Source organism: Lolliginicoccus suaedae, assembly GCF_008312885.1.
GTDB classification, from domain to species: Bacteria; Actinomycetota; Actinomycetes; order Mycobacteriales; family Mycobacteriaceae; genus Lolliginicoccus; species Lolliginicoccus suaedae.
In genome coordinates, this window is record NZ_VSSO01000002.1 from 292,345 (window position 1) to 348,305 (window position 55,961).

Genomic DNA, 55,961 nt, shown 5'->3' on the forward strand with positions numbered 1-55,961 from the left:
GACGCGAATTCGTCGATGGTCACCACCTGGTCGGTGGAGCCGAGCGGCACGGCCAGCGTCGTCACCACGAGCACGGAATGGAATGGCGCCAGCGGCGTCGGCGGCTTCTTCGAGCGCACGTTCGCGCCCCTGGGCCTGCGCAAGATCCAGGCAGCGATGCTGTCGAACCTGCAAGCCCACCTCGCGGGGTAGCGTCCACGAATTCCTGTCCCGGAGCGTCCCGCGCCAGCACGTGCGCGGGCGACTACCCTGGGGCAAGTCCGGCGCGGCGGCGTCCCGTCGCGCAATTGATCGAAAGGGAGACCCATGCAGCCTGGCGGCCAGCCTGACATGCAATCAATCATCCAGCAGGCGCAGCAGATGCAGCAGCAGCTGATGGAGGCGCAGGAGAAGATCGCTGCCGCAGTGGTCGAGGGGCAAGCCGGGGGCGGTCTCGTCACCGCCAAGCTCACCGGCACCGGCGAGCTTGTCGACCTCACGATCGATCCTAAGGTCGTGGATCCGGACGATGTCGAGACCCTGCAGGACCTCGTGATGGGCGCCATCAAGGATGCCAACACGCAGTCGCAGAACCTCGCCGCCGAGACGCTCGGACCGTTCGCGCAGGGCATGGGGGGCGGCTCCGGCATTCCGGGCCTGCCCTTCTGACGCCGGGACGAGGAGCACGTGTACGAGGGGCCGATCCAGGACCTGATCGATGAGCTGGGCAAGCTTCCCGGAGTTGGCCCCAAGGGTGCCCAGCGCATCGCGTTCCATCTGCTCACCGTTGACCGGGAGGAGATCGGCAGGCTGCAAGGCGCGCTGCAGCGTATCCGCGACGGCGTGCAGTTCTGCGCTGTCTGCGGAACTGTCGCCGAGCAGCAGCTCTGCCGCATCTGCGCGGACCCGCGCCGTGATCGCGCGCTCGTCTGCGTGGTCGAGGAGCCCAAGGACGTGCAGGCCATCGAGCGGACCCGCGAGTTCAAGGGCGTCTACCACGTCCTCGGTGGCTCGCTGAACCCGCTGGGCGGGGTGGGGCCCGACCAGTTGCGCATCCGGGAACTGCTTGCCCGCATCGGTGGGCAGCAGGCTCTCCCGGAGGGCGTGAACCATGAGCCCGCCGAGATCACCGAGGTCATCATCGCCACCGATCCCAACACCGAGGGCGAAGCAACCGCCACCTACCTGTTCCGCATGCTCAACGGTTTCCCTGGCCTCTCGGTCACCCGGCTAGCCACCGGCCTGTCCATGGGCGGCGATCTCGAGTTCGCCGACGAGGTCACCCTGGGCCGCGCCCTCACGGGCCGTCGCTCCCTCTAGCCGGAGCCAGCTATCAGCGACAAGGAAGACCCCCTGCCCCCAGGCTCGGCTGGCGCGCGGCGGTACCCCATCACGGGCCAGGTTGATCCCGACCACGCCTGCTCGCGGGCGGCCATCACCGAGCTCGCGCAGCTCGCGCTCCATCGCCCGCCACGGCTCGGGCCAGTTCGTATCATCGCCATCGACGGTCCCTCCGGAGCGGGCAAGACCCAGTTCGCTAGCGGGATGAAGCATCACTTGGAGGAGCATCGGGGCACCCGCGCGGCCATCGTTCCCTGCGATGCCTTCGCCACCTGGGACAATCCCGTCGCCTGGTGGCCGATCCTCGAAGCCACGGTGCTCGCACCCCTCGCCCACGGCAGGCCGGGCAGGTACCAGGCCATTGAATGGATCAGTGGCACGCCCACTCCGGGGTCGTGGCATGACGTGGCCGTGCCGGAGATCCTCATCATCGAAGGCGTCTCCAGCGCGCGGCGCAGCATCAATGACCGGCTCACCGCCAGCGCCTGGATCGGATGGGGCGATGATCATGCCCGCCTCGAGGCCGCGGTGCGCCGCGACGGCGAGGAATCCCGGGCGCACCTGCGGCGATGGCAGCGCTTCGAGCATGGCTGGTTTCCCATCGACGGTGCCCGGCAGCGGGTCGATATCGAAGTGGCCAGCTAGCCCGCGGTTTGGGCCGTGGGGCTTGCCAACGCTGCGCGCTGCCACGGCGGTCTCGCTGCACGGCCTGGCGCGGTTACCACGGCGGCGAGTGTGCGACAAACGACAGGCTTACGCGTCAGAACTGTCGTTTATCGCACACTCGCGCGAGACGGCGCGAGACGGCGCGAGACGGCGCGAGACGGGCCGCGCCGAGACCTAGCCCGCGGCCTGCAGCGCCGGAAGCCCGGCGAGGAAGGCCTCGATGCGCGGGTTGACCACCTCGGGATGGGTGAGGTTCACCGCGTGCGCGGCACCGGGCACCTCCACGACCTCCCGAAGGCCGGGCAGGTTGTCGATGAGGGAGCGGGCGCGCTCGATCGGGATCGCCACATCCTCGAGGCCGCGGATGAGGATCGCTGGTGCGGTGATCGTGGAGACCTGGTCGGTGATGTCATCCCGGTAGAGCAGGCAGTTGCCGGCGGTGGCGATGGGGATGCCCTTGCGATCCCGCCACTTGGCGATCCATGTGGGCTCGAGCTGCGGATCCCCGAGGATCTGCCCGGCCAGCGCGGTGGTGAGCTCATCGATCGGGCCGATGGTGTCCCACACGAGGAATGTCTCCCCGTAGATCTTCTGCTCCTCGTCGGGGCAGGGGCCTGCCTCGGTGCTGATGAGGATCAGGCCCATTACCCGCTCGGGAGCCATGAGTGCCGCGCGCAGCATGGTGAACCCGCCCTGTGACATCCCGCCGAGCACCGCGCGCTGCACCCCGAGCTCATCGAGGACGGCGAACACATCGTCGGCGGCGTCCCAGTACGTGAAGGGCGTGTCGTCCGACATGGTGGCACCGTGTCCTCGGGCGTCGATGCATACCACCCGGTAGCGGTCCGACAGCGCTTCGACCTGCGGGGCGAACATGGATGCGTCCATGAAGAACCCGTGCGCGAGGACGATCACGGGCAGGTCCGCGCCACCGCTATCGGTGAAGTGGATGCGGGCCCCGGTCTGCTCGATATAGGGCACGGCTCATCGCCTCCCCGCAGCGAGGCGCTCCCGCCGCAGCAGCTCGACATCGGGCAGGTCAAGCGGTTCGAGGACCTCTATGTCGAGGGCGCGGCGGATCATCAGGTCCGCGAGCTCCGGGTTGCGGGCCAGCGCGGGCCCATGCATATAGGTGCCGATGACCGATCCCTGCACGGCCCCCTCCAGCGAATCACCCACCCCATTGCCGATGCCGGCGGTGACCCGGCCGAGCGGCTGGGCGTCCGGGCCGAGAGTGGTTCCGCCGCGATGATTCTCGAAGCCCGTGAGCGGCCCGGCCAGCCCCTCGATGAGCGGGGAAGTGATGACCTCGCCGATGGCGCGCTTGTGCTGCGGCGTGGTCGTGGCGTCAAGCATGCTGATGCCATCGACGCGCTCGCCCGCCGAGGTCTCGTACCAGTGGCCGAGCACCTGGATAGCCGCGCAGATCGCGAGCACGGGCGCGCCCCGCTCGGCGGCGCGCTGCAGGCCCGGATGCTGGGTGAGGTGGCGGGTGGCGAGGCGCTGCGCATAGTCCTCCGCCCCGCCGAGGGTGTACATGTCGAGGGAGTCGGGCACCGCATCGTTGAGGGTGATCTCGACGATCTCGGCCTCGTGCCCGCGCATGCGCAGGCGTTGCCGCAGGATCAGCGCGTTGCCGCCATCGCCGTAGGTGCCCATCACATCAGGCAGCACCAGGCCGATGCGCACGGTGGAGTCAGCCACGGGAGACCTCTCTCTCGATGGCCCGGTTCAGGCCGAGGAACGCGGTGTAGTTCGCGAGGACTTCGACCTGCCCCGGCGGGCAGGACTTGATCGCCTCCAGCGGATCCTTCACCAGGGTGTGCTTGACGTCGGCATAGGTGAGGCGCACCCCGAGATCGGTGCCCCGCTCGCCCGCGGCGACGACCTGCACGCCCTCGAAGCTCTCGAACCGCACATCCCACAGCCAGGAGAGATCCTCGCCGTCGGGCACTTGGCCGTTGACGGCGATGACGAGGCCATCGGCATCGCTATCGACCATCGATAGTGCTTCCTGCCAGCCTGCGGGATTCTTCGCGAGCAGCATGCGCACATTGTGCGCGCCGACCTGTACGGTGCTGTAGCGCCCGGCGACCTCGCGGACCGAGGAGACGGCCTTGACGGCATCGCTGGGGTCCACGCCCATTGATACTGACGCGGCGACGGCTTGCGCGGCGTTGCCCCGGTTCGCCCGTCCCGGCAGCGCTAGCTCCATGGGGAGCGCCAGTCCATCGGGGCCATGGAGGTGGGTGTCGTCGACCCACCAGTGCGGCTCCGGGCGCTTGAAGTCCCCGCCGGTGCTGTACCAGTGGGCGCCGTCCCGCGCGATGGGCTCGCCCGTGCGGGGGCAGCTCACCGAGTCGCCTAGCCAGGCGTTGCCCGCTGCGACCCAGATGACGTTCTTGCAGTCATAGGCAACGGAGGTGATGAGCACATCGTCGCAGTTGGCGATGATGGTCGCCTCGGGGTGCCGCTCGAGGCCCGCGCGCAGGCGCCGCTCGATCATGTTGATCTCGCCGACGCGGTCTAGCTGGTCGCGCGTGAGGTTGAGCATGATGATGGCTCTGGGGTCCACGAAGTCAGCGACGTGGGGGAGGTGCAGCTCGTCGACCTCGATGGCGGCTCGGGATGCGTCGAGGTTCTGGTTGTAGGCCGCGACGATCCCGGCATCCATGTTGGCGCCATCGGGGTTGGTGGCTACCTCGCCGAGGGTGGCGAGCGCGGCAGCGGTCATGCGGGTGGTGGTGGACTTGCCGTTCGTCCCGGTCACGAGCACGGTGTCGCGATAGGAAGCGAGCTGCGCCAGGATCGTCTTGTCGATCTTCAGGGCGATCAGGCCGCCGATCATGTTGCCCGCGCCGCGCCCGGTCTTGCGCGAGGCCCACGATGCGGAGCGGGCGGCCCGCAGCGCGAGCTTCCCGCGCGCGCTGATCGGTTGCCGCGCGACCGCACCGCCCTCGCTGCTTGCTGAGTTCCCCTTGGCCATGGCTATGAGGCTAGTACGTCGGGGTGCTCGCGGGTGCGGCAGGCGCGGAAAACCCAGGAGCCGAATCGGTCTGGGCCCGGGAGGCTCCTACTCCCGCTCCTGGTACACATCCGGAATGCCGTCGCGGTCGGCGTCGCGCGTCTCGAGCTCGTGGATCCTGCGGTAGGCGCGATTGCGGGCCCGCAGGACGATCGAGGCGATGACCGCTGCGAGCACGGAACCAGTGAGCACGCCAACCTTCACATGCTCGTCGCGCAAGGATTCCGGGCCGTAGGCGAGCTCGCCGATCAGCAGCGACACCGTGAAGCCGATTCCGGCGAGCAGGGCTACCCCGAGCACGTCGAACCAGCTGAGATCACTGTCGAGCTTGGCGTGGGTGAACTTCGACATCAGGTATGTGGTACCGAGGATGCCGATGGCCTTGCCGAGGACGAGGCCGGCCACGATGCCCACCACGATGGGGTCCTGCAGCGAGTCGACGTACCCGGTGAGGCCGCCCACGTTGACGCCCGCGGCGAAGAACGCGAACACCGGGACCGCGAAGCCCGCGGAGACGGGGCGGACCATGTGCTCGAAGATCTCGGCCATGCCGGGACCAGCGCTCTCGCCGCCGTTCTTCATGCTGCGCACCACCGGGACGGTGAAGCCGAGCAGCACGCCGGCGATGGTTGCGTGGATACCCGACTCGTGGACGAGGACCCAGGCGACAACACCGATCGGGATGAGCAGGAACAGGTTGTGCACGCGGCGCTGCACCAGGATGGCGTAGATCGCGATCGGGATGAGCGCGAGCAGAAGTGGCAGGATCTTGAGGTCAGAGGTGTAGAACACGGCGATGACGATGATGGCCAGCAGGTCATCGACTACGGCGAGGGTGAGCAGGAAGATCCTCAGGGCCGAGGGCAGGTGGGTGCTGATGACCGCGAGCACCGCCACGGCGAAGGCGATGTCGGTCGCGGTGGGGATCGCCCAGCCGCGCAGCGCCTCCTCGCCGGTGTTGAGGTTGAACACCACGAAGATCAGGGCGGGAACGACCATGCCGCCGATCGCCGCGACGATGGGGATCGCCGCGCGGGAGGGATCACGCAGATCGCCTTGCACGAATTCACGCTTGAGCTCGAGGCCCACCATGAAGAAGAAGATGGCGAGCAGGCCGTCCGCGGCCCAGGTGGCCAGCGAGAGGTTCAGGTGCAGGGACTCCGGGCCGATCTTGAAGTCGCGCAGCGCGTCATAGGACTCTGCCCACGGGGAGTTGGCCCACACCAGCGCGGCGGTAGCGGCGATGAGCAGCAGCGCGCCACCGACGGTTTCCTTCCGCAGGATCCCCGTGACACGCGAGGCTTCCGCCCAGGAACCTCGGACGAACAGACGACGGGGAGTGGACATGGAGCTCCTCTTCGCTGGCAAGTGGCATCCGGCCGCCGCGATGACCGGTGCACGTTCGGGATTCGGATCAAGTCTACCGGTGCGCGGTGGCCATGCTGCACGCGCGTGCTCCGGATCGCTCGCGGGGTTTACGTGTGTGCGCCGCTACGCCTGGTCGTGGGGGAACCATGCTCGTGATGAGCGGAGCGCTGATTCGCGGCTATCGCCGAGTCCGATGACGAGGTTGAGCATCATGGGGCGCAGCACGTTGCGGATACCGGCGTCTGGCGGGGTGTAGTAGCCAGCGACCTCGAGCACCACGTAGCCGTGCAGCGCGGTCCAGATCTGGGCGGCGATCGCTACCGGGGCGAGCTCGTCGAGGCGCCCGGCTTCCACGGCGCGGCGTGCTGCCTCGACGATGTAGTCATAGGCGTAGCGGCCGGTGCGCATCAGGTCGTCGGGCGTACTGCGGTAGCCGCCGAGGGATGCCGAGCCGAACATCACGACGTAGAGGTCCGGGCTGGCGCGGGCGTGCGAGATGTACGCGGCGAAGATGCCGCCGAGATCGGCCACGGGATCGTCGGTCCGGGGGGCGCGCTCGAACTCGTCCGCGAGCCGGGCATAGCCCTCGTCGACGACTGCCTTGATCAGCTCTGGCATGGATCCGAAGTGCGAGTAGAGAGTCATCGTCGAGGTTCCCGCGGCGGCGGCGACCTTGCGGGTCGATAGGCCGCTGGGGCCCTCGAGGGCAAGGAGATGGGCCGCGCTCTCCATGAGGCGCGCGTGCATCGGCGAATCGGTTCGGCGGCTGGCCATCGCAGTATTTTCTACCACGAACCCTGGATAACGCTGATATATCAGTGTAATAATGCTCCTATTGCTCATCGCTCGAGGGAGTCCCGCTAGTGCCTGAAACCGTGGATGTCGTCATTGTTGGCGCGCGCTGCGCCGGAACCGCCATGGCCGTGCCACTCGCCAGGGCGGGCAAGAAAGTCGTCGTGCTCGACAAGGCCGCCTTCCCTGCCGACACCCTGTCCACGCACGTGCTCTTCCCCATGGGGGTCACCGAGGTGGCGCGCATGGGCGCGCTCGAGCGCATCCTCGCCCTCGACCCGTCCCGCATGACGCACCTGCGGCTCGATCTCGCCGGCGCCAGCCGCACCGAGCGCTTCCAGGAGATCGACGGCATCGACTACGGCATCAGTGTTCCCCGGATCGACCAGGACGCCGCGCTCATCGATGCGGCGCGGGAGGCAGGCGCCGAGGTCCGCGAGCAGAGCACCGTCACCACGATCGTCCGCGACGGTGCTGGCCGCGCGGTAGCGGCCGAGTACCTCGATCAGAGCGGCGCGCCGCGCGAGATCCGCGCCAGCCTGATCGTCGGAGCGGACGGCCGCGACTCGCTCGTCGCGAGCCAAGTGGGCGAATGGGAGCCCTATCGGCGCTCCCGCAACGGCCGCGGCATGGTCTTTCGCTACATGGACGACCCCGCGGCCGGAACGGAATGGGCAACGACGCTGTGGGAGGGCCGCACGAGCGACACCATCGCCTTTGCCTTCCCCGGCACCCCACGAGGACGGCTGCTCATCCTGTTCATGGGCCCCCGCGCCGAGGTTGCCGAGGCCCGCGCCGATGGCGAGGCGTACTGGGCGCGCAAGATGTCAGAGTTCCCAGTACTCGCCGAGCGGGCGGCGGGCGCGGGCAACCCCTCCCGCATCCGGGCTACCTCGCGCACCCACGCCTACTTCCGTCGCTCCTCGGGGCCAGGCTGGGCACTGATCGGCGACGCCGGACACTTCAAGGACCCCGTCCTGGGCCAGGGAATGCGTGATGCGATGTGGATGGGCCGCCGCCTCGCCGAGCATGTCAGCGACGTGGTTGATGATCCGAGGAAGCTCGACCGGGCCACCCGCGCCTGGGAGCGCGCCCGCGACCAGGAATGCCTGCCCACCTACCACTTCGGCAATCTCGAGACCCGCATCCCCGCCGTGCCTCCGGAAGTCCTCGCGGCCGTGGTGCGGGGCGTGGAAGGCGCGGAGCTTTCGGATATCCACCAGAGGCTCATCAAGCCGCAGGGCGTCTACACCTTCCCGCGCATCATTCGTGCCGCCGCCTCGGCGGTCCGCGAGACCGGCCCGCGCCCCCGGCTGCTCCGCCAGCTCGGCGGGCTCGCGGCGATGGAGGCGGTGATCCGTGCCGAGCTGCTGGCCGCGGGATCGCTCCCGGTGCGCATGCCGGGGCTGGGAATGGCAGTGGGCGAGAATCCCGATGATGGCCCGTGGGGCCGGCCGCCCCGGGCAGCGAAGCGGTCCGCTGCCGCGACCCAGCGCGCCATGATCTCCCGCGCCAGCACCATCACCCCCGCGGTGAGGATGATCGAGCTCGAGCGCTCCGACGGCGGGCAATGGCCCGAGTGGGCGCCCGGCGCGCACATCGATGTTCGCCTGCCATCGGGCAAGCTCCGGCAATACTCGCTGTGCGGGGATCGGGAGAACCGGCGCTCCCTGTCCATCGCCGTGCTCCGCGAGCAGCAGGGCAAGGGTGGATCGATCGAGCTCCACGAGCTCGCCGAGGGCGCGAGCATCACCGTTGGTGGCCCGCGCAATAACTTCGCGCTCGCGGACGCGCCGGAGTACCTGTTCATCGCGGGCGGGATCGGGATCACCCCCATGCTGCCGATGATCGCGGCCGCAGAAGCAGCGGCGAAGCCCTGGCGCTTGCTCTACCGTGCCCGCAGCAGCGAACGGATGCCCTATGCCGCCGAGCTGTCCCAGCAGTACGGCAGCAAGGTCGTGCTCAGCGACGCGGCGCGGGCCGACCGCCCCGATATCGCCTCCCGCCTCGCCGCGCTGCCCCCTGGCGCCGCCGTCTATTGCTGCGGCCCGAGCACCCTCATGGACGCAGTGGTCGCCCACGCCGCCTCCCGCGAGGACATCACCGCGCACATCGAGCGCTTCGTGCCCACCGCGAGGAGCTCCGGGGAGGACCACCCCTTCGAGGTCGTGATGGAAGCCTCCCGCGCCACCGTGCAGGTGCCGGTGGGAACCACGATGCTCGACGCCATGCGATCCATCACGCCCGACCTTCCGGCGTCCTGCGAGAACGGTCTCTGCGGCAGCTGCGAGGTCGCCGTCCTTCGTGGTCGGCCCGAGCATCGTGATGACATCATCCAGCCAGGCGAACGATCCCGCACCGACATCATGTACCCGTGCGTCTCGCGATCGCACGACGCCTGCCTCGCCATCGACGCATAAGGAGCTCCACGTGTCGCGCACCATCACCGTCGCCGCGGTCCAGCCCGCTCTGAAGCTCGCCGACGTCGACAACAACCTCGCCCGGCTCGAAGGTCTCATCCGGGATGCCCATAGCACCCACCAGCCGGATGTGATCATCGTGCCAGAGGCCGCCTCGGCGCCGAACGTGCATCATCCGGCGATGCGTACCGTCCCGCGCCCCGAGCGTGGCGAGCCCTTCCAGCTGCTCACCGGGCTCGCCCGCGAGCTTGGCGTCGTGGTCGGCGGAGGCTACCTCGCCGAGCGCGACGGTGACGCCTACGGGCACTACGTCCTCGCCGAGGCCGACGGGACGGTCACCGAGCATGACAAGGACATCCCCACGATGTGGGAGCAGAACTACTACGTGGGCGGCCACGACGACGGCATCGTCGACAGTGCCACGCTCGGCCGGGTCGGCCTGGTGTGCGGGTGGGAATGGGCGAGGTGCTCCACCGCCGCCCGGCTGCGCGGAAACGTCCGGGCCGTGCTCGGCGGCATGTGCTGGCCGACCACCCCGCACAACTGGATCGGACCCGCCGGATGGTGGGGGAGGCGCGAGCACCAGCTCCAGATCGGCCTCGCCCGCAAGCTGCCCGGCCAGTTCGCCCGGCTCGTCGGTGCGCCGGTGGTCCACGCCAGCCACGTCGGCCCGATCACCATGCGCATGCCGGGCCTGCCCGGCGTCCCGTACCGGACGAGCATGCTAGGCGAGACCCAGATCGTCGAGCGCGACGGCACCATCCTGGCGAGACTTTCCGAGCGCGACGGGGAGGGCCACATCGCCGCTGCGATCGAGCTCGCCGACCCGCGCCCGATCGATGACCTCGACGATGCCTTCTGGATCCCCGACATGACCGCCACCGTGCGTGCCACCTGGGATCTCGCCAACTTCCACGGCAAGACCAGCTACCGGTTGCGCAGGGCCGCCGGAATCCACATCGCGCACGAGGAGTGACCATGTTCGACCTGCAAGCATGCGACGAGACGATCTTCGAGACGGCGCCGATCGTCCATTCCGTCACCCTGGACCTGCCCGTTCCCGCGGCACGAGTGTGGGAAGGGCTCGCGGGCGAGAGGCCGCTGGAATGGTGCCGCCTGCTCCGCAATGGCCGCTACACCTCACCGCGCCCCCTCGGCATCGGCACGACCCGCGAGATCACCGTCGGCGTCGGCATGCACCTGCGCGAGGAGTTCTTCCGCTGGGAGGAGGGCCGACGGCACTCGTTCTTCGTCACCCAAGCCAGCGTTCCGCTGTTCCGGCGCTTCGCGGAGGACTACATCCTCGAGCCTCTCGGTGACGACCAGTGCCGCTTGACCTGGACGATCGCCTTCGAGCCGAGCAAACTGATCGCGCGGCCAGCAAGCGTGGCGGCCGGGGGGAACAAGCTGATCCTCGCGTGGCTCGAGCGCGATACCCGCCGCCACTTCGGCGGCTAGGAGCGGAGGGGCCGGGCCGCTCTGTCGGCAAAAGCACGAGAAACCGACAAACGCGATAGAAGGCACGCCGGTTCATCGGCGGCTTCTATCGCGTTTGCGGCGAGCGCAGAGGATTGCGGTGAGCGCTGGCGCCCGCGACCCCGGCTACTTCTCGGCGTGCAGGAAGGCCCGGTTCACGGCCGACACGACAGCGCGCAGCGAAGCGGTCGTTATCGACGTGGCGATGCCGACGCCCCACACCTGGGTGTCACCGACGAGGCATTCGACGTACGCCGCGGCCTGGGCGTCATCCCCGGCCGACATGGCATGCTCGCTGTAGTCGAGCACGCGCACGTCGATATCGAGGGTGCACAGCGCACTGACGAACGCGGCGAGCGGGCCGTTCCCCTTGCCGGAGATCTCCTGCTCCTCGCCGTTGTAGATGACCGTCGCGCTGATCGAGTCGGTGCCACCATCGATCTCGGCCTGGTCGAACAGCTGGCGGATGCGCTCGAGCGGCTGCACGGGCTCGAGGTACTCGCGGGAGAACGCCGCCCACATGGCCTCCGGGCTGATCTCGCCGCCCGCGGTGTCGGTGTGGTCCTGGATGGTGCGGGAGAACTCGATCTGCAGGCGCCGGGGGAGCTGCAGCCCGTGGTCGGCCTTCATGATGTAGGCCACGCCGCCCTTGCCGGATTGCGAGTTGACTCGGATCACGGCCTCATAGGTGCGGCCCACGTCCTTGGGGTCGATCGGCAGGTACGGCACCTGCCACACCATCGTGTCGAGGTCCTTGCCGTAGTGCTCGGCGTCCGCGCGCATCGCGTCGAAGCCCTTGTTGATCGCGTCCTGGTGGCTGCCGGAGAACGCGGTGTAGACGAGGTCGCCGCCGTAGGGGTGGCGCTCGGGAACAGCGAGCTGGTTGCAGTACTCGACGGTGCGGCGGATCTCGTCGATGTCGGAGAAGTCGATCTGCGGGTCCACGCCGCGGCTGAACAGGTTCATGCCCAGGGTCACGAGGCATACGTTGCCGGTGCGCTCGCCGTTGCCGAACAGGCAGCCCTCGATGCGGTCCGCGCCGGCCTGGTAGCCGAGCTCGGCGGCAGCGATGGCGGTGCCCCGGTCATTGTGGGGGTGCAGCGACAGGATGATCGAGTCGCGCCGCGCCAGGTTGCGGTGCATCCATTCGATGGAGTCCGCGTAGACGTTGGGGGTGGCCATCTCCACGGTCGCGGGGAGGTTGATGATCACCGGCTTCTCGGGCGTGGGCTGGAAGATCTCGGTGACCGCGTCGCACACGTCGCGGGCGAAGCTCAGCTCGGTGCCGGTGTAGGACTCGGGGGAGTACTGCCACATCCAGTTGGTGTCGGGGTACTTCGCGGCTTCCTCGAGGCAGATCAGGGCGCCGTCGACGGCGATCTTCTTGATGACGTCCTTGTCGGCGCGGAACACCACGCGCCGCTGCAGGATCGAGGTGGAGTTGTAGATGTGCACGATGGCGTTCTTCGCGCCCGCGCAGGCCTCGAACGTGCGCTTGATCAGTTCCTCGCGGCATTGGGTGAGGACCTGGATGTAGACATCGTCGGGGATCGCGTTCTCTTCGATGATCTCGCGGACGAAGTCGAAATCGGTCTGGCTGGCCGAGGGGAAGCCGACCTCGATGTGCTTGTAGCCCATCGCGACGAGCAGGTCGAACATGCGGCGCTTGCGGGCCGGGCTCATCGGGTCGATCAGGGCCTGGTTGCCGTCGCGCAGGTCCACCGCGCACCACACCGGGGCGCGGGAGGTGATCTTGTCGGGCCAGGTGCGGTCCGGCAGCGATACGTCCTCTACCTCGTCGGCGAACGGCAGGTAGCGGTAGACCGGCATCGAGCTGTTCTTCTGGGTGTTCCACACCGGCTGGTCGGTGGGCGCGGGACGGGATGGCGCGGTGACCATCTCGATGCGGCCGTCGGTGGGGTCAGTGATCGTCATGGGAAGTTCTCTCCAGGTTTGTGCGAACTGCATGCTCCCCACGCGCCTGTGGCCGCCAGGGAGTCGACCAGCACCATGAAGCCCCGCGGCGGGACGCCGGTCTGGGTCAGACCCCGCCGCGGCGAGCAAGGAGAAGGCCGCGATGCATGATTCAACTGTACATCCGAGCCGTGCGCTGTCGCAGTGACCGGCCCGCGAGGCGTCGGAAAGGGTGCTGCGCTAGGGGCTCGGCACCATGGCCGAGATCAGCTCGTAGGCGATGTGAGCTGCGGCGATCCCGGTGATCCCGGCGTGATCGTAGGCCGGGGATACCTCGACGACATCGGCACCGACGAGCTCGTGGCGTGATAGGGATCTCACCAGCGCGAGCAGCTCGCGAGAGGTCGCTCCGCCCGCCTCCGGGGTGCCTGTGCCCGGTGCGAAAGCGGGATCGAGGACGTCGACATCGACGCTGGCATAGACGGGGCCGGTGCCCAGCCTGCGGTGCATGCGCTCCATCAGCGCGGGCAGCCCGTGCTCCTCGAGATCCACGCAGGTCAGCTGCTCGAACCCGAGCATGGTGTCGTCCGCGAGGTCGGCGGCGGAGTACAGCGGTCCGCGCACGCCCACGTGCACGCTGCGCTGCCGATCGATCAAGCCCTCCTCCGAGGCCCGGCGGAACGGCGTGCCATGGGTGAGCGGCGCATCGAAGTAGGTATCCCAGGTGTCGAGGTGCGCGTCGAAGTGCACGACAGCCACGGGTCCGTGCCGTGCCGCGACCGCCCGCAGCAGGGGCAGCGCGATGGTGTGATCGCCACCGAGCGCCACCAATCGCACGTCGTTGACGGCGAACCGCCGCGCTGCTGCCTCGATCGCGGTCACCGCGGCACTGATGTCGAATGGGGTCACGGGAACATCGCCCGCATCGGCTACCTGGACGAGATCGAACGGGGCGTGGCCGGTCGCGGGGTTGAACGGCCGCAGCAGCCGCGAGTTCTCCCGGATGTGCGCCGGGCCGAAGCGTGCCCCCGGGCGGAAGGTTGTGCCCGCGTCGAAGGGAATGCCGAGCACGACGATGCGCGCGTCCGGGGCATCCTCGATGCGGGGCAGCCGCGCGAAGGTGGGGAACCCCGCGAACCGCGGCACCTTGCTGCTGTCCACAGGACCGATGGGCCCATTCGTCATGGCCCCAGGCTACTCGTGGTCGCCATACCGCTAGGCCGCCGGAACCGCTAGCGTGGGGTCATGGCAGCCGAGGAAGCACAGGCACGGGAATTCGATCTGGTCCTCTATGGCGCGAGCGGCTTCGTGGGCAGGCTCACCGCCGCCCACGTCGCCCAGCGCGCGCCTGATTTCGCGCGCATCGCGGTGGCTGGGCGCAATCGGGACAAGCTGCAAGCGGTGCTCGACGGGATCGGTGGCGTCGCGCATACCTGGCCGATCATCGAGGCCGATGCGAGCGATCCCGATTCCTTGCGGGCGCTCGCCCGGCGCGCCCGGGTGATCGTCACCACCGTGGGCCCGTACGCGCAGTACGGCATGCCGCTGGTGCGGGCCTGCGCCGAGGAGGGCACCGACTACGCCGATCTCACCGGCGAGCAGCTCTTCGTCCACGACACCGTCGAGCAGTGCCACGAGCTGGCAGCCGCATCGGGCGCGCGCATCGTGCATTCCTGCGGGTTCGACTCGATCCCCTCCGACATAAACGCCTACCTGCTGTACAAGCATGTGCTCGCCGATGACGCGGGGGAACTGCTCGACACCACCCTCTACGTCAAGGCCGCGCGCGGCGGGCTCAGCGGCGGAACGGTCGCCTCGGGCCGCTACCAGATGGAGCGGGAGGCGCGCGACAAGGAACTCGCCCGCATCACTCACGATCCCTACACCTTCAGCACGGACCGCGCGCTCGAGCCCGAGCTGGGGGAGCAGCCCGAGGGCGGCTTCGGCAAGGCCTCGGATATCGACCCCGGCCTGCGGGGCTGGACGGGCACCTTCCTGATGGCGCCCTACAACACGCGCATCGTGCGCCGCACGAATGGCCTGCTCGGCTGGGCCTATGGCAAGCAGTTCCGCTACCGCGAGGTGATGGGCACCGGATCGGGCGCCGCCGCGCCAATCGTGGCGGGCACGATGTCCGCGGCCCTCGGGGCGCTATGGAAGCTCGGGCCGACGATGTTCCGCCGCGTCCCCCGGCCGATCCTCGACCGCGTTCTTCCTGCCCCCGGAACGGGTCCGAGCGATGAGTCCCGCGCCAACGGGTTCTTCGTCATCGAGACCTACGCGGACACGACCTCCGGGGCGCGCTACAAGGCGACGTTCGCCGCGCAGGGCGATCCGGGCTACGCCGCCACCGCCGTCATGCTGGGCGAGTCCGGGCTCTGCCTCGCCCTCGATCGTGGTGAGCTGTCCTCGCTCGTGGGAGTGGTCACCCCGGCCGCGGTGATGGGGGACGTGCTGCCCCGGCGGTTGCGCGAAGCCGGCGTCACCGTCGCGACAGAGCGCCTTCCAGCGTCCTGACCTCCTCCCGGTACGTATCGCGCGCCCCAGGGGAAGCCGTGTTGATCGTGGCGAGGACGCGATAGCCCAGCGCGACGATCGCCACGTGCGTGGCCCATTGCTCGCGGGCCCATCCCTGGTCGCCGTGCGCCGTGGCGTCCGCGGCGAGCACGGCACCGATCAGGTCGAACTGGGTGTCGCGGCGCCGCTCGCGCGCCATCGCGGGGTCCGGCTCGTCGAGCAGCGCGCCGATCCGGTCGAGCAAGGACTGCTCGGCCCGGGTCTGCATGCGCCGGTCCGCCCGCCGCGACCACGCCCACAAGGTGATCAGTGCCAGGCCCACGCCCAGCGCGGTCTCGGCCAGCCGGTACGCCGAAGTGGCGAGCACGCTGGAGGACGGGTTCATCGACGTGCTGAGCAGCAGGGCCAGCGGAGTGATGAACGTGGCCGCGACGGCATAGTTGCGGGGCACCGCCAGCTCGACCGAGAACAGCAGCAGCGCCAGCACGACGATGAGCGCGAGCCCGCGCGGCCCCGCGGCAATGATCAGCATGAACAGCACGATCCCGGCGGCGGTGCCGAGGAACCGCTGCGCGCCGCGATAGGAGCCGAGCACGCGATCCGGCGCGCCGCCGAGCACGAGAGTGGCCGCCACCATCGCCCACTCGGGATGCTCGAGGCCCAGGATCGCCCCGAGGCTCGCCGCGACGATAGTGGCGAGCAGCACCCGGCATGCCGCGATCATCGGGGGCGAATCAGGATGCCACGCGCCCTTCAGCCGATGCCACGCGAGGGGCCGGCCCAGCGGGATCATTCCGCGCGGCAGGACTTCCTCCAGCTCGTCCCCGGTGCTGCCCCGGGCCTGCCGCTGGCCGACGAGGCGCAGGAATCGCTTGTGGGCCTGGCGGAGGCGCCCCGCGAGGGACCCGGGACCGGGAGCCCGGGCGAGCCCGGCCTCGTGCAGCGTCGCCCAGCCCTGGTGGATGGCCGCGCCCGCGACATGATGGGTCGATCTCGACGGTGCCGTCGCTGATGCCATCGCCTCGACGGCGCGCTCCGCGGCATCGACCGCCCGCCTGGCCGGGCCGTAGGGGTCCACGAGGATCGGTGCCATTGTCGCGACCAGCGCCCCGGCGACTCCCAGTACCACCCAGGACGAGGCCGCGGGGACCGAGAGCCCGGAGTGGGGCGCAAGGCCGCCGACCGAGGCCGCGAGGGCGACGAACACCGGGCCGGGTGGTCCCATCCGCAGCGCGTTCATGCCGTAGGTCGTGAGCGCCGCGATCACGCCGATGACAGGGATGACGGCCCAGTAGGCGCCGTCCGCGTGGGCGCTGGCGGTCATCGTGGTGGCGAACGCGCCGACCATCGAAGCGCCGACGGCGGCCACGACGAGCCAGCGGATCCGGTAGGCGCGATTCTCCCCGTAGAGCACGGCGAGCGCGCCGATGCTGCACAGCACCGCCTCCCGCGGGTGGCCGAGCAGCGCTGCGAGCAGCGCGGGCAGCAGGAACGCCGTGCTCGCGCGGACAGCATTGGGCCACAAGGGTGGCGCGGGGGCGAATCCGAGCAATATCGAGCGTGCCCTGGGGGGTACCGGGAAGTCGTCGGTCACCTGCGTATTCTCCCGCCCTCGGGGGGTGCCGATGCAACCCGGAATCAGCGCACGCTGGCGCATTATGACTGGATACTCGCTAGACTGACTAGCTGAATCCCAGCAAATAACGCGGAAGGGTGAGTATTAGCGTGGCGCTTGTCGTGCAGAAGTACGGAGGGTCCTCGGTGGAATCCGCCGAACGGATCAGGCGTGTCGCCGAGCGGATCGTCGAGACAAAGCGCCAGGGCAATGATGTTGTGGTGGTCGTGTCCGCGATGGGCGACACAACGGATGACTTGCTGAAGCTCGCGCATGCCGTGTCGCCCTCGCCGCATCCGCGCGAGATGGACATGCTGCTGACCGCTGGCGAGCGCATCTCCAACGCGCTGGTCGCGATGGCGATCCATTCGCTCGGCGCGGAGGCGCGGTCGTTCACCGGGTCGCAGGCCGGGGTGATCACTACGCAGTCCCATGGCAAGGCGAAGATCATCGACGTCACCCCGGGGCGCGTGCGCGCCGCTCTCGACCAGGGCTCGATCGTGCTGGTCGCTGGATTCCAGGGCGTGAGCCAGGACAGCAAGGATGTCACCACGCTCGGTCGTGGTGGCTCGGACACCACTGCGGTGGCGCTGGCAGCGGCATTGAACGCGGATGTGTGCGAGATCTACACCGATGTCGATGGCATCTACAGCTCCGATCCCCGGATCGTCCCGTCCGCGAAGAAGCTCGACAAGATCTCCTTCGAGGAAATGCTGGAAATGGCAGCGGCTGGCGCGAAGGTGCTCATGCTGCGATGCGTGGAGTACGCGCGCCGCTACAACACGCCCATCCATGTTCGTTCGTCGTATTCAAACAAGCCCGGAACGATCGTATCCGGATCAATGGAGGACATCCCTGTGGAAGACGCCATCCTGACCGGTGTAGCGCATGACCGCAGCGAGGCGAAGGTCACCGTTGTCGGCATCCCCGATGAGCCTGGCTTCGCCGCGCAGGTCTTCCGCGCTGTCGCCGATGCCGAGATCAACATCGACATGGTCCTGCAGAACGTCTCGAAGATCGAGACCGGCAAGACCGACATCACCTTCACCCTTCCCCGCGACGATGGGCCGCGCGCGGTGGAGTTCCTCACCAAGCGGCAGGACAAGATCGGCTTCAGCCAGGTGCTCTACGACGATCACATCGGCAAGCTGTCACTGATCGGTGCGGGCATGCGCTCCCACCCCGGGGTCACCGCTACCTTCTGCGAGGCTCTTGCGGACGCGGGCGTGAACATCGAGCTGATCTCGACCTCCGAGATTCGCATCTCCGTGCTGTGCCGCGACACCGAGCTCGACAAGGCCGTCCAGGCCGTGCATGCCGCCTTCGATCTCGGCGGCGAAGAGGAAGCCACTGTCTATGCCGGGACGGGGATCTGACATGAGCACGACCATCGCAGTAGTCGGCGCCACCGGCCAGGTCGGTCGCGTGATGCGCAAGCTCCTCGAGGAGCGGGACTTCCCGGCCGACACGGTGCGGTTCTTCGCCTCGGCGCGCTCCGCGGGCAAGACCCTGCCGTTCCGCGGCGAGGACATCGTGATCGAGGATGTCGCAGCGACCTCCGACGAGGACCTGCGCGGTATCGACATCGCCCTGTTCTCGGCGGGCGGCACCCTGTCGAAGGAGCAGGCCCCGCGCTTCGCCGCGGCCGGTGCCACCGTGGTCGATAACTCCTCGGCCTGGCGCAAGGATCCCGAGGTGCCGCTGATCGTCAGCGAGGTGAACCCGGAGCAGATCCACAACCTGCCCAAGGGCATCATTGCCAACCCGAACTGCACCACCATGGCAGCGATGCCGGTGCTCAAGGCGCTGCACGACGAGGCTGGGCTCCAGCGGCTCATCGTGTCCACCTACCAGGCGGTCTCCGGCAGCGGCCTCGCTGGGGTCAATGAACTGCTCACCCAGCTCAAGGCCGTCATCGATGACGCGGAGAACCTTGTCCACGATGGCTCGGCGGCAAACTTCCCCGAGCCCGGCGTCTATGTGAAGCCGATCGCGTTCAACGCGCTGCCGATGGCGGGAGCGATCGTTGATGATGGCAGTGGCGAGACCGACGAGGACCAGAAGCTGCGCAACGAGAGCCGCCGGATCCTCGGCCTCCCGGAGCTGCTTGTTTCTGGCACCTGCGTGCGCGTGCCGGTGCTGACCGGCCATTCCTTGTCGATCAACGCCGAATTCGAGCGTCCCCTCTCGGTGGAGCGGGCCGAGAAGGTCCTCGCCGGGGCGCCGGGCGTCGTCCTCTCCGATGTCCCGACGCCGCTCGACGCGGCTGGCCAGGACCCATCGTTCGTGGGGCGCATCCGGCAGGATCCGGGCGTTCCCGATGGTCGCGGCCTCGCGTTGTTCATCTCGAACGACAACCTGCGCAAGGGCGCCGCGCTGAACACCATCCAGATCGCGGAGCTGCTCGTCGCCTCGAAGTAGCCCGTCCGTTGCCGCTTGCCCGGCCCGGTAGCCGCACCGTCGGTTGCCGGGCCGGGCTTTTGCGTCCTGCCCAATCGCGGGTTGGTGTGGCCGATAGCGTGCCGCGACCAATAGGGTGTCGGATGTGAGTGCGAACCATGAGGCTGTGCCCCCGCCCCCGATGCCGCCGCGCATCCTCTGGTGGGGTTGGTTCCTGTGGCGCCTGGGCGCCGCGCTGTTCCTGCTTGCTGCGGCACGCATCATCTGGAACCTGGGGGAGATCCGGGCCCGGCTGGCCGAGGAACTGCGGACCGATCCCGCCTGGGCGTTCCGCGAGGTCGGGGAGGTGGAGCGCACTGCGAGCTTCGCGCCTCTCGGCGTCATCGTCGCTGGCGTGGTGCTGCTGCTCGTGATGCTCGTGTGCGTGGCGCTGATGCGTCATACCGGGTCCCGCGGGGCGCGCGTGGCTGCCATCCTCTTCGGCGCCGTCCTGGTGTTCGTGACGGAGCTGGCGATCAGCCTTGGCGATGTGTCCGCCACCGCGACCCCATCGCTGGTCGATGCGACGCCATACCTGCAGGCGGCGATCATGCTCGCGGCATCGGTCCTGGTGTTCCTGCGACCGAGCGCGGAATGGCTCTACCTGGCTCACGAGCACTGGATCGACAAGCGCTAGCGCAGACCCTCCCGCTCAGGCATTTCTCAGTGAATCTTTACTACCCTTTTTCTTGACTCAATCCAGAAAGAGGGCATACTGGGGTCATGCCCACGGAGCACGCCTCCAGCGACCCGCGCAGCACCCTGCGCGTTGCTCGGTCGCGCGTGACAGCCCCCCGTGGGAGCGAGAACGCCATCGTGAAGCCGACGGGCCCGATACCGTGAGAACCACGGTTCCCCCGGCTTCCGCTCCAGAAGGAGGACACGCAATGCCCACTCCCATCACCAGCACCCTGACCGCCGACCAGCAGGCCACCACTGGCGAGGCGCTGCAAGGCACCGTGGTCGACCTCATCGACCTCAGCCTCATCGCCAAGCAGGCGCACTGGAACGTCATCGGCAGGAACTTCCGCTCCGTCCACCTCGCCCTCGACGAGCTCGTCACCGTGGCCCGTGACTTCACCGACGAGGCCGCCGAGCGCTCCACCGCCATCGGTGTCAGCCCGGACGGCCGCGCCTCCACCGTGGCCGGGCAATCCAGCGCCAAGGGCATCGGCGAGGGCTGGACGAGCGACGAGGACGTCATCAACATCGTTGTCGAGAACCTCGCTGCCATCATCGACCGGCTGCGCGCGCGCATCGCCGCCACCGAGGAGGCAGACCCCGTCACCCAGGACCTGCTCATCTCCATCACCGCCCGCCTCGAGCAGCTCCACTGGATGTGGCAGGCGCAGGTCGCCTGACGTCGCTAGCCCCGGGGCATAGCGGCCGTTCCGCGCCAACCTGGCTGTACCGCGCCAGACCAGCCGTACCGCGCCAAACGCGATAGAAGCTGCCGGAATCCCGGCTCCGCTTCTATCGCGTCTGGCGTTTTCAGGTGCTTTTGCGGTCCGCTCACTAGGTGGCTAGGCAGCGCGCCGAGAGCGAGCGGGCCGACCAGCCCCCTCGGCTAGGTGATGTTCGCGAATGCCTCGACCTGGCGCACCTTGCCAGCGACGAGAAGGATATCCCCGCGCATGAGCACGGTATCCTGCGTCGCGTAGGTGAAGTTCTGCCCCGCCCGCTTGACCGCCACCACCGTGATCTCGTAGCGCCGCCGCAGCTCGCTGTCCTTGAGCGGGATGCCGATGGCCTCGGCGGGGGCGAGGGTCTTGACCATCGCGTAGTCGTCGCCGAACTCGATGTAATCAAGCATGCGGCCCGTGACGAGGTGAGCCACCCGCTCTCCCATGTCGTGCTCGGGGATCACCACGTGGTGCGCGCCCACCCGCTCGAGGATGCGCTGGTGCTGCTTGGATGTGGCCTTCGCCCAGATCTGCGGCACCTGGAAGTCCGCGAGCAGCGACGTCGTGAGGATGCTCGACTCGAGATCCGTACCGACGGCGACCACGGCGTGCGGGAACTTGTGCACCCCGAGCTGCATGAGCGAATCGCGGTCGGTCGTATCAGCGACAGCGGTGTGGGTGAGGTCCTCGGCGAGCCGTTGCACGATCCGCGAATCGGAATCCACGCCCAGCACCTGGGTGCCGCTGGCGACGAGCTCGCGGGCGAGGGATCTGCCAAATCGCCCGAGCCCGAGCACAGCGACCCGGGTGCTGGGGGGACGGTCGTATTTACCCGACAATGGGGCGCTCCTCCGGTAGTTCGTATCTGCGGGGTCGTTCTTGCAGCGCGAGGGCGGACGCGAGGATGATGGGCCCGATCCGCCCGGCGAACATCAGGATGCACAACACCACTTGTCCCGCAGCAGGCAAGTCCTCGGTGATGCCCATGGAGAGGCCGACGGTGCAGAAGGCGGAGATCACCTCGAACAGGACCGTCTCGAGCCGGTGCTCGGAGATGCCGAGGATGAAGATCGTTCCCGCCATCACCGCGGCGATCGAGATCAGGGCGACGGTGAGTGCCTGCCGCTGCACGGATTCAGCGAGCTTGCGGCCCATGACGTGGACGGTCGGCTGGCCGCGCAGCTCCGCGATGATGACAAACCCGAGCAGGGCGAACGTGGTGACCTTGATGCCGCCGGCGGTGCCCGCGCTGCCGCCGCCGATGAACATCAGCACGTCGGTGATGAGGACGGTCGCCGCGCTCATGTCGCCGGTCTCGATGGTGTTGAAGCCGCTGGAACGGGGCGCTAGGCCCTGGAACGCGCCAGCGAGCAGCTTCTGCATCGTGCTGAGCGGTCCCATCGTGGCGGGGTTCGCCCATTCGAACAAGAGGACCGAGAAGATTCCGACGACCGCGAGGACCCCATGGGTGAGGACCGTGATCTTGGTGTGCACGGTCCAGTGACGCGGTGTCGCATCGATCTCGGGGTCGGCCTCGCGCATGGTGGTCCGGATGTGGCGGGTGACCTCGAAGATCACCGGGAAGCCGATGGCGCCCAGGGTGAAGGCCACCATGACCGGGATCAGGATGAACGGATCGCCCACGTACTGCATCATGCTGTCGGACTGCAGCGCGAAGCCCGCGGAGTTGAATGCCGAGACCGCATGGAACAGGCCCCAGTAGAGCGCCTCGCCCGGGGAATCGGTGTAGGCGATCATGTAGCGGCTGGTCAGGAAGACCGCCGTGATGGCCTCGATGAGGAAGCTCATCTTGATGACGCCGATGATGACGCGGCGGATGTCACCAAGGCGGAGGTTCTTCGTCTCGGTGTGTGCGATCAGCTGCATGCGCAGGCCCATGCGGCGCGCGACGAGCAGGCCGAGCAGCGAGGCGACCGTCATGATGCCCAGCCCGCCCACCTGGAACATGCCGACGATCACGGCATGGCCGAATGGCGAATAGAAGGTTCCGGTATCCACCACGACCAGTCCGGTGATGCAGCCCGCGGAGGTGGCTGTGAAGAGCGCCTCGACGAAGGTGGCGCGCTCGGGGCCCGCAGTGGCGACCGGGAGCATCAGCAAGCTCGTTCCCACGCCGATGAACATCAGGTAGCCGGTGACGATCATGCGTGCCGGGTAACGGACGAAAGCGCGCGCGGCCTTTCTCAGCCTCGCGCTCGCTCTCGAGCCGTGCTCCTCGGATTCATGGAGCGTCACAGTGGCAGCTTCACCGTTTTTCCGGGGCACGCCGAGCCATGCGCGCGGTGGGCGCGCCCGCGGTCAATCGGATGCTGATCAAGCATGCAGGTGAGACTACGCCTTGATCATCGGTGCCGCGCGACAAGGGGTCGGCATTGAGGGGGCGCGCAGTGCATGCCGACGAACCGCGAGGTCAGCCGGTTCCGGGATCGACACCCCCGCAACGACTCAGGGCCGCTCCGGTGTGTCACCGAAACGGCCCTGGCCTGCATCTTTTGGTGTCGGGGTGGCGGGATTCGAACCCACGACCTCTTCGACCCGAACGAAGCGCGCTACCAAGCTGCGCCACACCCCGGTGCTGGCTGCCGCCAGCGTTGGAGAGTCTAGCGCACTGTGGCGTCGGATTGCGAAACTGGCTCGCTCCCGGATCGTGGCTCGGTGTGCTGAGGGGCGGCGACGAGGGTGAGCAGGCTGGCCTCGGGGCGGCAGAAGAACCGCGCGGGGGCGTAGGGGGACGTGCCGATCCCGGCGGAGACGTGCAGGCGCATGTGGCTGCCCCAGCGGGAGAGCCCCTTGACGCGGGAGCGGTCGATGCCGCAGTTGGTGACGAGCGCGCCGATGGCGGGTAGGCAGAGCTGGCCGCCGTGCGTGTGCCCGGCGAGGACGAGGTCGTACCCGTCGCTGGCGAACCGGTCGAGGACCCGGGGCTCGGGGGAGTGGGCGAGGCCGATGCGCAGCTGGGCGCGGGGGTCGGGCCTGCCGCTGATGGTCTTGTAGCGGTCGCGATTGATGTGGGGGTCGTCGACACCGGCGATGGCGATGCGGATGCCGTTGATCTCGAGCTCGCGGCGCGTGTGGGTGGCGTCGAGCCAGCCGCGCTCGTTGAAGGCGGCGCGGAGGTCCTGCCAGGGGAGGGGGTCGCCGTAGATCCGCTTGTGGTTGGTGCGGAAGTACTTGAGGGGGTTCTTGAGGCGGGGGCCGAAGTAATCGTTGCTGCCGAAGACGTAGGCGCCGGGGCGCGCGAGGAGCCGGTCGAGCGACTGGACGACGCTGGGGACGGCCCGGGTGTGGGAGAGGTTGTCGCCGGTATTGATGACGAGGTCGGGCTCGAGGTTCGCGAGCTCGGCGAGCCAGGCCTGCTTGAGGTGCTGCCGTGGCGTCATGTGCAGGTCACTGAGGTGCAGGATCCGCAGCGCAGGGGTGCCGGGCGGAAGGATTGGCACGGTGATGTTGCGCACGGTGAAGGCATTGCGCTCGATGAGGGTGGCATGGGCCAGCGCGATGCTGCCTGCCGCGACGGTTCCGAGTGCTGCTCGTGCCACGAGTTGCCGTGTATTGCGTGCCATCGTCCAAGGATACGGCAGGCTCACGGCCTGCGGCACCGGGCCGTGCGGCCCGGTGCCGCGTGGCGCTAGTTGTCGTCGGGCACGGGCACGGGCTCGGGCAGGCCAGGGATCTCTACCTGGTCCGGCAGGTCGGGGCGCTCGCGGCGTGGTGGCGTGGTGTCGCCGCTCGAGTCATCCGAGTCGCCGGATTCATCGGAGTCGTTGTCCCCGGTGGACGGTGATCTTGGGGCGGGCCTTACCACGCGCTGGCTGCCATCGCTGACGTAGAGGGTGATGGTGCTGCCGGGCTGGGCGAATCCCGAGGGAGAGTAGGACGCGACCACTCCGCGGGTCTCGGCGCTGGAGGTCCATACCGTCTCGTACTCGTAGCCGGCGTTCTCGAGGCGACGGATGGCGGTGCTCTGGTACAAGCCGGAGACGTCGGGAACCTGCAGGCTGGGATCGCCTTCGCGGAAGCGGCGCTGGTCGGCAACCGGCTCGCGGATGGCGCCGAGCTTGCCTACGACGGGCCCCACGGCCTGGAACCACGTCTGGGCAGGCTCATTGCCGCCGAACAGGTTGCCGCTGCCGCACTGGCGCAGGTTGAACGAGCAGATGGGGCTCGGGGTGGGCGAGTCGCCGTAGACGTAGGTAACCCCGGCAACGGTGTTGGTGTAGCCGAGGAACGCGGCGGAGAAGTTCGAGTTCGTGGTTCCCGTCTTGGCGGAGAGAGGGGCGGACCATCCTGTGGCGTTGGCGGCGCGCGCGGCCGTGCCATTGCCCACGTGGTCCTGGCTGAGGCCTTGCGAGAGGGCGCGGGCGAGCCCGGGCTCGACGACCTGCTCGCACGGCTCGGTGGCCAGCTCGACGGGGTTGCCGTACCGGTCGAACACGGCATCGACAGGGGTGGGCGGGCACCACATGCCGTCGGAGGCGAGGGTGGCGGCGACGTTGGCAAGCTCGAGGGGGTTGACCGCCACGGGGCCGAGGGTGAACGAGCCGAGATTCTGGTCGGTGAACATGTCGGCGAGGCTCTGCTCGCTGTACCCGGAGGTGCCGGGCTGGGTGTAGGAGCGCAGGCCGAGCTTGACGGCCATGTCGACGGTCTCCTCGACGCCGGTTTGCTGGATCATCTGCACGAAGGTGGTGTTGGGCGAGGTGGCGAGTGCTTCGGTGAGGCTCATGGAGGACTTGTAGGGAGCGAAGTTCTCCACGCAGTAGTAGTTGGCCGGGCAGCCAGGGGCCCCGCCATCGCCGAGCCCGAAGGCGTTGTAGCGGTTGGGGACGCTGACGGTGGTGTTGATGCCCATGCCTTGCTCGAGCGCTGCGGCGACGGTGAAGATCTTGAACACGGAGCCCGCGCCGTGCCCGACCATGGAGAACGGCTGGGCGCTGACGGTCTCGTAGTTCTCGCCATCGAGCCCGTAGGCGCGGCTCGAGGCCATCGCGAGCAGGCGGTGCGAGTCCTCGCCGGGCTGGATCAGGTTGAGCACGCTGGCGACGCCAGGGGTGCGCGCGTTGGCGTTGTTGTTGATCGCCCGCTTGGCGGAATCCTGGATCTCGGGGTCCAGGGTGGTCTGGATGCGATAGCCGCCGCGGCGGAGCTGGTCGCGGCTGAGCCCGGAATCAGCCAGGTACTCGAGCACGTAGTCGCAGAAGAATCCTCGATCGTCGGCGGTGATGCAGCCCTGCGGGATGGTGCGCGGCTCGGGGATCACGCCGAGGGGCTCATCCTTGGCGGCGATGAACTCGGTGGCCCGCTCGGGGATGTTCTCGATCATGGTGTCGAGCACGACGTTGCGACGCTCGAGCACGCGCTCGGCGTTGGTGTAGGGGTTGAGCGCCGAGCTGCTCTGCACGATCCCGGCGAGCATGGCGGACTGCACGGCGTTCAGGTCGGCGGCGTCGATGCCGAAGTAGGTCTGTGCGGCCTGCTGGATCCCGTACGCCCCGTTGCCGAAGGGAACGAGGTTCAGGTAGCGGGTGAGGATCTCTTCCTTGCTGAGCCGGCTATCGAGCTCGAGGGCCATGCGGATCTCGCGGATCTTGCGGGCCGGGGTGGTCTCGATGGCGGCGCGGCGCTCGGCGTCGTTCTGGGCAAGCACGAGGAGCTGGTAGTTCTTGACGTACTGCTGGACGAGAGTGGAGGCGCCCTGCTGGACCTCGCCGCTGGTGGTGTTGGTCAGGGCAGCGCGGATGGTGCCCTTCCAGTCCACTCCTTGATGGTCGGCGAAGCGCTTGTCCTCGACGGAGACGATGGCGAGCTTCATGTCGTCGGAGATGCGCTCGGACGGTACCTCGGTGCGGCGTTGCTCGTAGATGTGGGCGATGGTGTCGCCATTGACATCAACGATGGTCGTGATGGCGGGCACTTCGCCCTCGATGAGCTGCGCGGAGGTGTTCTCCACTGTTTGCGCGGCCTTGTTGGACGCCAGGCCGAATCCGCCCGCCGCAGGGAACAGCATGCCTGCGAGGAGCATGCCTCCGAGGATGCTGGTGCCGCCGAGCTTCGCGAGTGTGTTTCCGATCGCCACGGGTCCAGGGTACTGATACGTGGAGGTGAAGCGGTAGGGCGCGCGGGCAGGGGAGCGCGGCGTGCCGGTTTCGTGGCATTCCTGGTGTTCTGGGCCGCGAAGCGTGGCGCCAGGTTGAATTGCGAGAAATGTTGTTGCACAAAAGAATCTGTGCAGAGATGTGACCGTGTGCCGGAGGGATTAACGTGGGTGCAGGCAGCGGTAGTGCGTCGACCTGGTCACCTTCCCGTCTCGGAGGCAAATCCAAGGTTGCATTTAGCGCAGTTAGTACCTAAGTTTGTTGCCAGTGTGACTCACACAACACTTGATGGCCAACTGTGATCCAGAGATCGCGTGTTGGTGATTGACGGGGCTGGTGATCTCTGCATCCCACAGGATGCGCGGGATCGCTTGCGGGGGAAGCGCGTACAGCCTAGCGCTGGTCTGCGTGCAAGAACACGACCGCAGGGGGCCGGAAGTAGGGAGTCAGCGAAGGTGATGAATCAATCGGGGCCTGTAGCACCCAGCGCATCGATCAAGCGACCCGCGCAACGCCGTGGCGGTGGCCTCCCGATGACAGCCACTATGTCGACGGAGGAAGCCGAGGCTCGCATCGCGTGGGTGTCCCAGGCCCGGTGCCGCGGCATCGACCCCGACGTGCTCTTCGTCAGGGGAGCAGCGCAGCGCAAGGCCGCCACTATCTGCCGGCACTGCCCGGTCGTCCTCGAGTGTGGCGCCGACGCCCTCGATAATCGCGTCGAGTTCGGTGTCTGGGGCGGAATGACCGAGCGGCAGCGTCGCGCCCTGCTCAAGCAGCACCCGGAGGTGGAGTCCTGGGCCGAGTTCTTCTCCACGCAGCGCGCCCAGCAATCAGCGGGCTGACGAGGGCGATCGACGGCAAGCCACCCAGCGGACCGAGAGGGGAAGCTCAGTCGCGCTGGGCTTGTCGAAGGCCCAATGCCCGGGGTGCGAGCCACGGTGTACACCGCAAACGCGATAGAAACGACGCCAGGACCAAGGCGGTTTCTATCGCGTTTGGCGGTTTCCGGTGCTTTTGCCCCTGAACGCCCGCTCGGCCCGAGCCAAGCCTGCTAATGCCCGCGCCGCCGGCTAATGCTTGCGCCAGAGCTCCGCGATCGCCCGCAGCGACGAGAGGTCGGATACCTCGTAGGGCAGCGAGCGAACCTTCGCCACCGGCACCCGCGGATGCGCGAGAGTGAAACGGGTGAGCAGCCGCTGCTCCCGCTTCTCCGTCGTGGCCCTGTCCGCATGGATGGCGAGCACCGCTGATGCGAGCGCGGTCTCCGCGCTGGCAGCATCCCCGGTCGCGAGCTCCTCCGAAGCGAGGCGCGCACGATCGGCATCGATATCGGTCAACGTCTGATGGGTGCGATTGAGCAGCAGGCCCGCGAGCGGCATGCCCTCCTTGGTGAGGCGGTTGACGAAGAACGACGCCTCCCGCAGCGGATCCGGCTCGGCGGCCGCGATCACCATGAACTCCGTGCCCGGAGCGCGCAGCATGTCGTAGGTGCGGTTGGCGCGCTCCCGGAACCCACCGAACAGCGAGTCCAGCGAGCGAACGAAGCTCGACGCGTCCGAGAGCATCTCCGAACCGACGATGGTGGAGACGCCCTTCATCGCCAGCCCGAGCGCGCCCGTGACGATCTTGCCGAGGCCGCGGCCCGGAGCCATGAACAGGCGGATCATGCGGCCATCGAGGAACGTGCCGAGCCGCTGCGGCGCATCGAGGAAGTCCAGCGCGTTACGCGACGGAGGAGTGTCGACGATGATGAGGTCCCAGCGCTTCTGGTGCACGAGCTGGCCGAGCTTCTCCATCGCCATGTATTCCTGCGTGCCCGAGAACGACGACGCCACGGTCTGGTAGAACGGGTTCGCCAGCACCGCTGCGGCCCGCTCCGGCGAGGAATGCTCCTGCACCATCTCATCGAACGTGCGCCGCATATCGAGCATCATCGCGTGCAGCTCGCCCGTCGAGCCATCGAGCTCGACGCGCTGCGGAACGTTGTCGAGCGCATCGAGGCCGAGGGCCTGGGCAAGCCGGCGGGCCGGATCGATCGTGAGCACCACGACCTTGCGCCCCATGTCGGCCGCCCGCACCGCCAGCGCTGCGGCCGTGGTGGTCTTGCCGACACCACCGGCGCCGCAGCACACCACGACGCGGGTCGAGGAATCAGCCAGGAAGCGATCCACGTTCAACCACGGGATTGACGAGTCCGGCACCGGGTCGACCGATGCGTCGTCGATATCGGGCATGCTCATCAGTGGACCCCTTGCTCCGTCAGGATCTGTGCCAGCTCGTAGAGCCCACCGAGATCGACTCCGTCGGTCATGGTGGGAAGCACGAGCTGCGGGATGTCGATCTCCTCGAGCTGCCGGGCGCTCTCCTGCTGCGCGCGGGTGCGCGCCGCCTGCTCCGCCGCCTCCACGAGGAGGCCGTCGAGCTCGGCGTCGGTGACGGTGATGCCAGCCTTGCCGAGCCCCGCGCGGATCGACTCCCGATCGAGCTCGTTGGCCTGTGCGGCATCGAGGAGCTCGGACGGCAGGTGCTCCTTGTCCGTCCGGTTCACGATGATCGAGCCCACGCGCAGCTCCTTCTCCGTGAGCTCCTTGACGGCGTCGATGGTCTCCTGCACGGGGAGCGATTCGAGCAGCGTCACGAGGTGGATCATGGTGTCATCGGAGTGGAGCAGCTTGACCACTCCATCGCTCTGGCTGCGGATCGGTCCCGACTTCGCGAGGTCCGACATGGCCTTGGTCACATCGAGGAACGTGCCGATGCGGCCCGTCGGCGGGGCATCGACGACGATCGCGTCGTAGACGTGCTGCCCGCGCTCGTCGCGGCGGATGACGCATTCCTTGATCTTGCCGGTCAGCAGCACATCGCGCAGGCCGGGCGCCAGCGTGGTGGCGAACTCGATGGCCCCGACCCTGCGCATCGCCTTGCCCGCGATGCCGAGGCTGTAGAACATGTCGAGGTACTCGAGGAACGCCGCCTCGATATCGACGGCCAGCGCCTTGACCTCGCCGCCGTCATCGGCCGCCGCTACTCGCGTCTCCGCGTAGGGCAGCGGGGGGATGTCGAACAGCTGGGCTATGCCCTGGCGCCCCTCGAGCTCGGCGAGCAGCACGCGTCGCCCGCCCGCCGCGAGGGCGAGGGCGAGCGAGGCGGCGACGGTCGACTTGCCGGTGCCGCCCTTGCCGCTGATGAAGTGGAGCCGGGCGCGGGCGGCCTTGCGGGACCACGAGTCGGAGCTAGACACGGTACGAGCTTATAAGCTGCACCGTGGGTAGTGGCCCGACTAGGGTGGTTTTTATGTCTGAGATCACCCGCTGGGAGTATGCCACCGTTCCCCTCCTCACTCACGCGACCAAGGCGATCCTTGATCAGTGGGGGCAGGACGGCTGGGAGCTTGTCACTGTGCTGCCCGGCCCCACTGGCGAGCAGCACGTCGCCTACCTGAAGAGGGGGCTATCCTCATGAGCCCCACCGCGAGCGCGCGCCTCAAGGAACTCGGCCTCGCCCTGCCACCCGTGGTGCCACCCGTCGCCGCATATGTTCCCGCGCTGCGGGCCGGTGACTTCGTCTACACCTCGGGGCAGCTCCCGCTGGTGGCCGGGGAGCTGCAGGCCGCGGGCAAGGTGGGCGCGGAGGTCACGCCCGAGCAAGCCCAGGGCATGGCCCGCATCTGTGGGCTCAACGCGCTCGCCGCGATCGATGCGCTCGTCGGCATCGATGCGGTGGAGCAGGTCGTCAAGGTCGTGGGCTTCGTCGCCTCGGCTTCCGGGTTCAACGGCCAGCCCCAGGTGATCAATGGCGCGTCCGAGCTGTTCGGCGAGGTCTTCGGCGATGCGGGCAAGCATGCCCGTTCCGCCGTCGGTGTCGCCGAGCTGCCCCTCAACGCCGCCGTCGAGGTCGAGGTCATCGTGCGGGTCAGCGGATAGGAAGCCCGCTCGCTCATCGGCGGGCACACGAAGCGCAACGATCCCCGGGCCTCGCGAGGCCCGGGGATCGGTCGTTCGCCCTAGGCCGGGATCACTCCTGCGCTGCCGCGAGGGCGTCGTTGAACGTCTTGCTCGGCCGCATCACCGCGTCGAGCTTGTCGAGGTCCGGAGCGTAGTAGCCGCCGATCTCGACGGGCTGGCCCTGGACCTCCGCGAGCTCCTCGACGATGGTGTCCTCGTTGGCCTCCAGCTTCTTCGCCAGATCCGCGAAGTGCTCCCGCATGGCCGAGTCCTCGGTCTGCGCAGCGAGCTCCTTCGCCCAGTACAGCGCCAGGTAGTACTGGCTGCCCCGGTTGTCGAGCTCGCCGGTCTTTCGCGAGGGGTTCTTGTTGTTCTCCAGCAGCTTGCCCGTGGCCGCGTCGAGGGTCTCCGCGAGGATGGTGGCGCGCGTGTTGCCGAACTTGCGGCCCATGTCCTCGAGGCTGACCGCTAGCGCCAGGAACTCGCCGAGCGAGTCCCAGCGCAGGTGGTTCTCCTCGACGAGCTGCTTGACATGCTTGGGAGCGGAGCCGCCCGCGCCGGTCTCGTACAGCCCGCCGCCAGCCATCAGTGGCACGATCGACAGCATCTTGGCGCTGGTGCCGAGCTCGAGGATGGGGAAGAGGTCCGTGAGGTAATCGCGCAGGATGTTGCCCGTGGCGGCGATGGTATCGAGCCCGCGGATCAGGCGCTCGAGCGTATAGCGCATGGAGCGCACCTGCGACATGATCTGGATGTCGAGGCCCTCGGTGTCATGCTCCTTGAGGCAGGCCTGGACCTTCTTGATGAGCTCGTTCTCGTGCGGGCGGTACGGGTCGAGCCAGAACAGTACCGGCATTCCCGAGTCGCGGGCGCGGGTGACGGCGAGCTTGACCCAGTCACGGATCGGCGCGTCCTTGACGGTGCACATCCGCCAGATGTCGCCGGCCTCCACATGCTGGGTCAGCAGCACCTCGCCGGTCTCGATGTCGACGATGTTGGCGTCGCCAGCCTCGGGGATCTCGAAGGTCTTGTCGTGCGAGCCGTACTCCTCGGCCTTCTGCGCCATCAGGCCGACGTTCGGCACGGTCCCCATGGTGGTGGGATCGAAGGCGCCGTTGGTCTTGCAGAAGTTGATGATCTCCTGGTAGATGCGCGCGAACGTGGATTCGGGCATCACCGCCTTGGTGTCCTTGGTGCGGCCGTCGGCGCCGTACATCTTGCCGCCCGAGCGGATCATCGCCGGCATCGAGGCGTCGACGATCACATCGCTGGGCGAGTGGAAGTTGGAGATGCCGCGGGAGGAGTCGACCATCGCGAGCTCGGGGCGATGCTCGTGGCAGCGGTGGAGGTCCTCGATGATCTCGTCGCGCTGCGAGCTCGGCAGCGACTCGATCTTGTCGTACAGGTCGCCGAGGCCGTTGTTGACGTTCACGCCGAGCTCGTCGAACAGCTCCTGGTGCTTCTCGAACGCGTCCTTGTAGAAGATCCGCACGGCGTGGCCGAACACGATCGGATGGGAGACCTTCATCATCGTGGCCTTGACGTGGAGCGACAGCATCACGCCGGTCTTGCGGGCGTCCTCCATCTGCTCCTCGTAGAACTCGAGGAGGGCCTTCTTGCTCATGTACATGCTGTCGAAGACATCGCCCTCGCCGAGCTCGACCTTGGGCTTGAGCACGATCAGCTTGCCGTCGTTGGTGACCAGTTCCATCTTGACGTCGCGCGCGCGATCGAGCGTCATGGACTTCTCGCCGTGGTAGAAGTCGCCGTGCCGCATGTGCGCGACATGGGTGCGCGAGGCCATCGACCACTCGCCCATGCTGTGCGGATGACGGCGCGCGTACTCCTTGACGGCCCGGGGCGCGCGACGATCCGAGTTGCCCTCGCGCAGCACCGGGTTCACCGCGCTGCCCAGGCACTTGGCATAGCGGTCGCTGATCTCCTTCTCCTCGTCGGTCTTGGGATCCTGCGGGAGATCGGGGATGTCGTAGCCCTGGCCCTGGAGCTCCTTGATCGCCGCGATGAGCTGGGGCACCGACGCGCTGATGTTGGGCAGCTTGATGATGTTGGTCTCGGGCAGCTGCGTCAACCGGCCAAGCTCGCCGAGGTTATCGGGCACGCGCTGCTCGTCGGTGAGGTAGTCGGGGAACTCGGCGAGGATGCGTGCCGCGAGAGAGATGTCGCTGGTGGTGACCTCGATCCCCGCGGGCTGGGTGAAAGCGCGCACGATCGGCAGGAAGGCTCGGGTCGCGAGCAGCGGGGCCTCGTCGGTCAGCGTGTAGATGATGAAAGGATCTCGAGAGGGCATAGGTTCTTCTCTTCCCGCGTTCGCTAGCTAGTTGTCTGGCGCCGTGACGGTCGTGAATCCGATGATAGTGGGCATGGCTCCTCCCGGTGGGGTGGTTGCGGGGCCGCGCGCGGACGGCTGGATCAGCCGAGCCCGATCCGGGACCGGCAGCGCCACTCCAGGTAGCCCACGAACATCCAGAACTTGGCGAACACCGGATTGGTGGTGCCGCCATCGTGATACCGCTTGTAGAGCTGCTGGACGATGCCAGCGAGGCGGAACAATCCATACACCTCGTAGAACGTCCAGTCGTCGAGCGTGATCCCGGTGCGCGCGCAATAGTGCTGCACCACCTCGTCGCGCGTCATCATGCCGGGAAGGTGCGTGGGCTGCCGGCGGGTCTGCTGCATGACCTCGTCATCATCGGCCTGCACCCAGTACGCCAGCGATGCCCCGAGCTCCATCAGCGGATCCCCGAGGGTGGCCATCTCCCAGTCGAGGATGCCGATCACGCGAAGGGTGTCCAGCGAGTCGAACACGACATTGTCGAACCGGAAGTCGTTGTGGATCAGGCAGGTCGCCACATCGGGGGGCTGGTTGCCGGCCAGCCAGCGCATCACGGCCTCGAAATCCGGCACATTGTCGGTGCGGGCGCGCCGGTAGCGGTCCGACCAGCCGCTCACCTGCCGAGCGACATAGCCGGTGCCCTTGCCGAGATCGCGCAGTCCAGCGGCATCGATGTCGATGCCATGCAGCTCGACGAGCCGGTCGAGCATCTGCGTGCAGGCCTTTCGCGCCCCGTCGGGCGTCAGCTCGGCGCCCTCGGGCAGGTCGCGCCGCAGGATCACGCCGGAGAGGCGCTCCATCACATAGAACTCCGAGCCGATCACGGATTCGTCGGTGCACAGCGCCAGCATCTCCGGGACATGCGGGAACACGGGCGCGATGGCTTGCTGCACGCGGAACTCGCGCTGCATGTCGTGCGCCGAGGCGGCCCGGTGTCCTCCCGGAGGACGGCGCAGCACCAGCTCCCGGCCGGGGTACTCCAGCAGGTAGGTCAGGTTCGAGGCACCACCGGGGAACTGCCGCACCGCGGGCAGCGAGCCAAGCCCCTCGATGTGCTCCGCGAGCCAGGCGTGCAGGCGCGCGACATCGAACGCGTCATCCTCGCGCGGGGCGATCGTCGCGTCGCCGCCGCTCAACTCAGCCTCCGCACCACGCTTAGCGGCGCGAACCGCATGACCTGGGCCAGCACCGTCCACGGCCAGCCCGGAACATAGGCTTTCGCCGGCTCGCGCTCGATCGCTTTCACCAGGGCGCGCGCGCCCGATCGCGCGTCGGTCATCAAGGGTGTCTTGCCGGCCTGCGCGGTCATCTCGGACTCGATGTAGCCGGGCATGATCGTCGTGACCGCGATGGGGGAGCGCAGGTGCTGCATGCGGATGCCCTCGGCAAGGGAGGCAGCCGCGGCCTTGGTCGCCGCATAGGTGGTGATGTTGCCGCGCATGCCACGCACCGCGCTGACCGACGAGATCACCACGAGGTGGCCGGCATCCTGGGCGTGGAAGATCTCCAGCGCGGCCTCGCATTGCGCGAGCAGGCCGATCACATTGGTCTCGGCGGTCTGCCGGTTCGCCTCGAAGCTCCCGGTGCCCAGTGGCTGGCCCTTGCCGAGGCCGGCGTTGGCGATCACCCGGTCGATGCCGCCGAGCTCGTCGCGCAGCTCCCCGAACACGCGGAAGACGGCATCGTGATCGTTCACATCGAGCGCGCGGACCGCGACCGTGATGCCTGGGTGCGCGGACCGCAGCTCGGTGGCGAGCTGCTCGAGGCGGTCGGTGCGGCGCGCGCACAGGGCCAGGTCGCGCCCCATCGCCGCGAACTCCCGCGCCATTCCCTCACCGAGACCGGAGCTCGCGCCCGTGATGAGGATCTTCTGCCGAGTGGTGGCCATGGTCATGCTCCGTTCCGGTTCCTATCGCGATGCTTGGCGAGCTCCAGGCGCGAGACTACTCCGAGGTGCACCTCGTCCGGGCCGTCCGCGAGGCGCAGCGAGCGCGCGGCAGCGAACGCCGCGGCGAGCGGATAGTCCCCGGTCAGGCCGCCCGCGCCATGCAGCTGGATGGCCATGTCCACGACCTCCTGGGCCATGCGCGGCACCGACGCCTTGATCTGGGATAGCTCCGAGAGCGCGCCGAGCGGTCCGTGCTGGTCGAGCAGCCACGCGGTGTGCAGGACGTGCAGCCGGGCCTGGTTGATGGCGATGCGGGCCTGGGCCATGCGCTCGCGGTTCCCGCCGAGGTTGGCGAGCGGCTTGCCGAACGCGGTGCGCGTCGTCGAGCGGCGCGCGGCGAGCTCGAGAGCGCGCTCGGCGAGACCGATCAACCGCATGCAGTGATGGATGCGACCGGGTCCGAGCCGGCCCTGCGCGATCTCGAATCCCCGGCCTGGCCCGGCGATGATGTTCTCCCGGGGCACCCGCACGTCGGTGAAGGTGACCTCGCCATGCCCATAGGGCTCGTCCTGGAAGCCGAGGACGTCGAGCATGCGGGTCACGACCATTCCAGGGGCGCCCATGGGCACGAGCACCATCGAGTGACGCTGGTGGCGGTCGGCGTCAGGATCGGTGAGCGCCATGACGATCACGAAGGCGCAGTCAGGATGGCCGATGCCGGTGGAGAACCACTTGTGGCCATTGACCACCACCTCGTCGCCGTCGAGCACCGCGGTGGCGGTCATATTGGTGGCGTCCGAGGAGGCGACCTCGGGCTCGGTCATGCAGAACGCGGAGCGGATCTCGCCGCGCAGCAGCGGCAGCAGCCATTGCTCCTGCTGCCCCTCGGTGCCGTAGTGGACGAGTACCTCGGCGTTGCCGGTATCCGGGGCATTGCAGTTGAACACTTCCGGCGCGATGGCGTGGCGACCCATCAGCTCGGCACTAGGGGCGTAGTCGATGTTGCTCAGCCCGGGCCCGTGCCCGGTGCGCCGCGCGTACGCGGGCGGGAGGAAGAGATTCCACAAACCAGCCTCGCGGGCGCGCTGCTTCAGGGTATTCATGAGGGGCGGCACGCTCCAGGGCGAGGCCTGGGAACGGAGTTGCTCGTGGTACTCCTGCTCGACCGGGGCTATCTCGCTGGTGATGAATTCCCCGACCCGGTTACGGTACTCGGAAGCGGTAGCGGAGGCCGAGAAGTCCATGGCGGCCACCATACTCCGCTATCAAGCATTGCTCGATGAGTTTGCCGCGAGAACCCCGCCGCGACGACCCCCGCGAGCACTCCGCCCCAAGCAGCCCCAAGGAGGACCGCCCGTGAGCGACGGCGCCACCGCAACGCCCCCGCGCCGGAACCGGCAGAACCCGGATGAACGTCGCCGCCAGCTCATCGGCATCGGCCTCGAGATGCTCACCCGCCGACCGCTCCACCAGATCACCATCGACGAGGTGGCCATCGCCGCAGGCATCTCGCGCAGCCTGCTTTTCCATTACTTCCCCACCAAGCGGGACTACTACGCGGCCGTCATCCGGGCCGCCAGCAAGCGACTGCTGCGCGCCGCCCGCCAGGCCGGCACCGCCACCACCATCGAGGACATGCTCGACGGCTACCTCTCCTTCATCGAGCGCCGCCACCAGCCCTATGTGGCACTGTTCCAGTCCTCCGGCTCCGAGGACTGGATCCGCGAGATCCTCGCCGAGACCCGGGCCGCCCTCGTCGACCAGCTCATAGACCTGCTCGACCTGGACGAGCCACCCAGCGAACTGCTGCGCGCCGGGCTCGGTGCCTGGTTGTCCTTCGCCGAGGAGCTAGCGCTGGCCTGGGCGCGCACCAGCGCCGGAAGCCGCCAGGCGATCCTCGGCATGCTCAACGACACCTTGCACGCCGTGGTCCGCTCCGCCCTATCGCAGTGATTCCCGGGCGAGTTGCTCGGCCCGCAACGCTTGCTCGATCCGTTCCACGACCTCCAGCACCTCCACTCCACGGCGCAGCGACCCGGCCGTCGGGCCCGCGGAGCGATCGAGGAACTCGTCGAGCATCGCCCGATAGCACTCCAGGGCGGGCGTCTCGCGGCTCGCCAGCTCCACCACGCCCGACGGGCCCTGCGCGCACACCCGCAACCGCGATGGCATCACCGGGGTGCGCATGGACAATGTCGCCGTCGAGACCCGTTGCCCCGCATGCTCGAGCATGACCTTCGTCGCATCGCTCAACGCATCCCGGCGGGCGCGCAGCACGTCCGTCACCGGGCCGAGGAGCTCGATGAGCAGATCCAGCACGTGCGGGCCCACATCCACCAGGGCGCCACCGCGCTGCCGCCACGGTGACGCCGCGAACGGGCCGCCGAGCAACGCTCCCGACAGCCACTCCGCATCCGCCGTGGCCCACTCCCGGCCCGCCGCCGCATCCAGGAAGTCGCGTGTCTCCGGCGCGAACCGCCGCGCGAGGAACACGATCGAGCGCACGCCCTGCTCGCGGACAAGCCGCTCGAGCGCGACAGCATCGGCCATCGAGCCCGCCACTGGCTTCTCCAGGATCACATGCCTGCCCCGCGCGACGGCGAACATCGCGAGCTCGGCCTGCACCTCGGGCGGGACCGCGAACGCCACCGCATCCGATGCCGCCACGAGGTCGCCGAACGTATCGAAGACCGGCGCGCCCACCTGGGCCGCCGCAGCGGGATCACGCGCCCAGACGCCCACCAGCTCCACGCCGGGATGGACAGCCAGCGCCGGGGCATGCGTCATCAACGCCCACTGGCCCGCACCCGCCAAACCCACGCGCATCCTCATACCGTACCGGCGTCCGCGCCGATCAGGCCTCGGGCCACGGCGGTAGGCTGGACGGGCAACGCGAAAGGGGGCATCGATGGCAAGCCAGCTCGCGCACCCCGCATACGGGATGGCCCGCTCCGTCACCGAGCATGCAGCGGTCATCGTCGCGCGCAATCCGGGCCCCATGACGCTCGAGGGCACCAATACCTGGCTGCTGGGAGCCCCCGGGCAGCACGGCCGCATCCTCGTGGACCCCGGCCCGATGGACGAGCAGCACGCCGAGGCGATCATCGCTGCGGCAGGCACGATCGAGCTCATCCTCATCACCCACCGCCACCACGATCACACCGCCGGCATCGACCTGCTCGCCGAGCGAACCGGCGCTCCCGTGCGGGCCCGTCTGCCCGAGCACTGCCGCGACGCTGCCCCGCTGGGGGAGGGGGAGGAACTGCGGGCGGGCGGGCTCGAGCTCACCGTCCTGCCGGCGCCCGGGCATACCGCGGACTCGATCATGCTCGCCGTGGCCGATGCCGCCGTTCCCGCCTTGCTCACCGGTGACACGATCCTGGGTCGTGGCACGACTGTGCTCGACGCAACAGATGGTGATCTCGGTGACTATCTGGAGACCCTCGGCAGCATCATCGACCGTCATTCCGGGCATCTCGTGCTTCCCGGGCATGGCCCCGAGCTGCCGGACGCCGCCACGGCCGCGAGCGACTACAGGGCGCACAGGCTGCACAGACTCGATGAGGTGCGCGACGCCCTGCGCGTGCTGGGGGAAGGCGCGAGCGCCCGGGACATCGTCGAGCGGGTCTATGCCGCGGTCGATAGGTCGCTGTGGGGAGCGGCGGAATCATCGGTGCTGGCGCAGCTCGACTACCTCCGCGATCGCGCATGATCCGGACAACCGTACTAAGCTACCGGACAAAGGTGCCCGATGCGCGGGATTCGCGCATCGGGCAGGCCTAGGCGGGGATGCCTCCCGGAGCCGCTCGCACGCGGCAGCAGACTGCGGCAGCAAGCTGGGGGGCTGCCGGAAGCGATCGATGAACGATCGGCCACGGGGGGATTTCCCGCACGCATTAGGTCCATGCGACAGAAACGGGGAACACATGACTGAGCCAACGGCGGTCCAGGGGAGCGCGAACGACACCGCCGCGACGAGCGTGGATGACAACACGGCCAGCGAGCGTGGAGTCTTCGCCGAACGACTCGACGAGCTGTTCCGCAACGTGCCGGACCCGCAGGGGCGGCGCTACACGGGCTCGGCGATCGCGCGTCGATCCACCGAGCTGGGATTCAAGCTGGGCGAGTCCTACCTGAGCCAGCTGCGATCCGGCAAGGCACGGACCCCGTCCTTCCGCACGGTCGAGGGCATCGCAGCAGCGTTCGGGGTGGACGTGCGCTTCTTCCTCGAGGACGGCGGTCGCGAGCGCAGCCGCAACGAGATCGACATGATGCGACTGCAGGCCGACCGCAGCATCCATGACGTGGCCTACAAGCTCGCCGGGCTCTCGGAGTCCTCGGTGCACATCGTGCACGAGCTGATCAAGGTGCTTCGCGTCCAGCAGGGCCTGCTCCCGGACCCCCAGCCCGAGTCCTGACCAGGCGCTCGCGAGGGCGCGAACTGGCTACCGCTGCATCAAGGCAGTGGTTGCGGCACAAGCAGTGGTTGCGGCAAGGCAGTGGCGGCGGCACAAGCACCCCGAATCGTCAAACGCGATAGAAACCGACCCGGAATTCCGGTGGCTTCTATCGCGTTTGGCGGTTTGAGTCCTAGCGAGCCCGGCGGGCCAGCCGCTCCGAGTCAGAGATCAGCACGCTCTTGCCCTCGAGCCGCAGCCAGCCGCGATGCGCGAAATCAGCGAGCGCCTTGTTCACGGTCTCCCGCGATGCGCCCACGAGCTGGGCGATCTCCTCCTGCGTCAGATCATGCGTGACCCGCAGCGCGCCATTCTCCTGGGTGCCGAAGCGCTGCGCGAGCTGCAGCAGCGCCTTCGCGACACGGCCCGGGACATCGGTGAAGATGAGGTCCGCGAGGTTGTTGTTGGTGCGGCGCAACCGGCGTGCCAGCACGCGCAGCAGCTGCTCGGCGATCTCGGGACGCTGCCCGATCCATTCCTTCAGCGCCGCGCGGTCCATGCTCACGGCCCGCACCTCGGTGACGGTCGTCGCGCTCGACGTGCGGGGCCCCGGATCGAAGATGGACAGCTCGCCGAACATGTCCGACGGACCCATGATCGCGAGCAGGTTCTCCCGGCCATCCGGCGACCGGCGGCCGATCTTCACCTTGCCGTTGACGATGATGTACAGCCGGTCGCCCGGCTCGCCCTCGTTGAAGATGACATGCTGGCGCGGGAAATCCACCGGCTGCAACTGGTGGGTGAGCGCGGCGATGGCGGAGGGCTCGACTCCCTGGAAGATTCCGGCTCTGGCCAGGATCTCGTCCACGTGGGCTCCTTCGGGAACTCGTCGGCACCGGAACAGCATCCAGTGCCGCTAGGTCTTGGGAACGCAGGCAACATTAAGCACCGAACGCCCGCATTCAGCCCCACTCTAGTGGCTTTCATCACATATTGTCCGGTGCTTTCGCGTTATGGACGCAGCGGATGAAGCCTTGCACAGCAGGGGAAGCGGGTCACGACGCTGCCCAGAGTGTGGTGGCTACCACTTGATCTTGCACAATGGGACCCGGAAATTCCACTCGGGCGCCCTGCGCGGCCCGCTGGCGGAACTCATTCGCGGCGTAGCGATCCCGTCTTTGCCAAGGGGGAGTCCGTGGCGCAGCTCGCCATAAGGATCCGCTCGACCCGATCAAGGCCCATGGCGAAGAACATCAGCAGCACCGGGATGAGCAGCACCGCCATTCCTTCCATGCATCCAGTCAACACCTCGGAGGTCTCGGAAAGGCAACGTCCCGGCACCGGCCCGGACACTAGCTCGCGCGAGCACGGCTCCGCCAAGCGATCCGTACCCTGGACCCGTGAGCACACCCCAACCGCGCCGGCGCCCGCGCCGCGCGCCCGAGACCCGACTAGGCCTCGTGCGCCGTGCCCGCCGCATGAACCGGACCCTCGGGCGCGCCTTCCCGCATGTGTATTGCGAGCTCGACTTCACCACGCCGCTCGAGCTCGCAGTCGCCACCATCCTCTCCGCCCAATGCACGGACAAGCGGGTCAACGAGGTAACCCCGGCGTTGTTCGACCGCTACCGCACCGCCGCGGACTATGCCGGGGCGAACCGGGCCGAGCTCGAGGAACTGATCCGGCCCACCGGGTTCTACCGCAACAAGGCCAGCTCGCTGATCGGGCTCGGGCAGGCCGTCACCGAGCGGTTCGACGGCGTGCTGCCCAGCACCCTCGAGCAGCTCGTCACCCTGCCCGGAGTGGGCCGCAAGACCGCGAACGTCATCCTCGGCAACGCCTTCGATGTCCCTGGCATCACCGTCGACACCCACTTCGGGCGGCTGGTGCGCCGCTGGCAGTGGACCGAGGAGACCGATCCGGTCAAGGTCGAGCACGCCATCGGGGAGCTCATCGAGAAGCGCGAGTGGACGCTCCTCTCGCACCGCGTCATCTTCCACGGCCGACGCGTCTGCCACTCCCGGCGGCCCGCGTGCGGCGCGTGCATCCTCGCCTCCGACTGCCCGTCGTTCGGCACCGGTCCCACCGACTACGCGACCGCTGCGGCACTGGTTCGCGGACCCGAGACCGAGCACCTGCTCGCGCTCGCGCGGCCCGCGAGCGAGCAGGACGCATCATGAGCTCCGGAGCCCGGGGCAGCCTCGCTGCCCTCGCTATCGTGCTTGCGCTGATCGTTGCCATCTGGCCGCGGGGCGAGGAGGAGGCGACCACGCCCGGCACCGTGCCCGGTCGAGGAAGCCAGTCCGAGCAAGCGGAGGGGCGCCTCCCCGTCGCCAACGAGGCGCTCGCCGCCGATCGTGCCCGCGCCAGCCTCGAGCCATGCCCCGCCGGAAGCAGCACCACTGGGGCATCCTGGCCGACGGACCACCCATTGCGGGGCATCGAGCTGGGCTGCCTCGCGGACGGTGCTCCCGTCGATCTCGAGGCGGCGCTCGCCGGGAAGCCCGCCGTGCTCAACATCTGGGCCTACTGGTGCGGGCCGTGCGCCGAGGAGCTGCCCGCCATGCAGGAGTACGCGCGCGGCGTGGCGGGGGACATCACCGTGCTCACCGTGCACCGTGACCCGAACGAGGCCAACGCCCTCGCCCGGCTCGCCCAGTATGGAGTGACCATTCCCGGGCTGCAGGACGGCAGGGGCCGCATCCCGGCGGAGCTCGGCGCGCCCCCGGTGCTACCCGTCACGATCGTGTTCGATGCGGACGGTAGTGTCGCCGGTATTCTCGCCGAGCCCTTCACCACTGCCGGCCAGATCCAGGAAGCGGTCTCGGCAGCCTTGCAAGGAGAACCCCGATGAGCACCCTCGGCCACGGGCCCACCCCGCCATGGCTGGCCCATGTCTGCGCCAAGTCCCCCGACGCGCACCCCCGCATGATGCTGCGTGCCCCGGAGGATGTCATCCCGCGCCCCGCGGCAGTGCTCATGCTCTTCGGCGGAAGCGAGCAACCCGACCCCCGGCGTCCTGGGGGACTGCCCGATGATGCCTACATCCTCCTGACCCAGCGCGCCGCCACGATGCGGCAGCACCGCGGCCAGGTCGCCTTCCCCGGAGGCGCTGCGGATCCTGGGGATACCGGGCCCGTCGATACCGCGCTGCGGGAGGCGCGCGAGGAGACCGGGCTCGACCCTGCTGGCGTTCGGCCGCTCACGCTGCTGCCCGGGATCTACGTGCCCGTCTCCGGGTTCGAGGTCACTCCGGTTCTCGCCTACTGGGAAACACCGAGCCCCATCGGTGTGGTCGATCCCACCGAAGCGTCCCGCGTCGACACCGTTGCCGTGCATGACCTCATCGAACCGAGCAATCGATTCGTGCTGAGCCACCCCGACATGCCGTACGATTCGCCAGCATTCGTCACGGACGGCATGCTGATCTGGGGCTTCACCGCGGGACTCCTCGCGGGAATGCTCTCGGTCTCGGGGTGGGAGAAGCCCTGGGACCAATCCGATGTGAGGGATCTGGAATCAACCCTCGCCCAGTACGGCATGGAGGTACATCGCCGGTGACAGGCTCGCAGTGGATCGACCTCATCCTGCTCGTCGGCGTGCTCCTCGCAGCAGTGTCTGGCTGGCGGCACGGCGCCCTCGCCTCGGGCCTCGCCTTCGTCGGAGTCGTGATCGGCGCGATCTTCGGCATCATGCTCGCGCCGCGCGTCGTCGTCATCGTCGATGACCAGTTCGGGCGCTTGATCATCGGGCTCCTCCTCATCGTCGCGCTCGTCATCCTCGGCGAGGTATGCGGCATGGTGATCGGCCGCACCGCCCGAGGATTGCTCCGTGCCCAGGTGCTGCACTTCGTGGACAGCATGATCGGTGCGATATTCCAGGGCATCGCGATCCTCGTCGCGGCCTACCTGCTCGCGATCCCCGCGGCGTCCGCGGGCCGCGCCGATCTCGCCGCCGCCGTTCGCGGCTCCAACCTGCTCACGCAGGTCGACCAGGTCGCCCCGGAATGGCTCCAGGAGATCCCCCGCGACTTCGCGGACCTCATCAATACCTCCGGCCTGCCCGACGTGCTCGGGCCGTTCGGTCGCACGCCCATCGCGGCCGTCGATCCGCCAGACGGTGATGTCGCGTTCTCACCGGTGGTCACCGAAGTGCAGCGCAGCGTGCCGCGGGTCCGGGGCACCGCCACTTCCTGCTTGAAATCGCTGGAGGGCAGCGGCATCGTCGTCGCGCCGACGCTGGTCATGACGAACGCGCACGTCGTCGCCGGCACCGAGGGCGTCACCGTCGAGACCCTCGATGGCGTGTTCGATGCGACGGTCGTCGTTTTCGACCCGGCCGCCGACATCGCCATCCTCCGTGCCCCCGGCCTGCCCGCGGCGCCGCTGGGCGTCGTCGACGGACTTGTCGAGCGAGGCACCAGCGGTGTTGTCGTCGGCTACCCGGGCGGGGGGCCGTACACCGCGAACGCGGTGCGCATCCGTGATGTCGTCGAGCTCTCCGGCCCGGACATCTACCAGTCCAGCACCGTCAACCGCGAGGTCTACACCATCCGCGGCACGATCCGGCAGGGCAACTCCGGTGGACCGTTGCTCGATGGGGAGGGCAACGTGCTCGGCGTGGTGTTCGGCGCGGCCGCGGATGATCCGGAGACTGGCTTCGTGCTCACCAACAGGGAGATCGCTCCGCACCTCAACGCGGCAGCGTCAGCGTTCAACCCCGTCGGAACCGGTGCCTGCGTGTGAACCAGTCCCGGTGCGCGCGCGCACGAACTCGATGAGCCGCGAGCTCACGAGGTCCGGGGCTTCCTCGTGCACGAAATGCCCCACCCCGTAGACGATCTGTAGTTCCCGGTTGGGTGCCCACGTCTTGTCCCGGTAGAGCGACCCCGCCAGGATGAACGGGTCCGCCGCGCCGTGGATCTGCAGCACGGGCTGAGGCAGCTTCTGGCGCATCGAGCGGAAGAAGCGCCGCCCATCCGAGCGGAACTGCGAGCGGAACGCCCAGCGGTGGTACTCCAGCGCGCAGTGCGCGGCACCGGGGATCTGCACTGCCATGCGGGCATTGCGCGCGACCTCCGGGAAATCCGCGGATCGCACCCACGCCACGCCGCTGCGCTGCCGCAGCATCTCCTCGGCATAGGCACCGTCATCGCGCACGAGACGGCGCTCGGGCAGCCACGGGACCTGGAAGGGCAGCAGGGCCCTCGTCAGCGCCACGCGCTGGTTGCGGTCGCGCAATGCCGCGCGCTTCACCGACATCGGGTGCGGGGAGCCAATGACCGCGATGGCCCGGACCTGCCGGGGGTGCAGCGCGGCCGTGGCCCAGCACACCAGCCCGCCCTCCGCGTGGCCGACGATGATGGCGTCCTGCAGGCCCAGCGCGCGCACGAGCCCAGCGGTGTCTCCGGCGAGCGTCCAGCCGTCGTAGCCGCGCGGGGGCTTATCGGTATCGCCGTAGCCGCGCAGATCGATAGCGAAGGCCCGGATTCCGGCGTCCGCGAGCGCGCGCAACTGGTTGCGCCACGTCCACCAGAATTCGCCGAAGCCGTGCAGCAGCAGCACCGTGGGGACATCAGGACCAGTGGGCCCTGCCTCGGCCACGTGGAACCGGATGCCGTTCGCGTGCACGTCCCGGTGCTTCCACGGGCCTTCGAAGCGCACGCGCGAGGGATCGGGGGCAACCATTCCGCGGCCTTCCCGCTATTCTCCGGGCTGCCTGCTATCGCGAGCTCGAGGAGGACCCGGGAAGCTGGGCCCGCTGGGACTCGGCCAGCTCGCCGCGCGCGAACCGCTCCGCCGACGGCAGCACCTCCCGCAGGCCCTTCACTGATTCGATGGTGTGCTCCGGCTTCTTGAGCTTGCGCACCTTCAAGTAGCCGATCAGGCCGCAGATCGCTGCAGCGAGCACCATGATGAGGAACACGACGCCCCAGGCGGCCCATTGCCACAGCCAGAGCTCGAGGACATGGCCGAGGAAGAAGAAAAAGAAGAACAGGCTGAACAGCAGGATCACGCCGGCGACAACGAAGAAGACGCTGCCCTTCACGCCCTTCTTGACCTCGCCCACCACTTCGGACTTGGCGAGCTCCACCTCGGCGCGGAACAACGTCGACACCTGCGACGTCGCCTCCTTGACGAGATCACCGATCGATACGGACTCACCGGGGCGTCGGGCATCCGCGTCCGCGAGCGGGATCGACGCGACGGTACGTGGCACCCCGTCCCCCGTGTAACGCCCATTGCTGCGGTCGTTGAAGGTCACGTGCACTCCTCCACTTGGGTTGTGGCGTCTACTCGCTCGACGATCGAAAGGCGGTCTGCCGCCTATGTTGCCACGTCTTGGGCCATCCGTACCGGATTAGGTGCGCATTGCGGCCCAACTTCCGCGCGATCATCGGTCAAACACGACGGGGCGGGCAGGCCATCGCGGCCATGCCCGCCCCTCGGCGATCCGGGGGATGCGCTACTTCTGGCGCAGCGATTCCACCACCGCCGGATCGACCAGCGTCGAGGTATCGCCGAGCTCCCGGCCCTCGGCGACATCGCGCAGCAGGCGGCGCATGATCTTGCCGCTGCGGGTCTTCGGCAGCTCCGGCACGACGTAGATGTCGCGCGGCTTCGCGATGTGGCCGATGTCCTTGGCGACCGCTGCCCGCATGCTCGACACCAGCTCGTCGCCGGTGTTCTCCACGCCCTTGCGGAGGATCACGAACGCGACGATGGCCTGCCCCGTCGTCTCGTCCGACGCCCCGATCACGGCTGCCTCCGCGACCGCGTCATGCCCGACGAGCGCCGACTCGACCTCCGCGGTGGAGATGCGGTGCCCGGAGATGTTCATGACGTCATCGACGCGGCCCAGGACCCAGATGGCGCCATCCTCGTCGAACTTCGCGCCATCGCCGGCGAAGTAGTAGCCCTGCTCGGCGAACCGCGACCAGTAGGTGTCCTTGAAGCGCTGCATGTCGCCCCAGATGCCGCGCAGCATCGACGGCCACGGCTTGTCCACCACCAGGTAGCCATTGGCCTCCGTGGCGCCCCGCTCCACCGCGTGGGCCTCGTCATCGACGATCTGCACCGAGATGCCCGGCAGCGGAGCCATCGCCGAGCCCGGCTTGGCCTCGGTGACGCCCGGCAGCGGCGAGATCATGATCGCGCCGGTCTCGGTCTGCCACCACGTATCAACGATCGGGCACCGGCCATGGCCGAACACCTCGTGGTACCAGCGCCACGCCTCGGGGTTGATCGGCTCGCCCACCGTGCCGAGCAGCCGCAGCGTCGACAGGTCGTGCGCGTCGGGGATCTCGCGGCCCCACTTCATGAACGTGCGGATCAGCGTCGGCGCCGTGTAGTAGATCGTGACGCCGTACTTCTCGATCACCTCGAAGTGGCGATGCTCGTTCGGCGAGTTCGGCGTGCCCTCGTACACCACCTGGGTGGCACGGTTCGACAGCGGCCCGTACACGATGTAGCTGTGCCCGGTCACCCAGCCGATGTCGGCGGTGCACCAGTACACGTCCTTGCCGGGCTTGTGATCGAACACGGCATCATGGGTGTAGGAGGTCTGCGTGAGGTAGCCGCCCGAGGTGTGGACGATGCCCTTCGGCTTGCCCGTGGTGCCCGAGGTGTACAGCAGGAACAGTGGATGCTCGGCATCGAAGGCCTGTGCCTCGTGCTGGTCCGATGCCTGTTCCACCGTCTCGTGCCACCACACGTCGCGGCCCTCCTGCCACGGCGTGTCCTGCCCGGTGCGGCGCACCACCAGCACATGCTCCACCGACGGTGCAGGGGTCTCGCCGCCGATGGCCTCATCGACCGACGCCTTGAGCGGGGCCGGCTTGCCGCGGCGGAACTGCCCGTCGGTGGTGATCACCAGCTTGGCGGAGGCATCGTCGATGCGGGACCGCAGCGCGCTCGAGGAGAACCCCGCGAACACCACCGAGTGCGTCAGTCCCAGGCGGGCGCAGGCGAGCATCGCCACGATCGCCTCGGGGATCATTGGCATGTAGATCGCCACCCGGTCACCAGGCTGCAATCCCAGCTCGGTGAGGTAGTTGGCTGCCTTCGAGACCTCCGCGAGCAGGTCGCTGTAGGTCAGCGCGCGCGAATCCCCGGGCTCGCCCTCCCAATGGATGGCGACCTGATCGCCGTGGCCGGCCTCGACGTGCCGGTCGACGCAGTTGTAGGCGACATTCAGCTTTCCATCGGCGAACCATTTGGCCACTGGTGCCTCCGACCAGTCCAGCACCTCGCTGAACGGCGTGTGCCAGTGCAGCCGCCGGGCCTGCTTCGCCCAGAATGCCTCCCGGTCCTCCTCGGCCTCCTGGTACAGGCTCGCCTGCGCGTTGGCCTGCGCAGCGAACTCCGCGCTGGGGGCGTAGGCGGACAAGGCCCGCTCGGTCAGGTCTGTCGACATTGCGTGCTACTCCTCGTTCGGCTCCTCGATTGGCGGACACGGTGTCCGGCTCAACCCTGTGCGACTCTGCCTGTGAGGGTAGTCACATCTCGCCAGGGCGCGCATGACCCTTGCCTGTGTGTGGGATCACATCAGCGACGAGCGGTCGGAAACCAGCGGCCGACGGCTGGCTGGCTGCGTCACCCACCTGGTACGAGGCTGATGTCCGCGCGCCGCAGCAGGGGTGCTCCGATCAGCGTCGTCCACCCAGGAACATCGGCCGGGTCAAGGCCAGTCGCGTGCCCGTACAGCGCCCGCCGCGCCTGGCCCTCGGCCTCGGAGCCGGTCGCGGCGGCCACCTCGGCAGCGAGCGCCAGCGGATCCGGCAGCTCCGCGAGATCCTGCTGGCCCGGATTGCGGGACGGCACCGCGTAGGCGCCCGTGTTCGGCGGGCTACCGGGATATTGCGGGAAGTTGCCCGCGGCGGGGTCGACCGGCGCGTAGCAGATCGGCCCGCGATCATCGAAGAACCGGGGCTCGTCCTGGTTCGGCACATAGTTGCCGCGCGGATTCGCGAGCTCGATCGTCATGTTCAGCCCAGGCATGCCCTTGCCCTTGCCGAATGCCACCTCCAGCCTGTCGCGCAGCTCCGCGAAGTAGGAGAGGGAACACCCGAACATGGGGGAGTAGCGAGCAAGCAGCCCGAGCGTCTCGCGCGAATCAGCAGCGATGCCGATGATGTGGTCCTCGTTCTCCTCCAGGAAGCGCGCCGCATCCATGCCCGCGCCGATCAGCGACTCATGCATGGCCGCGAGATCCGCGCTCCGCTCGATGATCGTCCTATTGGTCCCGCGGAGGTCATCGAGCGCGACCACGAGCTCGGGCAGCACATCCGAATAGGTCTCCGAGAGCACCGCGAGGTCGCCGAGCTGTTGCTCGAGGGCGGGTGCCTCCGTGTTGATCGACTCGGCCATCCGGGAAAAGCGGTCCATCATCTCGCCGATGCGTTCCCCACGGCCTGCCACCGCGGCATTGATCGACCCGAGGGTCATGGCGAGATCCGCCGGCGGCACCGCGTCGAGCAAGTCATGGAACACGTCATACATCCGGGCGGCATCGACGGTGCTGCCGCTCGCATCCTCATGGATCACATCGCCCTGCTGCACGGGACGCGACCGGACGCCAGTATCGACGAGCTGCACATAGCGCTCCCCGAACAGGGTCTTGGGCACGATGCGCGCGGTCACGCTCGACGGGACCAGGTGCGCCGAGCTGCCGACGATAGCGAGGGAGACCTCCACCGTGAAATCTGATCGCAGCCGAACATCCGTGACCTCTCCGACGAGCGCGCCACCCAGCTTCACATCGGACCCGGTGGACAGAGCATTGCCGACGGTGCCGACCAGGACCGTCACCGCTACGCGCTCGGTGAACGCATTGCGGTAGATCATCGTCGTGGTGGTCATGAAGCCGACGATCATGGCGATGAGGACGACCCCCAGGCCCACATGGCGCCAGGAACCAGTGAACTCGTCGTCCTCGTGATCGGCGTCCTCGGGCCGCTCCTGCGGCGCTGGGTGATCGCTCATAGCTTCCCGTGCGGCCTCTCGCTGTCCCGGCTGAGCCGCCGCGGCACTAGCGCGTATTAGCGCGTTTTAGCGCGTCACGATGACTCATTAACTCATGCGCCTAACACGTTGCGGCACAGCCTGATCCAGTCCAAGCGGAACGGGTGATAAGTGAGCAAGCGCTCCTAGGGTGCCGTTCTATGGCGACGGGCACAGCCACGAGGCCCGCGGGTGGCGGTCACACGCTGGCGGGCTGGCGGGACGAATTTGGAGGTGCCCCGGAAGTGCTACCGAATGCACCCCCTGGAGGCCCGGATCCAGGTGCAAGACCGCACACAACCGCCAGCGGAAGCGCGCTGCGACCGTCGTCTCTTCAGGTGCGCCCGCTGGTGACGGTAGCGTCATGATGCGTGACCGAATTTGTAGATCCCCTAGCACCGATACTCGAGATGCCCGGAATCAGCGACGCCGCGGAACGAGCACGGTCCGCGCTCGGCGAGGCGCACCGCCACTCGGCCAACCGTCGCGAATGGGCCAAGAGCGCCACCGAGGCCTCCGTGCGCGCGGCCCGGGCGTCCTCCGCGCTCGACGGCGGAAAGACCGAGCTCGACCCCTCCGGATCGATCGAGGACCCCACCCTCTCCGGTGCGATGCGCGTGGCGCAGGCGCTCGACGGGGAGGCGCTGACCACTATCTCGGGGACCTGGAAGCGCGCGCCGCTGCAAGTCCTGGCCAGGCTGCACATGCTCGCGGCAGCCGATCTCGTCGATGACCATGATCGTCTCGGGCGGCCACGGCCCGATCCAGGCGTGGGGGAGCGGCTCGAGCTCCTCGCGCATCTCGTTACCGGGGGGACGCGGGCGCCCGCGCCGGTGACCGCGGCCGTGGTCCACGGTGAACTTCTTGCCCTGCGGCCATTCGGCACTGCCGATGGCATCGTCGCGCGCGCGGCGTCCCGGCTCATCGCGGTCACCTCAGGCCTCGACCCGCACAACCTGGGTGTACCGGAGGCAAGCTGGCTGCAGCGCGCGGGCGCCTATCGCAGTGCCGCGGCAGGGTTCGAGACAGGCACGGCGCAGGGCGTGGGCAACTGGGTTATCCTGTGCTGTGGCGCGATGGAAGCTGGTGGTCGAGAGGCCGTGGCCATCGCTGACGCCGCGAGCGCCTGAGCGGGAATACGTCGCCAATGATCATGATCTAGGACGCGATCAGAAATGATCCCGTCGCCTACCGAAGGGTTATTCGGGCATTGAAAAGCGGGCGGTGAAACCCAATTCACCGCCCGCGTAGCACTAAGTTCCAGGTTACCATGCGTGCTTTATGTGGGTTGTGTGGGAAGGCCTCGGCGAGAGCGCCACCTGGAAATGCATCCCCTTCCCACAAGGGGAGAGCCATTCCGGTAATGGCGACGTTTCGCAGGCCCACAACACTTCTGCCCTTACGCGGCGTGCTCCGCGTGGGTGCCTGGTTCTCGTGCTCAGGAGCTTTGACCGGGGAGGTCGAGATCTTCTCTTCCGATTCGGCCCTGTCCTGTCGTGCTCCCTTACCTATTTTGTACTCCTGACCTGCATCCGCTGCAAGGGGTTCAGTCGAATTGGAGCGAGTCCAGAAACTGCTAGCGGGAGCGCCGCAAGAAGCTGAGCGCTACCGCGCCCGCGGCGACCGCGGCCCCGAGCCCGACCGCAGCGGTCGTGGCGAGCGTTCGCGTGGACGGGGCGGGGAGGTGCTCGCGCAGTGAAATGGAGTCCGAGAAAGTGAGGATCGGCCAGCCCGCCGAGGCTGCTTTCCGTCGCAATTGTCGATCAGGATTGACCGCGGTGGGATGCCCGACAAGATCAAGCATCGGCAGGTCCGAGATCGAATCGGAGTAGGCATAGCACTGTGCGAGATCATAGCTTTTTTCCGCAGCGAGCCGGAAGATCGCATCGGACTTTGCCTCGCCCTGGCAATAGAACGAGTACTCGCCCGTGTACTTCCCGTCCTGCGCAGCCATCTCGCTGGCGATGATGGCGTCAGCACCGAGCGCATCAGCGATAGGCGTGACGACCTCGCGCCCGGAAGCGGACACAACGACCACTGCATGGCCACGCGCGCGGTGGTCCTCCATGAGCGCCGCTGCTTCGGCAAACACGAAAGGCGTGACGATATCGCGCAGTGTTTCCTCGACGATCGCCTCCACCTGTTCGATCTCCCAGCCAGTGCACATCGAGGCGATATGGGTGCGCAAGCGCTCCGTCTGCTCATGGTCGGCTCCCGGCAGCAGTGCGAGGAACTGCGCATAGCTGCTCTTGAGCACTGCCCTCCGATTGATCAGCCCGGTCTCCGCGAATGGCTTGCTGAATGCCAGCGTTGATGACCGCGCGATAATGGATTTGTCCAGGTCGAAGAAGGCGGCAGGGGATCCGTGGTTCGCGGTGCCATCATGAGGGTGAGTCACACGCCCAGGATAGTGGCACTAGCCACACTTTGCGGCTGTCCGCGCTGCTCGTGCGACGTTGATCCCGCTGTGGCCTGGCTGTAGACTGAGATTCAGCAAAATTTTGGTGCTTGATTGCGGAAACACTTGCGCGATCGTGTGTACTATGAAGGCACTCGGACATGATCCGGGTGAGTTCAGCCCGACCCCCCGGGGCTGAACTCCGACGACCCCCGCCCCCTCCCCCCCTGGCGGGGGTCGTCCTCTATCTGTACCCCGGTGAGGGTTCCCGGGCGTGTTATCCACAGGGCCGGGCTTATCCACAGCGCAGGCACAGCAGCTGGAACGCTCCGCGGGCTCCCCGCACAGTTGAGGCATGCCCAAGCCTCCCGGCACGGACCTCGTGCATCCGGCGCACGCAGAGGTCGCGCTCGCCCGCATCGACGATCCAGAGCTGCTCGCCAGCGCCCGCCGCATCACCGCGTCGCTCGGCCTCGGAATCGTCGAGACGCACCAGTACGACGATCCTGGTAGCACGCTGCCGGGGGCTCTGGCGCCGAGCAGCACGAGCGAGGCGCCATCATTGCGCAAGCTCTGGGAGTCCGCGCGACTCGTGATCCTCGATGACCACGGTGCCCGGCGCTGCCGGGAGGATGGGCTCGGCCGACGGGGCGGCATCATCAGCGTCGTCGGCCGCGGCGGCACCGCACCGCCCAGCCCGGATGCATGGCGCGATCATGTCGCGCTCGGCACCGAGCATGTCTTCGAGCTCCCCGACGACGAGCACGCCATGATGCAGGCCATCTCTGGAATCCGCGCGCGCAGTGGCACCAATCCTGGCCGCACCATCGCGGTCACCGGCGCCTGCGGCGGGGCAGGCGCCACTGTGTTCGCCTCCGCACTCGCCCTGGCCCACGCGAAGGAGGCCCTGGTCGTCGACCTCGATAGCCATGGCTGCGGCATCGATCTGCTGCTCTCCGCGGAAAACGACCCCGGACCACGGTGGAACGACATCGCAGCCATCACCGGCAGCATCGCGCCCGAAGCGCTATGGTCCGCGCTGCCCTCCCGCGGCGCCACGGCGTTCCTCGCTCATCAACGAGGCGCCGAGCCAGCGCCTCCGAGCCCGCGCGCGCTCGAAGCCATCCTCGCCTCCGCTCGTGATTCCGGGCGGCTCACCGTCTGCGACATGCCACGAGCAGGAGACGAGTCCGCCACCCTTGCCCTCGCCGCCGCCGACCTCACCGTGATCGTGGTGCCCGCCAACCTCCGGGCCTGCGCCGCAGCGCAAAAAGTCATGCGATGGGCACGGCCGCGCAGCCGGGACATCGGCATCATCGTCCGCGGGCCCGCACCCAGTGGCCTCGCGGTCACAACCATCAGCCAAGCATGCGATGCCCGCGTGATCGCCACCATGCGACCCGAGCCCCGGCTCGATTCCAGGCTCGACGCCCACGGACTGCGCCTTTCCGTCCGGTCGCCGCTGCGCAAGGCAGCCTTGTCCGTTCTCGCGGACCCATCGATCGACCCAGGCAGCTACATCGCTCCAGGCAGGACCCTATGAGCCACCAGCACGCGCAACTGCTCGACAAGGTCCGTGCGAGGCTCGCCGACAACACCCAGCCACTAACCCCGGAGCAATTGGTCGTCCTGATCCGCGACGAGTCGCGCGGAATGATCAGCGACCACGACACCCTCGCGGTCCTCCGCGCGATGCACACCGATCTTCATGGAGCAGGACCTCTCGACCCGCTTCTCGACGACGAGACCATCACTGACGTGATCGTCAACGGAGCAGGGACCGTCTACGCCGACCGGGGCAGCGGCCTCGTCCCCAGCGGGATCGAGCTCCCCGACGAGCAATCGGTCCGGCGACTCGCCCAGCGCCTCGCGATCGCTGCGGGAAAGCGCCTCGACGAATCACAGCCCTGGGCCGACGGCCACCTGCCCCGCAGGAACTCCACGACCTCGATCCGCCTGCACGCGGTGCTGCCGCCGTTGTCCGTCGACGGGACCTGCATCTCCCTGCGCATCCTCCGTCCCGCCCGCCACAGCCTCCAAGACCTGACCAGAACCGGCATGCTCACCGCGGCCAGCAAGCACCTGCTCGAGTCCCTCATCGCCGCGCGACGCTCGTTCCTCATCACCGGAGGCACGGGCGCAGGCAAGACCACACTGCTCTCGGCCCTGCTCGCCGAGGCGGCCGATGACGAGCGCATCATTTGCATCGAGGACGCCACCGAGCTCAATCCACCGCATCCGCACCTGGTGCGGCTCGCCGCCCGTGGCGCCAACATCGAGGGAATCGGCGCCATCGCGCTGCGCGACCTCATCCGCCAGGCACTGCGCATGCGCCCCGACCGGCTCATCATCGGCGAAGTGCGGGGGAGCGAGGTCATCGACCTGCTCGCCGCGCTCAATACCGGGCACGAGGGAGGGGCCGGAACCGTGCACGCCAACTCGCCGCGCGAGCTGCCCGCCCGCCTCGAAGCCCTCGCCGCGCTCGGCGGCCTTCCGCGGCATGCTTTGCACAGCCAGCTCGCGGCGGCCGCCCACATCGTGCTTCATGTGCAGCGCGAGCAAGCGCAACGCGTGCTCACCGAGATCGGGATCATCAAGCCCCAGCCGAACGGGCTCACCACCGTCGAGACGGCGTGGACCAGGCAGGACGGCGCGAGCGACGCGTGGCAGGAACTCCTCGACCTGCTCGCCAGTCGAGCCCACGCCGCAGGGGGCCACAATGTGGCCTAGCTTCATCCTCGCGGCGGCGGCCCTACTCGTCCTCCCAGCGACAACCGTGCGTCCTCGTCTCGAGCAACTCGGGCTCACGCACCACGCATGGCTAGCAAGACAGCTCCCGCTGCGCGGCCCCGGCCAGGCGTGGCAGTGGATGATCGGCGCCACGGCGCTCCTGGTCACCGTGCTCCTTCTCGGCCCGGCACTAGCGCTATCCGGAACCGTCATCGCTGCCACCGCCTGGCGCTTGCGCGCGCGGGCACGGTCCCGCCAGAGAGCCGAGCGATCCGCCACCACACTCGTCGGCTGCCTCGACGACATCATCGCCGAGCTGCGCGCCGGCGCCCACCCCGCCGCAGCAACCTCCCGCCTCCGCAGCGGCAAGCAGCACGGCATCGCCAAGGCGTTCGCCCGGGCAGCTGCGCGGACCCAGCTAGGCCTGCCCGTCGCCGGAGCATTCGCGCACCCCGGCACCGACCCGCGCCTGAAACACATCGGAGCAGCCTGGATGCTCGCCACCACCCACGGCATGCCCCTCGCCACCCTGCTCGAGGAAGCCCGCACCGGCCTCGTTCTCGAGGACAGGCGCGACAAGCACGTCCGTGCAACGCTGGCCGGAGCGCGCGCCACCGCCGTTCTGCTCGCCATGCTGCCCGCGCTCGGAACCGTCCTCGGCGAACTGATCGGCGCAAGCCCCCTGCGCGTCCTGCTGACCACGCCGATCGGCAACGCTCTGCTCCTCGTCGGCACCATCCTCGCGTGCACCGGCTTGCTGTGGACGCACTCGATCACCGACAAGGCAGCCCACGGATGACCACAGCCACCGCCATCGCGTGCGTGCTCGCTGGAGCGGGCATCCTCGCCTGCCCCGAGCGGGCGAGCGCCCCGCGGCTGAGCCGGATCGTCCACCGCGACACGAGCATCATGGAGAGCTCCGGGCCCTCCGCCCAGCAGTCCCGGCTCGAGCCTCTCGCGCTCGACCTCTACAGTGCCTGCCTGGCCGCGGGCCTCGGACCGGCCACCGCCGCCCAGGCGGTCTTCCGAGCCACCGGCACGACCTTCTTCGGGCGGGCCGCCGAGCTTCTCGGGATAGGGCTGGACACCGGCGCAGCCTGGGAGAGCGCCGCGACCACGCCCGGCGAGCAGTCATTCGCGCGGGCGGCGCAACGCTCGCATCGCACCGGGACACAGCTC

Annotated in this window: 53 protein-coding genes and 1 tRNA gene (2 of these 54 only partly in view); 27 read left to right on the forward strand and 27 right to left on the reverse strand. The window is 68.3% G+C overall.

Features of this window, described 5'->3' with window-relative positions:
• The 4 genes from FXO18_RS07015 to FXO18_RS07030 all read left to right on the forward strand — a co-directional run.
• Nucleotides 1-192, forward strand: partial view of an SRPBCC family protein gene (locus FXO18_RS07015; RefSeq protein ID WP_149360373.1) — the end only. Its footprint begins 255 nt before the window's first position; 192 of the gene's 447 nt are visible here — the last part of the coding sequence; the start codon falls outside the window, past its left edge; it ends in the stop codon at nucleotides 190-192.
• Nucleotides 193-306: 114 nt separating this feature from the next.
• On the forward strand, nucleotides 307-648 hold the full coding sequence (locus FXO18_RS07020; RefSeq protein WP_149360374.1) for a YbaB/EbfC family nucleoid-associated protein: 342 nt from the start codon (nucleotides 307-309) through the stop codon (nucleotides 646-648).
• 18 nt (nucleotides 649-666) lie between these two features.
• Nucleotides 667-1,299, forward strand: a complete 633-nt coding sequence (gene recR, locus FXO18_RS07025; protein WP_149360375.1) for a recombination mediator RecR — start codon at nucleotides 667-669, stop codon at nucleotides 1,297-1,299.
• A 225-nt stretch (nucleotides 1,300-1,524) separates the two neighbouring features.
• A complete protein-coding gene (locus tag FXO18_RS07030) occupies nucleotides 1,525-1,965 on the forward strand; it encodes a uridine kinase (RefSeq protein WP_235900516.1) in 441 nt (146 codons plus the stop codon).
• Nucleotides 1,966-2,160: 195 nt separating this feature from the next.
• On the opposite strand, the gene FXO18_RS07035 is transcribed toward FXO18_RS07030, so the two are convergent.
• The 5 genes from FXO18_RS07035 to FXO18_RS07055 all read right to left on the reverse strand — a co-directional run bounded on the left by FXO18_RS07035 (nucleotide 2,161) and on the right by FXO18_RS07055 (nucleotide 7,153).
• Nucleotides 2,161-2,967: an alpha/beta fold hydrolase gene (locus FXO18_RS07035; RefSeq protein WP_235900517.1), complete on the reverse strand. Its 807-nt coding sequence runs from the start codon at nucleotides 2,965-2,967 to the stop codon at nucleotides 2,161-2,163.
• Between the two features lie 3 nt (nucleotides 2,968-2,970).
• Nucleotides 2,971-3,690: a type 1 glutamine amidotransferase gene (locus FXO18_RS07040; protein ID WP_149360377.1), complete on the reverse strand. Its 720-nt coding sequence runs from the start codon at nucleotides 3,688-3,690 to the stop codon at nucleotides 2,971-2,973.
• Nucleotides 3,683-4,972: a Mur ligase family protein gene (locus FXO18_RS07045; RefSeq protein ID WP_149360378.1), complete on the reverse strand. Its 1,290-nt coding sequence runs from the start codon at nucleotides 4,970-4,972 to the stop codon at nucleotides 3,683-3,685. Before FXO18_RS07045 ends, FXO18_RS07040 begins: the two co-directional genes overlap by 8 nt.
• A gap of 87 nt (nucleotides 4,973-5,059) precedes the next feature.
• A complete protein-coding gene (gene nhaA, locus FXO18_RS07050; protein ID WP_149360379.1) occupies nucleotides 5,060-6,358 on the reverse strand; it encodes a Na+/H+ antiporter NhaA in 1,299 nt (432 codons plus the stop codon).
• A 144-nt stretch (nucleotides 6,359-6,502) separates the two neighbouring features.
• Entirely contained in the window at nucleotides 6,503-7,153 is a 651-nt protein-coding gene (locus FXO18_RS07055; protein ID WP_187774234.1) for a TetR/AcrR family transcriptional regulator, read from the reverse strand.
• Nucleotides 7,154-7,242: 89 nt separating this feature from the next.
• Here FXO18_RS07055 and FXO18_RS16155 point away from each other — a divergent pair, with 89 nt between their 5' ends.
• The 3 genes from FXO18_RS16155 to FXO18_RS07070 are packed head-to-tail and all read left to right on the forward strand — an operon-like array spanning nucleotide 7,243 to nucleotide 11,049.
• Nucleotides 7,243-9,591, forward strand: a complete 2,349-nt coding sequence (locus tag FXO18_RS16155) for an FAD-dependent monooxygenase (RefSeq protein ID WP_149360381.1) — start codon at nucleotides 7,243-7,245, stop codon at nucleotides 9,589-9,591.
• A 10-nt stretch (nucleotides 9,592-9,601) separates the two neighbouring features.
• The gene (locus FXO18_RS07065; RefSeq protein ID WP_223114591.1) at nucleotides 9,602-10,567 is read left to right on the forward strand and encodes a carbon-nitrogen hydrolase family protein; all 966 of its coding nucleotides are present in this window, start codon (nucleotides 9,602-9,604) and stop codon (nucleotides 10,565-10,567) included.
• Between the two features lie 2 nt (nucleotides 10,568-10,569).
• Nucleotides 10,570-11,049: an SRPBCC family protein gene (locus FXO18_RS07070; RefSeq protein WP_149360382.1), complete on the forward strand. Its 480-nt coding sequence runs from the start codon at nucleotides 10,570-10,572 to the stop codon at nucleotides 11,047-11,049.
• Nucleotides 11,050-11,193: 144 nt separating this feature from the next.
• Here the strand turns inward: FXO18_RS07070 and leuA are convergent, their stop codons facing one another.
• The gene (gene leuA, locus FXO18_RS07075; RefSeq protein WP_149360383.1) at nucleotides 11,194-13,002 is read right to left on the reverse strand and encodes a 2-isopropylmalate synthase; all 1,809 of its coding nucleotides are present in this window, start codon (nucleotides 13,000-13,002) and stop codon (nucleotides 11,194-11,196) included.
• Nucleotides 13,003-13,221: 219 nt separating this feature from the next.
• Entirely contained in the window at nucleotides 13,222-14,166 is a 945-nt protein-coding gene (gene speB, locus FXO18_RS07080; RefSeq protein WP_149360384.1) for an agmatinase, read from the reverse strand.
• Between the two features lie 60 nt (nucleotides 14,167-14,226).
• Between speB and FXO18_RS07085 the strand changes: the two genes are divergently transcribed.
• A complete protein-coding gene (locus tag FXO18_RS07085) occupies nucleotides 14,227-15,498 on the forward strand; it encodes a saccharopine dehydrogenase family protein (RefSeq protein WP_149360385.1) in 1,272 nt (423 codons plus the stop codon).
• Here the strand turns inward: FXO18_RS07085 and FXO18_RS07090 are convergent.
• On the reverse strand, nucleotides 15,464-17,092 hold the full coding sequence (locus FXO18_RS07090) for an FUSC family protein (protein ID WP_187774235.1): 1,629 nt from the start codon (nucleotides 17,090-17,092) through the stop codon (nucleotides 15,464-15,466). The two genes, FXO18_RS07085 and FXO18_RS07090, sit on opposite strands and share 35 nt — an antisense overlap.
• A gap of 131 nt (nucleotides 17,093-17,223) precedes the next feature.
• Here FXO18_RS07090 and FXO18_RS07095 point away from each other — a divergent pair, with 131 nt between their 5' ends.
• The 4 genes from FXO18_RS07095 to FXO18_RS07110 all read left to right on the forward strand — a co-directional run bounded on the left by FXO18_RS07095 (nucleotide 17,224) and on the right by FXO18_RS07110 (nucleotide 20,913).
• A complete protein-coding gene (locus tag FXO18_RS07095) occupies nucleotides 17,224-18,489 on the forward strand; it encodes an aspartate kinase (RefSeq protein WP_149360387.1) in 1,266 nt (421 codons plus the stop codon).
• Nucleotide 18,490: 1 nt separating this feature from the next.
• Complete coding sequence (locus FXO18_RS07100) at nucleotides 18,491-19,534, forward strand: aspartate-semialdehyde dehydrogenase (protein WP_149360388.1); 1,044 nt, start codon at nucleotides 18,491-18,493, stop codon at nucleotides 19,532-19,534.
• A gap of 124 nt (nucleotides 19,535-19,658) precedes the next feature.
• Nucleotides 19,659-20,189 carry a hypothetical protein gene (locus tag FXO18_RS07105; RefSeq protein ID WP_149360389.1) on the forward strand — a complete coding sequence of 177 codons (531 nt, stop codon included), beginning with the start codon at nucleotides 19,659-19,661 and terminating at the stop codon, nucleotides 20,187-20,189.
• Nucleotides 20,190-20,439: 250 nt separating this feature from the next.
• Nucleotides 20,440-20,913 (forward strand): Dps family protein, encoded by a 474-nt coding sequence (locus tag FXO18_RS07110; protein ID WP_149360390.1) that lies wholly within the window; start codon nucleotides 20,440-20,442, stop codon nucleotides 20,911-20,913.
• Between the two features lie 206 nt (nucleotides 20,914-21,119).
• Here the strand turns inward: FXO18_RS07110 and FXO18_RS07115 are convergent, their stop codons facing one another.
• The 5 genes from FXO18_RS07115 to FXO18_RS07135 form a co-directional block, all read right to left on the reverse strand.
• Nucleotides 21,120-21,794, reverse strand: coding sequence for a potassium channel family protein (locus tag FXO18_RS07115; protein ID WP_149360391.1), 675 nt, complete (start codon nucleotides 21,792-21,794; stop codon nucleotides 21,120-21,122).
• A complete protein-coding gene (locus tag FXO18_RS07120) occupies nucleotides 21,784-23,121 on the reverse strand; it encodes a TrkH family potassium uptake protein (protein WP_149360392.1) in 1,338 nt (445 codons plus the stop codon). The genes FXO18_RS07115 and FXO18_RS07120 overlap by 11 nt, the downstream gene beginning before the upstream one ends.
• 353 nt (nucleotides 23,122-23,474) lie before the next feature.
• A tRNA-Pro gene (locus tag FXO18_RS07125) sits at nucleotides 23,475-23,548 on the reverse strand.
• 28 nt (nucleotides 23,549-23,576) lie between these two features.
• Entirely contained in the window at nucleotides 23,577-24,539 is a 963-nt protein-coding gene (locus FXO18_RS07130) for a metallophosphoesterase (RefSeq protein ID WP_149360393.1), read from the reverse strand.
• Between the two features lie 65 nt (nucleotides 24,540-24,604).
• Nucleotides 24,605-26,998 carry a transglycosylase domain-containing protein gene (locus FXO18_RS07135; RefSeq protein ID WP_187774275.1) on the reverse strand — a complete coding sequence of 798 codons (2,394 nt, stop codon included), beginning with the start codon at nucleotides 26,996-26,998 and terminating at the stop codon, nucleotides 24,605-24,607.
• A gap of 606 nt (nucleotides 26,999-27,604) precedes the next feature.
• Between FXO18_RS07135 and FXO18_RS07140 the strand changes: the two genes are divergently transcribed.
• Complete coding sequence (locus FXO18_RS07140; protein WP_149360394.1) at nucleotides 27,605-27,913, forward strand: WhiB family transcriptional regulator; 309 nt, start codon at nucleotides 27,605-27,607, stop codon at nucleotides 27,911-27,913.
• Between the two features lie 228 nt (nucleotides 27,914-28,141).
• Here the strand turns inward: FXO18_RS07140 and FXO18_RS07145 are convergent, their stop codons facing one another.
• Both FXO18_RS07145 and FXO18_RS07150 read right to left on the reverse strand, forming a co-directional pair.
• The gene (locus tag FXO18_RS07145) at nucleotides 28,142-29,305 is read right to left on the reverse strand and encodes an ArsA family ATPase (protein WP_149360785.1); all 1,164 of its coding nucleotides are present in this window, start codon (nucleotides 29,303-29,305) and stop codon (nucleotides 28,142-28,144) included.
• A 5-nt stretch (nucleotides 29,306-29,310) separates the two neighbouring features.
• Nucleotides 29,311-30,312, reverse strand: coding sequence for an ArsA-related P-loop ATPase (locus tag FXO18_RS07150; RefSeq protein WP_149360395.1), 1,002 nt, complete (start codon nucleotides 30,310-30,312; stop codon nucleotides 29,311-29,313).
• 53 nt (nucleotides 30,313-30,365) lie between these two features.
• Between FXO18_RS07150 and FXO18_RS07155 the strand changes: the two genes are divergently transcribed.
• Together FXO18_RS07155 and FXO18_RS07160 are read left to right on the forward strand one after the other, a co-directional pair.
• Entirely contained in the window at nucleotides 30,366-30,533 is a 168-nt protein-coding gene (locus tag FXO18_RS07155; protein WP_149360396.1) for a DUF4177 domain-containing protein, read from the forward strand.
• Nucleotides 30,530-30,994, forward strand: a complete 465-nt coding sequence (locus tag FXO18_RS07160; protein WP_149360397.1) for a RidA family protein — start codon at nucleotides 30,530-30,532, stop codon at nucleotides 30,992-30,994. The genes FXO18_RS07155 and FXO18_RS07160 overlap by 4 nt, the downstream gene beginning before the upstream one ends.
• A gap of 91 nt (nucleotides 30,995-31,085) precedes the next feature.
• Here FXO18_RS07160 and FXO18_RS07165 read toward each other — a convergent pair whose 3' ends face one another.
• The 4 genes from FXO18_RS07165 to FXO18_RS07180 all read right to left on the reverse strand — a co-directional run bounded on the left by FXO18_RS07165 (nucleotide 31,086) and on the right by FXO18_RS07180 (nucleotide 36,500).
• Nucleotides 31,086-33,323, reverse strand: a complete 2,238-nt coding sequence (locus FXO18_RS07165) for an NADP-dependent isocitrate dehydrogenase (RefSeq protein ID WP_149360398.1) — start codon at nucleotides 33,321-33,323, stop codon at nucleotides 31,086-31,088.
• 122 nt (nucleotides 33,324-33,445) lie between these two features.
• Complete coding sequence (locus FXO18_RS07170) at nucleotides 33,446-34,504, reverse strand: phosphotransferase family protein (RefSeq protein WP_149360399.1); 1,059 nt, start codon at nucleotides 34,502-34,504, stop codon at nucleotides 33,446-33,448.
• Nucleotides 34,501-35,262: an SDR family oxidoreductase gene (locus FXO18_RS07175; RefSeq protein WP_407936448.1), complete on the reverse strand. Its 762-nt coding sequence runs from the start codon at nucleotides 35,260-35,262 to the stop codon at nucleotides 34,501-34,503. Before FXO18_RS07175 ends, FXO18_RS07170 begins: the two co-directional genes overlap by 4 nt.
• On the reverse strand, nucleotides 35,259-36,500 hold the full coding sequence (locus FXO18_RS07180) for an acyl-CoA dehydrogenase family protein (protein WP_149360401.1): 1,242 nt from the start codon (nucleotides 36,498-36,500) through the stop codon (nucleotides 35,259-35,261). The genes FXO18_RS07175 and FXO18_RS07180 overlap by 4 nt, the downstream gene beginning before the upstream one ends.
• Before the next feature lie 112 nt (nucleotides 36,501-36,612).
• On the opposite strand from FXO18_RS07180, the gene FXO18_RS07185 reads away from it, so the two are divergent.
• Nucleotides 36,613-37,209 (forward strand): TetR/AcrR family transcriptional regulator, encoded by a 597-nt coding sequence (locus tag FXO18_RS07185; protein ID WP_235900518.1) that lies wholly within the window; start codon nucleotides 36,613-36,615, stop codon nucleotides 37,207-37,209.
• On the opposite strand, the gene FXO18_RS07190 is transcribed toward FXO18_RS07185, so the two are convergent.
• On the reverse strand, nucleotides 37,198-38,082 hold the full coding sequence (locus FXO18_RS07190; protein ID WP_149360402.1) for a Gfo/Idh/MocA family protein: 885 nt from the start codon (nucleotides 38,080-38,082) through the stop codon (nucleotides 37,198-37,200). The genes FXO18_RS07185 and FXO18_RS07190 overlap by 12 nt on opposite strands.
• A gap of 82 nt (nucleotides 38,083-38,164) precedes the next feature.
• Between FXO18_RS07190 and FXO18_RS07195 the strand changes: the two genes are divergently transcribed.
• Both FXO18_RS07195 and FXO18_RS07200 read left to right on the forward strand, forming a co-directional pair.
• Nucleotides 38,165-38,968, forward strand: a complete 804-nt coding sequence (locus FXO18_RS07195; RefSeq protein ID WP_223114597.1) for an MBL fold metallo-hydrolase — start codon at nucleotides 38,165-38,167, stop codon at nucleotides 38,966-38,968.
• Nucleotides 38,969-39,182: 214 nt separating this feature from the next.
• Nucleotides 39,183-39,674 carry a helix-turn-helix domain-containing protein gene (locus FXO18_RS07200; protein WP_235900519.1) on the forward strand — a complete coding sequence of 164 codons (492 nt, stop codon included), beginning with the start codon at nucleotides 39,183-39,185 and terminating at the stop codon, nucleotides 39,672-39,674.
• A gap of 172 nt (nucleotides 39,675-39,846) precedes the next feature.
• Here the strand turns inward: FXO18_RS07200 and FXO18_RS07205 are convergent, their stop codons facing one another.
• Both FXO18_RS07205 and FXO18_RS15890 read right to left on the reverse strand, forming a co-directional pair.
• Nucleotides 39,847-40,521, reverse strand: coding sequence for a Crp/Fnr family transcriptional regulator (locus FXO18_RS07205; protein WP_149360403.1), 675 nt, complete (start codon nucleotides 40,519-40,521; stop codon nucleotides 39,847-39,849).
• Nucleotides 40,522-40,805: 284 nt separating this feature from the next.
• A complete protein-coding gene (locus tag FXO18_RS15890; RefSeq protein ID WP_187774237.1) occupies nucleotides 40,806-40,946 on the reverse strand; it encodes a hypothetical protein in 141 nt (46 codons plus the stop codon).
• A 185-nt stretch (nucleotides 40,947-41,131) separates the two neighbouring features.
• Here FXO18_RS15890 and nth point away from each other — a divergent pair, with 185 nt between their 5' ends.
• Genes nth through FXO18_RS07225 form a run of 4 tightly spaced genes read left to right on the forward strand, consistent with a single transcriptional unit; the run spans nucleotide 41,132 to nucleotide 44,398 of the window.
• Nucleotides 41,132-41,833 carry an endonuclease III gene (gene nth / locus FXO18_RS07210; protein WP_149360789.1) on the forward strand — a complete coding sequence of 234 codons (702 nt, stop codon included), beginning with the start codon at nucleotides 41,132-41,134 and terminating at the stop codon, nucleotides 41,831-41,833.
• Nucleotides 41,830-42,507, forward strand: coding sequence for a TlpA family protein disulfide reductase (locus FXO18_RS07215; protein ID WP_149360404.1), 678 nt, complete (start codon nucleotides 41,830-41,832; stop codon nucleotides 42,505-42,507). The genes nth and FXO18_RS07215 overlap by 4 nt, the downstream gene beginning before the upstream one ends.
• On the forward strand, nucleotides 42,504-43,214 hold the full coding sequence (locus tag FXO18_RS07220) for an NUDIX hydrolase (RefSeq protein ID WP_149360405.1): 711 nt from the start codon (nucleotides 42,504-42,506) through the stop codon (nucleotides 43,212-43,214). Before FXO18_RS07215 ends, FXO18_RS07220 begins: the two co-directional genes overlap by 4 nt.
• Nucleotides 43,211-44,398 carry a MarP family serine protease gene (locus FXO18_RS07225; RefSeq protein WP_149360406.1) on the forward strand — a complete coding sequence of 396 codons (1,188 nt, stop codon included), beginning with the start codon at nucleotides 43,211-43,213 and terminating at the stop codon, nucleotides 44,396-44,398. The genes FXO18_RS07220 and FXO18_RS07225 overlap by 4 nt, the downstream gene beginning before the upstream one ends.
• Here FXO18_RS07225 and FXO18_RS07230 read toward each other — a convergent pair.
• The 4 genes from FXO18_RS07230 to FXO18_RS07245 all read right to left on the reverse strand — a co-directional run bounded on the left by FXO18_RS07230 (nucleotide 44,360) and on the right by FXO18_RS07245 (nucleotide 49,636).
• Nucleotides 44,360-45,340, reverse strand: coding sequence for an alpha/beta fold hydrolase (locus FXO18_RS07230; RefSeq protein ID WP_149360407.1), 981 nt, complete (start codon nucleotides 45,338-45,340; stop codon nucleotides 44,360-44,362). The genes FXO18_RS07225 and FXO18_RS07230 overlap by 39 nt on opposite strands.
• 34 nt (nucleotides 45,341-45,374) lie before the next feature.
• On the reverse strand, nucleotides 45,375-45,923 hold the full coding sequence (locus FXO18_RS07235) for a phage holin family protein (protein ID WP_407936449.1): 549 nt from the start codon (nucleotides 45,921-45,923) through the stop codon (nucleotides 45,375-45,377).
• A gap of 195 nt (nucleotides 45,924-46,118) precedes the next feature.
• On the reverse strand, nucleotides 46,119-48,068 hold the full coding sequence (gene acs, locus FXO18_RS07240) for an acetate--CoA ligase (RefSeq protein WP_149360409.1): 1,950 nt from the start codon (nucleotides 48,066-48,068) through the stop codon (nucleotides 46,119-46,121).
• 179 nt (nucleotides 48,069-48,247) lie between these two features.
• A complete protein-coding gene (locus tag FXO18_RS07245; RefSeq protein ID WP_149360410.1) occupies nucleotides 48,248-49,636 on the reverse strand; it encodes an MCE family protein in 1,389 nt (462 codons plus the stop codon).
• 428 nt (nucleotides 49,637-50,064) lie between these two features.
• On the opposite strand from FXO18_RS07245, the gene FXO18_RS07250 reads away from it, so the two are divergent.
• Nucleotides 50,065-50,784 carry a Fic family protein gene (locus FXO18_RS07250; protein ID WP_149360790.1) on the forward strand — a complete coding sequence of 240 codons (720 nt, stop codon included), beginning with the start codon at nucleotides 50,065-50,067 and terminating at the stop codon, nucleotides 50,782-50,784.
• Between the two features lie 446 nt (nucleotides 50,785-51,230).
• Here the strand turns inward: FXO18_RS07250 and FXO18_RS07255 are convergent, their stop codons facing one another.
• The gene (locus FXO18_RS07255; RefSeq protein WP_149360411.1) at nucleotides 51,231-52,052 is read right to left on the reverse strand and encodes an HAD-IB family hydrolase; all 822 of its coding nucleotides are present in this window, start codon (nucleotides 52,050-52,052) and stop codon (nucleotides 51,231-51,233) included.
• Between the two features lie 355 nt (nucleotides 52,053-52,407).
• On the opposite strand from FXO18_RS07255, the gene ssd reads away from it, so the two are divergent.
• The 4 genes in view from ssd to FXO18_RS15900 are tightly spaced (each overlapping or abutting the next) and all read left to right on the forward strand, a layout consistent with a single transcriptional unit that may run on beyond the window.
• Nucleotides 52,408-53,595, forward strand: a complete 1,188-nt coding sequence (gene ssd / locus FXO18_RS07260) for a septum site-determining protein Ssd (RefSeq protein WP_149360412.1) — start codon at nucleotides 52,408-52,410, stop codon at nucleotides 53,593-53,595.
• Entirely contained in the window at nucleotides 53,592-54,782 is a 1,191-nt protein-coding gene (locus tag FXO18_RS07265) for a TadA family conjugal transfer-associated ATPase (RefSeq protein WP_149360413.1), read from the forward strand. Before ssd ends, FXO18_RS07265 begins: the two co-directional genes overlap by 4 nt.
• Entirely contained in the window at nucleotides 54,772-55,581 is an 810-nt protein-coding gene (locus FXO18_RS15895; protein ID WP_187774238.1) for a type II secretion system F family protein, read from the forward strand. The genes FXO18_RS07265 and FXO18_RS15895 overlap by 11 nt, the downstream gene beginning before the upstream one ends.
• On the forward strand, nucleotides 55,578-55,961 hold the 5' portion of the coding sequence (locus tag FXO18_RS15900) for a type II secretion system F family protein (RefSeq protein ID WP_187774239.1). Its footprint extends 195 nt past the window's final position; 384 of the gene's 579 nt are visible here — the first part of the coding sequence; the start codon lies at nucleotides 55,578-55,580; the stop codon falls past the right edge of the window. Before FXO18_RS15895 ends, FXO18_RS15900 begins: the two co-directional genes overlap by 4 nt.

Excerpts from the sequence above, each read along its gene's own strand:
- FXO18_RS07165 (WP_149360398.1), bottom strand. The coding sequence starts at position 33,323 with ATGCCCTCTCGAGATCCTTTCATCATCTACACGCTGACCGACGAGGCC.
- FXO18_RS07220 (WP_149360405.1), top strand. The coding sequence starts at position 42,504 with ATGAGCACCCTCGGCCACGGGCCCACCCCGCCATGGCTGGCCCATGTC.
- FXO18_RS07195 (WP_223114597.1), top strand. The coding sequence starts at position 38,165 with ATGGCAAGCCAGCTCGCGCACCCCGCATACGGGATGGCCCGCTCCGTC.
- FXO18_RS07120 (WP_149360392.1), bottom strand. The coding sequence starts at position 23,121 with ATGATCGTCACCGGCTACCTGATGTTCATCGGCGTGGGAACGAGCTTG.
- FXO18_RS07140 (WP_149360394.1), top strand. The coding sequence starts at position 27,605 with ATGACAGCCACTATGTCGACGGAGGAAGCCGAGGCTCGCATCGCGTGG.
- FXO18_RS07230 (WP_149360407.1), bottom strand. The coding sequence starts at position 45,340 with ATGGTTGCCCCCGATCCCTCGCGCGTGCGCTTCGAAGGCCCGTGGAAG.
- FXO18_RS15895 (WP_187774238.1), top strand. The coding sequence starts at position 54,772 with ATGTGGCCTAGCTTCATCCTCGCGGCGGCGGCCCTACTCGTCCTCCCA.
- FXO18_RS07030 (WP_235900516.1), top strand. The coding sequence starts at position 1,525 with ATGAAGCATCACTTGGAGGAGCATCGGGGCACCCGCGCGGCCATCGTT.
- FXO18_RS15890 (WP_187774237.1), bottom strand. The coding sequence starts at position 40,946 with ATGGAAGGAATGGCGGTGCTGCTCATCCCGGTGCTGCTGATGTTCTTC.
- ssd (WP_149360412.1), top strand. The coding sequence starts at position 52,408 with ATGCCCAAGCCTCCCGGCACGGACCTCGTGCATCCGGCGCACGCAGAG.
- nth (WP_149360789.1), top strand. The coding sequence starts at position 41,132 with ATGAACCGGACCCTCGGGCGCGCCTTCCCGCATGTGTATTGCGAGCTC.
- FXO18_RS07175 (WP_407936448.1), bottom strand. The coding sequence starts at position 35,262 with ATGACCATGGCCACCACTCGGCAGAAGATCCTCATCACGGGCGCGAGC.
- FXO18_RS07130 (WP_149360393.1), bottom strand. The coding sequence starts at position 24,539 with ATGGCACGCAATACACGGCAACTCGTGGCACGAGCAGCACTCGGAACC.
- FXO18_RS07160 (WP_149360397.1), top strand. The coding sequence starts at position 30,530 with ATGAGCCCCACCGCGAGCGCGCGCCTCAAGGAACTCGGCCTCGCCCTG.
- FXO18_RS07190 (WP_149360402.1), bottom strand. The coding sequence starts at position 38,082 with ATGCGCGTGGGTTTGGCGGGTGCGGGCCAGTGGGCGTTGATGACGCAT.
- FXO18_RS07265 (WP_149360413.1), top strand. The coding sequence starts at position 53,592 with ATGAGCCACCAGCACGCGCAACTGCTCGACAAGGTCCGTGCGAGGCTC.
- FXO18_RS07070 (WP_149360382.1), top strand. The coding sequence starts at position 10,570 with ATGTTCGACCTGCAAGCATGCGACGAGACGATCTTCGAGACGGCGCCG.
- FXO18_RS07020 (WP_149360374.1), top strand. The coding sequence starts at position 307 with ATGCAGCCTGGCGGCCAGCCTGACATGCAATCAATCATCCAGCAGGCG.
- FXO18_RS07085 (WP_149360385.1), top strand. The coding sequence starts at position 14,227 with ATGGCAGCCGAGGAAGCACAGGCACGGGAATTCGATCTGGTCCTCTAT.
- FXO18_RS07145 (WP_149360785.1), bottom strand. The coding sequence starts at position 29,305 with ATGCCCGATATCGACGACGCATCGGTCGACCCGGTGCCGGACTCGTCA.
- FXO18_RS07110 (WP_149360390.1), top strand. The coding sequence starts at position 20,440 with ATGCCCACTCCCATCACCAGCACCCTGACCGCCGACCAGCAGGCCACC.
- FXO18_RS07200 (WP_235900519.1), top strand. The coding sequence starts at position 39,183 with ATGACTGAGCCAACGGCGGTCCAGGGGAGCGCGAACGACACCGCCGCG.
- FXO18_RS07135 (WP_187774275.1), bottom strand. The coding sequence starts at position 26,998 with ATGCTCCTCGCAGGCATGCTGTTCCCTGCGGCGGGCGGATTCGGCCTG.
- speB (WP_149360384.1), bottom strand. The coding sequence starts at position 14,166 with ATGACGAATGGGCCCATCGGTCCTGTGGACAGCAGCAAGGTGCCGCGG.
- FXO18_RS07245 (WP_149360410.1), bottom strand. The coding sequence starts at position 49,636 with ATGAGCGATCACCCAGCGCCGCAGGAGCGGCCCGAGGACGCCGATCAC.
- acs (WP_149360409.1), bottom strand. The coding sequence starts at position 48,068 with ATGTCGACAGACCTGACCGAGCGGGCCTTGTCCGCCTACGCCCCCAGC.
- FXO18_RS07155 (WP_149360396.1), top strand. The coding sequence starts at position 30,366 with ATGTCTGAGATCACCCGCTGGGAGTATGCCACCGTTCCCCTCCTCACT.
- FXO18_RS07250 (WP_149360790.1), top strand. The coding sequence starts at position 50,065 with ATGCCCGGAATCAGCGACGCCGCGGAACGAGCACGGTCCGCGCTCGGC.
- nhaA (WP_149360379.1), bottom strand. The coding sequence starts at position 6,358 with ATGTCCACTCCCCGTCGTCTGTTCGTCCGAGGTTCCTGGGCGGAAGCC.
- FXO18_RS07045 (WP_149360378.1), bottom strand. The coding sequence starts at position 4,972 with ATGGCCAAGGGGAACTCAGCAAGCAGCGAGGGCGGTGCGGTCGCGCGG.
- leuA (WP_149360383.1), bottom strand. The coding sequence starts at position 13,002 with ATGACGATCACTGACCCCACCGACGGCCGCATCGAGATGGTCACCGCG.
- FXO18_RS07215 (WP_149360404.1), top strand. The coding sequence starts at position 41,830 with ATGAGCTCCGGAGCCCGGGGCAGCCTCGCTGCCCTCGCTATCGTGCTT.
- FXO18_RS07100 (WP_149360388.1), top strand. The coding sequence starts at position 18,491 with ATGAGCACGACCATCGCAGTAGTCGGCGCCACCGGCCAGGTCGGTCGC.
- FXO18_RS07055 (WP_187774234.1), bottom strand. The coding sequence starts at position 7,153 with ATGGCCAGCCGCCGAACCGATTCGCCGATGCACGCGCGCCTCATGGAG.
- FXO18_RS07180 (WP_149360401.1), bottom strand. The coding sequence starts at position 36,500 with ATGGACTTCTCGGCCTCCGCTACCGCTTCCGAGTACCGTAACCGGGTC.